This is a genomic window from Pedobacter sp. BAL39 (assembly GCF_000170795.1).
GTDB lineage: Bacteria > Bacteroidota > Bacteroidia > Sphingobacteriales > Sphingobacteriaceae > Pedobacter.
Genome location: NZ_ABCM01000027.1, coordinates 1 through 48,384 on the forward strand (window position 1 = coordinate 1; position 48,384 = coordinate 48,384).

At 45.6% G+C, this 48,384-nt stretch carries 37 protein-coding genes and 1 riboswitch; of the genes, 25 read left to right on the plus strand and 12 right to left on the minus strand.

From position 1 onward, the window contains the following. From PBAL39_RS22780 to PBAL39_RS24905, 6 genes are all read right to left on the minus strand, one after another. A partial coding sequence (locus tag PBAL39_RS22780) for a hypothetical protein (protein WP_008246116.1) occupies positions 1 to 565 on the minus strand: 565 nt, incomplete at its 3' end. A 94-nt stretch (positions 566 to 659) separates the two neighbouring features. Further along, positions 660 to 1,076: a DUF1801 domain-containing protein gene (locus PBAL39_RS22785; RefSeq protein ID WP_008246117.1), complete on the minus strand. Its 417-nt coding sequence runs from the start codon at positions 1,074 to 1,076 to the stop codon at positions 660 to 662. 116 nt (positions 1,077 to 1,192) lie between these two features. Further along, a complete protein-coding gene (locus tag PBAL39_RS22790) occupies positions 1,193 to 2,266 on the minus strand; it encodes an acyltransferase (protein WP_008246118.1) in 1,074 nt (357 codons plus the stop codon). A gap of 145 nt (positions 2,267 to 2,411) precedes the next feature. Continuing rightward, the gene (locus PBAL39_RS22795; protein ID WP_008246119.1) at positions 2,412 to 3,503 is read right to left on the minus strand and encodes a PepSY domain-containing protein; all 1,092 of its coding nucleotides are present in this window, start codon (positions 3,501 to 3,503) and stop codon (positions 2,412 to 2,414) included. Further along, positions 3,500 to 5,869 (minus strand): TonB-dependent receptor, encoded by a 2,370-nt coding sequence (locus tag PBAL39_RS22800; protein WP_039867524.1) that lies wholly within the window; start codon positions 5,867 to 5,869, stop codon positions 3,500 to 3,502. The genes PBAL39_RS22795 and PBAL39_RS22800 overlap by 4 nt, the downstream gene beginning before the upstream one ends. Before the next feature lie 176 nt (positions 5,870 to 6,045). Continuing rightward, on the minus strand, positions 6,046 to 6,429 hold the full coding sequence (locus PBAL39_RS24905; RefSeq protein ID WP_157274179.1) for a hypothetical protein: 384 nt from the start codon (positions 6,427 to 6,429) through the stop codon (positions 6,046 to 6,048). A 181-nt stretch (positions 6,430 to 6,610) separates the two neighbouring features. Here PBAL39_RS24905 and PBAL39_RS24910 point away from each other — a divergent pair, with 181 nt between their 5' ends. Both PBAL39_RS24910 and glgP read left to right on the plus strand, forming a co-directional pair. Beyond that, positions 6,611 to 8,908: a PAS domain-containing protein gene (locus PBAL39_RS24910; protein ID WP_198139869.1), complete on the plus strand. Its 2,298-nt coding sequence runs from the start codon at positions 6,611 to 6,613 to the stop codon at positions 8,906 to 8,908. A gap of 206 nt (positions 8,909 to 9,114) precedes the next feature. Further along, entirely contained in the window at positions 9,115 to 10,758 is a 1,644-nt protein-coding gene (glgP, locus tag PBAL39_RS22815) for an alpha-glucan family phosphorylase (RefSeq protein ID WP_008246123.1), read from the plus strand. Between the two features lie 39 nt (positions 10,759 to 10,797). Here glgP and PBAL39_RS22820 read toward each other — a convergent pair whose 3' ends face one another. Next, positions 10,798 to 11,247 carry a hypothetical protein gene (locus PBAL39_RS22820; protein ID WP_008246126.1) on the minus strand — a complete coding sequence of 150 codons (450 nt, stop codon included), beginning with the start codon at positions 11,245 to 11,247 and terminating at the stop codon, positions 10,798 to 10,800. A 267-nt stretch (positions 11,248 to 11,514) separates the two neighbouring features. Here PBAL39_RS22820 and PBAL39_RS25485 point away from each other — a divergent pair, with 267 nt between their 5' ends. The 20 genes from PBAL39_RS25485 (at position 11,515) to PBAL39_RS22910 (ending at position 37,141) form a co-directional block, all read left to right on the plus strand. Beyond that, complete coding sequence (locus PBAL39_RS25485) at positions 11,515 to 11,673, plus strand: hypothetical protein (RefSeq protein ID WP_008246128.1); 159 nt, start codon at positions 11,515 to 11,517, stop codon at positions 11,671 to 11,673. A 130-nt stretch (positions 11,674 to 11,803) separates the two neighbouring features. Beyond that, a complete protein-coding gene (locus PBAL39_RS22825) occupies positions 11,804 to 12,394 on the plus strand; it encodes an RNA polymerase sigma factor (protein ID WP_008246130.1) in 591 nt (196 codons plus the stop codon). A 206-nt stretch (positions 12,395 to 12,600) separates the two neighbouring features. Then, positions 12,601 to 13,650, plus strand: coding sequence for a FecR family protein (locus PBAL39_RS22830; protein WP_008246132.1), 1,050 nt, complete (start codon positions 12,601 to 12,603; stop codon positions 13,648 to 13,650). A 59-nt stretch (positions 13,651 to 13,709) separates the two neighbouring features. Next, positions 13,710 to 17,264 (plus strand): SusC/RagA family TonB-linked outer membrane protein, encoded by a 3,555-nt coding sequence (locus PBAL39_RS22835; protein WP_083801809.1) that lies wholly within the window; start codon positions 13,710 to 13,712, stop codon positions 17,262 to 17,264. A gap of 23 nt (positions 17,265 to 17,287) precedes the next feature. Further along, positions 17,288 to 18,640 carry a RagB/SusD family nutrient uptake outer membrane protein gene (locus PBAL39_RS22840; RefSeq protein ID WP_008246137.1) on the plus strand — a complete coding sequence of 451 codons (1,353 nt, stop codon included), beginning with the start codon at positions 17,288 to 17,290 and terminating at the stop codon, positions 18,638 to 18,640. Beyond that, positions 18,641 to 20,518 carry a TlpA disulfide reductase family protein gene (locus tag PBAL39_RS22845; RefSeq protein ID WP_008246139.1) on the plus strand — a complete coding sequence of 626 codons (1,878 nt, stop codon included), beginning with the start codon at positions 18,641 to 18,643 and terminating at the stop codon, positions 20,516 to 20,518. It abuts the gene before it with no gap. Positions 20,519 to 20,522: 4 nt separating this feature from the next. Continuing rightward, positions 20,523 to 22,148: a S41 family peptidase gene (locus tag PBAL39_RS22850; RefSeq protein ID WP_083801810.1), complete on the plus strand. Its 1,626-nt coding sequence runs from the start codon at positions 20,523 to 20,525 to the stop codon at positions 22,146 to 22,148. Positions 22,149 to 22,172: 24 nt separating this feature from the next. After that, the gene (locus tag PBAL39_RS22855; protein ID WP_083801811.1) at positions 22,173 to 23,027 is read left to right on the plus strand and encodes a DUF4369 domain-containing protein; all 855 of its coding nucleotides are present in this window, start codon (positions 22,173 to 22,175) and stop codon (positions 23,025 to 23,027) included. Then, positions 22,999 to 23,304: a peroxiredoxin gene (locus tag PBAL39_RS22860; RefSeq protein WP_008246145.1), complete on the plus strand. Its 306-nt coding sequence runs from the start codon at positions 22,999 to 23,001 to the stop codon at positions 23,302 to 23,304. Before PBAL39_RS22855 ends, PBAL39_RS22860 begins: the two co-directional genes overlap by 29 nt. A gap of 239 nt (positions 23,305 to 23,543) precedes the next feature. After that, complete coding sequence (locus PBAL39_RS22865; RefSeq protein ID WP_008246147.1) at positions 23,544 to 24,131, plus strand: PAS domain-containing protein; 588 nt, start codon at positions 23,544 to 23,546, stop codon at positions 24,129 to 24,131. 79 nt (positions 24,132 to 24,210) lie between these two features. Further along, a riboswitch (cobalamin riboswitch) is annotated at positions 24,211 to 24,420 on the plus strand. 53 nt (positions 24,421 to 24,473) lie between these two features. Then, positions 24,474 to 26,486 (plus strand): TonB-dependent receptor, encoded by a 2,013-nt coding sequence (locus PBAL39_RS22870; RefSeq protein ID WP_008246150.1) that lies wholly within the window; start codon positions 24,474 to 24,476, stop codon positions 26,484 to 26,486. A gap of 51 nt (positions 26,487 to 26,537) precedes the next feature. Continuing rightward, the gene (locus PBAL39_RS22875) at positions 26,538 to 27,674 is read left to right on the plus strand and encodes a YncE family protein (protein ID WP_008246152.1); all 1,137 of its coding nucleotides are present in this window, start codon (positions 26,538 to 26,540) and stop codon (positions 27,672 to 27,674) included. Positions 27,675 to 27,772: 98 nt separating this feature from the next. Continuing rightward, complete coding sequence (locus PBAL39_RS22880) at positions 27,773 to 28,162, plus strand: hypothetical protein (RefSeq protein ID WP_008246153.1); 390 nt, start codon at positions 27,773 to 27,775, stop codon at positions 28,160 to 28,162. Between the two features lie 272 nt (positions 28,163 to 28,434). Then, positions 28,435 to 28,512 carry a K(+)-transporting ATPase subunit F gene (kdpF, locus tag PBAL39_RS25955; protein ID WP_083801812.1) on the plus strand — a complete coding sequence of 26 codons (78 nt, stop codon included), beginning with the start codon at positions 28,435 to 28,437 and terminating at the stop codon, positions 28,510 to 28,512. Between the two features lie 9 nt (positions 28,513 to 28,521). Continuing rightward, complete coding sequence (gene kdpA, locus PBAL39_RS22885) at positions 28,522 to 30,240, plus strand: potassium-transporting ATPase subunit KdpA (RefSeq protein WP_008246155.1); 1,719 nt, start codon at positions 28,522 to 28,524, stop codon at positions 30,238 to 30,240. 7 nt (positions 30,241 to 30,247) lie between these two features. Further along, positions 30,248 to 32,278: a potassium-transporting ATPase subunit KdpB gene (gene kdpB / locus PBAL39_RS22890; RefSeq protein WP_008246157.1), complete on the plus strand. Its 2,031-nt coding sequence runs from the start codon at positions 30,248 to 30,250 to the stop codon at positions 32,276 to 32,278. A 19-nt stretch (positions 32,279 to 32,297) separates the two neighbouring features. Further along, on the plus strand, positions 32,298 to 32,870 hold the full coding sequence (locus PBAL39_RS22895) for a K(+)-transporting ATPase subunit C (protein WP_008246159.1): 573 nt from the start codon (positions 32,298 to 32,300) through the stop codon (positions 32,868 to 32,870). Positions 32,871 to 33,027: 157 nt separating this feature from the next. Further along, positions 33,028 to 34,098 carry a porin gene (locus PBAL39_RS22900; RefSeq protein ID WP_008246167.1) on the plus strand — a complete coding sequence of 357 codons (1,071 nt, stop codon included), beginning with the start codon at positions 33,028 to 33,030 and terminating at the stop codon, positions 34,096 to 34,098. Positions 34,099 to 34,237: 139 nt separating this feature from the next. Further along, positions 34,238 to 35,368 carry a sensor protein KdpD gene (locus PBAL39_RS22905; RefSeq protein WP_008246169.1) on the plus strand — a complete coding sequence of 377 codons (1,131 nt, stop codon included), beginning with the start codon at positions 34,238 to 34,240 and terminating at the stop codon, positions 35,366 to 35,368. Between the two features lie 18 nt (positions 35,369 to 35,386). Continuing rightward, positions 35,387 to 37,141 (plus strand): ATP-binding protein, encoded by a 1,755-nt coding sequence (locus PBAL39_RS22910; protein ID WP_008246172.1) that lies wholly within the window; start codon positions 35,387 to 35,389, stop codon positions 37,139 to 37,141. Between the two features lie 338 nt (positions 37,142 to 37,479). On the opposite strand, the gene PBAL39_RS22915 is transcribed toward PBAL39_RS22910, so the two are convergent. The 5 genes from PBAL39_RS22915 to PBAL39_RS22935 form a co-directional block, all read right to left on the minus strand. After that, positions 37,480 to 38,187: a hypothetical protein gene (locus PBAL39_RS22915; protein ID WP_008246174.1), complete on the minus strand. Its 708-nt coding sequence runs from the start codon at positions 38,185 to 38,187 to the stop codon at positions 37,480 to 37,482. A 9-nt stretch (positions 38,188 to 38,196) separates the two neighbouring features. Further along, a complete protein-coding gene (locus tag PBAL39_RS22920) occupies positions 38,197 to 39,630 on the minus strand; it encodes a hypothetical protein (protein ID WP_008246175.1) in 1,434 nt (477 codons plus the stop codon). Positions 39,631 to 39,647: 17 nt separating this feature from the next. Beyond that, the gene (locus PBAL39_RS22925) at positions 39,648 to 42,818 is read right to left on the minus strand and encodes a TonB-dependent receptor domain-containing protein (RefSeq protein ID WP_008246176.1); all 3,171 of its coding nucleotides are present in this window, start codon (positions 42,816 to 42,818) and stop codon (positions 39,648 to 39,650) included. Between the two features lie 169 nt (positions 42,819 to 42,987). After that, entirely contained in the window at positions 42,988 to 43,971 is a 984-nt protein-coding gene (locus tag PBAL39_RS24915) for a FecR family protein (protein ID WP_008246177.1), read from the minus strand. A 306-nt stretch (positions 43,972 to 44,277) separates the two neighbouring features. Continuing rightward, positions 44,278 to 44,880 (minus strand): RNA polymerase sigma factor, encoded by a 603-nt coding sequence (locus tag PBAL39_RS22935; protein ID WP_008246178.1) that lies wholly within the window; start codon positions 44,878 to 44,880, stop codon positions 44,278 to 44,280. A 176-nt stretch (positions 44,881 to 45,056) separates the two neighbouring features. Here PBAL39_RS22935 and PBAL39_RS22940 point away from each other — a divergent pair, with 176 nt between their 5' ends. The 3 genes from PBAL39_RS22940 to PBAL39_RS22950 form a co-directional block, all read left to right on the plus strand. Next, positions 45,057 to 45,644: an RNA polymerase sigma-70 factor gene (locus PBAL39_RS22940; RefSeq protein ID WP_008246179.1), complete on the plus strand. Its 588-nt coding sequence runs from the start codon at positions 45,057 to 45,059 to the stop codon at positions 45,642 to 45,644. A gap of 94 nt (positions 45,645 to 45,738) precedes the next feature. Next, on the plus strand, positions 45,739 to 46,749 hold the full coding sequence (locus PBAL39_RS22945) for a FecR family protein (protein WP_008246180.1): 1,011 nt from the start codon (positions 45,739 to 45,741) through the stop codon (positions 46,747 to 46,749). A 135-nt stretch (positions 46,750 to 46,884) separates the two neighbouring features. Next, the coding region (locus PBAL39_RS22950; RefSeq protein WP_157274181.1) for a carboxypeptidase-like regulatory domain-containing protein at positions 46,885 to 48,384 on the plus strand (1,500 nt) is incomplete at its 3' end.

Sequence of the window (48,384 nt, forward strand, 5' to 3'; positions counted from 1 at the left end):
GAATGTTGCGTACCAGTCCTGTTTCTACCGACCAGAACCCGGTTTGGAGAAAAGTACGGTCGCAGGTGCGCGACATAATTTTGCTGATAAATGGCCAGGTATCATCTTCAAATTTCGTGTGGCCTCTTTTAAGCGCCAGTTTTGCCCATGCCCATACAACATGGGCCTGTCCGTCGATCTGGTGTTCATCACTAATGATGGTATAGGTTCCATTTTTCTTTCCGATTACGTGAGGGATGCGTTCCATGTCATATTGCTGAGTGGCATTGATGGCACATTGTATCACAAGTTCTGCTTCTTTAAGTCTCCCTGTTTCAATCAGCATGGCTACCATAGGGCCTACAGACCGGCAGAACATTCCCTCATACGCTCCGGTCAGGGACTCCTGAAGGTAGCCGTCATTCTCCATTCTGTTGACAAGGCTATAATAGGTGTTTGCATATAGCTTTTCAAAAAATGGAGACTGAAGTATGGATTTAATTTGCCGGGCCGTAGTAGTCTGTGCATCGGCGGTGCCGAATAGCAGACAAATCATCAACAGCTGGGGTAGAAATTTCCTGGTCATGTATAAAGGCTTTCCAACGAAGATAAAAAACAAAGCTGAGTTAGTTTACAGGTTGTGAAATTTCCTGACATTAGCTGAGACCGAAGCCTTATCTTTAAGTGTTTTGTGCTGAAACAGAAACCCAGGTTTTGATGACTGTATGAAGTTTTGACTCTTTGTTTTGAAAATCCTTAAGATCCTTGATGGGTACCATTCTTCGGCCATCTTCGTATCTTCCTTCCATGATACCTGTTGTGTCAATGACCTTTGATCCCGTAGGGAAAATGAGTAGTATATTTTCATGTCGGAGATGGAGCACCAATAAATCCCGCGGATAGGTTTTTGGATCAGAAGACGCCATCTTACCCGTGTAGTAGAAAGCCGGGGATTTCCATTTAATGTGCTCTGCAATATCGGAATCCAGACCTAATATGCTTTTTCTTATGGTGTTAATCAGAGATTGAAATTCCTCTGAGTATTGTTCAATATGCTGATCAACCTTGACAGGATCATGTATTTCTTTAGGCTTCATACTGGGAAATGAGCTAATGGACTAAATAATATCTTAAGTCATGCAATCTGCTGAAAATATTCCTTAGGACAACGTGGTCAATGCGACTAACATACGGTGGATATGCGACAGCATTGTTATCCGAGCAGCCATTTACTTTTAGGTAAAAACGACACTAGTTTAACCACAATGTAAGTCAGAATGAAAGTCGTTACTGCAATTAACGGGAGTTTTACCGCGGCTGTGTCCCATTGTTTGTCAAAGTATCCATATACAGCGTTCAGCACCATGATGTGTGCCAGATAAATTCCATAGCTTTTTGCCGAAATGTCAAGTAACAAACGAACTGCCGGCGACGAAGGATTCGGAATGGTAATGTTTTTTAACATTAAAAACAGGCCTGCTGTCATCATGGCCACATTAATGGTTTCAAATCCCCAGGTCAATTCAAGTGTGCTGTTGAATTGCTCAAATGACAGGCGTGTCAGAAAGCCATAGGTAGTCACGATATAACCCACTATGATGAGCAGGATGCCCACGATATAATTCCAGGGTTTTGGCTCCAGGTGAAACCGCCTGATGTAATTGGCGAGTATGATATATCCTAGAAATCCGGAGAAATAGTATAACATGGGTGTCTGGTTCCAGAAGCATTCGCCCCAGATGCTCTCGAACAGCAGGTGCAGGTAGGGGATGCTGAGTGCCGCCGCCCACAATAGCAGGTAAAATTCCATGTTTCTGCGACTACAGGTTTGTACCCATCCGGATATGATCGGTGCAAATAGGTACAGCCCCAGCAGCATATACACAAACCAAAGGTGGCCAATTTCGACGCCAAAGTTGACCGGTATCTTGGTGATGTTCAGCAAAGCACTGCTGAATGTGGTTTGTCCCATAAAATATTGGTAGAAGGCATATAATGCGCACCAAATGATAAAAGGAACGGCAACCCTGCTCATTCTCTTTTTGAAAAATGTTTTAGTGTCTGTCACCGGAAAGAGGAAGTAGCCCGATAACATGACAAACAATGGCACACAAATTCTGAACAGGGAGTTATACCACCCCACAACATGAGCATCAGGTGTATTGAGTACTGCGCCTCCAGGTCCAATGTAGTAAAACTCGCCGGCATGGATCTGGATGACCATATAACAGGCAATGACGCGGAGGATGTCAAAGCCATAGTGACGTTTTAGAGAAAGCTGAGGCATAAATGAATATTTCGTGAAACATAATCATTTTTTGGTAATCCCGGAAAATCCAATAAAGGTAATCCGGGAGATTTGGAGATAATTGTGAGACTGAAGTCTGTTTTTATGCTCAATTGTTGTGTTAAAATGACGTTGATGATGAAGGTCATCTTCTTTTTCGCCACCAAAGTAATGCTCCGGTAATGGACAGCAAACCAGGCAATAAACCAATGATGACGTATAGTATCTTAACCGGGGTACCTCCGAAGTTTCCGACATGAAGCGGAAAAAATGTGGCCTCCACCTTTTCGCAAAAACCTTTGTCGGCAAATAGATCCACGGCGGCTATTTTTCCTGTGGATGGGTCTATGGAGACCGAATTCCCGTTATTAAAAAAAACAGACTGGTCTTTCAGCGTGCCGCTTACCTGGAAGTTTTTTCCGGGTTGCGTTGGTAAATAGACTCTTTTCAGGACCAGGTTCGGCAGTTCTTTTTTTGCTGCTCCCAGCATGTGATCTATATTTTGGGAGGATAAGGTGTTCGCTGGAGCTGTTGTCGTTTGTTTCTTCCAGTAGGCCGGGTCGAACGAAAATTTGTTCATCCAGAATCCTGTAAAGAAAATGACCACATTGAAAAGCAATGCCCATACACCCACCACTCTATGGAGCCCTGAGGAAATGGTGCGCCAGTTGTTCCATTTCAATCTGGCCCTGAAGGTGAGCACCTTCCATACCTGTTTGCGGTAAATGATCAGTCCGGTTATGGTAGACAGCAGCATGGTGATCCCAAAGACCGTTGCCATCAATAAACCAGGGATGCCTAACTGCAGGCTCCAGTGAAACTGCGTGATCCATGGCATGATCCCGGAATTCAGGTCTTTAAGGTTTCCTTGCCGCAGGACCTCACCAGAATATGGATTGATGCTGATCAACCCAAGGTCATAGGTGCTGATTTTTCCATCATTCTGATATAAACGGAATTCGTAGGCCTCAGTTTTGGCATCGTCCGGATTTAACCAGGCGATGCCGGCGAGGTGAGGATGTTCTTTGCCGATTTTCCGGTACAATGCATCTATTGAAAGTTTGTTGCCAGTAGGCTTGACCTGTAGCAATTCTGCGTTTATGGCGTGGTCAATCTCCTTTAAGAAGACCAGCGCTGAGCCACTCAGCCCGATCAGCAGCAGGAATATGCCGCTGATCAGGCCAAGCCAGCTGTGCACCGCAAATGCAAGCCTGCCCATGTATTTCTTTTTGTTCATCGGATCTGATAGCTTAACCCAACTCTAAAATTAAAAGGGTCACCCAGGCCGGCGGTGGTGGTGCTGGACCTGCTGCCGGTGAAATAGTGTTTGTCTGTCAGGTTGTAAGCATTAAGCTGCAGGTTGTAGCGTCCCTTCTGGTAGTTGACAGCCGCATCGAAGACCGTATATTCAGGGAATACAAAGTTCTGGTTGCTGATCAGTCCAACCTGATCGCCAACATACCGGAGCCCGGCGGCAAAGCCAAGTCCTTCGAGGGCAGTAGCATTCACATTATACTTTAACCAGAGGTTGGCCATATGTTTCGGTGCATTAGCAAAGCGGTCGCCTTTTTTGCCGTAGGCACTTGTGCTGAGGATGATGTGTTCATTGTATGCATATCCGGCGATGATGTTGAAGTTCTGAATTGTGCCCGTTGCCGAAAATTCAATCCCCCTGCTGCGGGTACCGTCAATGGCAGCCTGGCGGTGGGAATTTTCGTCAGTGGGTGCCGCAGTTAGAATGTTCGCATACCTGATCTCATACGCAGATACCGTTGTCGACAGCTGTCTGTTAAAGAATTCAGCCTTAGTGCCGAGTTCATATTGCGTGGCTTGTCGTGTTGGAAAAGGACCTCCGGAAAGCACATTGTTTGAGGTCTGAGGATTAAAGGATTTGAGGTAGGTACCGTATACGGAAACCTGTTCCATTGGCAGATAGACCAGGCCGACCCTGGGGATCCAGCCGGAGGCCTGCAGTGCGTCCCCTTGTTTATTGTCCCTTGCAGAAAGCGGTGTTTCCTTACCATCGTAGTCGTCATATCTCAGCGAAAGCAATGCCTTAAGCTGGCGGCCCAGGCTAATCTGGTCCTGCAGATACAGGCCAATCAGGTTAGTGATGCGTTTGTTGTCATCTGACTCTTCAGCAGCAACATCAGGTCCTGGTACATCATTGCTGTAGTCGGGGTTAAAAATCGAGATCCGTGTAGATGGTTTATACTGATAATCATTTTTTGTCCAGCCATACCTGTTGTAATCTGCACCAATAATGAGCTGATGTTTCAGCGGACCTGTTTTGGTATCATACGTTGCGAAAGCAGTGGTTTGCAGGCTGAACCGGTCCGTCTCCCAATCCTGAAGCGCACGGCTGATGGAATCGTTCCTGATCTTTCCTACAGGGATATGGTCATTGTAGTCCAGGGTATTACTTACTGCACGTTGCACGACGCTTAACTTCAGCTTTTCGTTGAAATTGTGGTTGAATGTCAGCGTTGCCGATGCATTGTTGGTTTTCCCGTAGTCCGTCGGACTTTGGATGGTCAGGTTATTCGGGTAGTAGTTGAAGTCGAAGCTGCCATCAGGATTGGTGTAGATGAAGCTACCATTGTCATATTGATGAACAGCCTTTTGATGGGCATAGTTTACCTCCAGGTTCATGTTGGTATTTGCGGAGAAGAGATAGCTCAGGGAAGGGGCAAAGAAGATATTTTCTTTATCCTGATCATTGCGGAAGCTTTCCGATCTGTCGTAACCCAGTATGGCGCGGTAAAGGAGTTTTTTGTTTTTCGTGAGGGGTCCGGTAAGATCTGCAGATGCCCTGCGGAAGTTCCAGCTTCCAAAGGAAAGGTCTACACTGTAGCTGGCGGCTGCAAGAGGTTTTTTGGTAACAAAGTTAACCACCCCACCTGGTGCACCTTCACTGAACAAAGCGCCCGAAGGGCCCCGAAGGAGCTCTACAGCTGCAACATTGTACAGTAATGGTTGCTGGCTCCATAAAAACAGGTTGCCCCTAACCCCATTGTAAAGCAGGAAGCTGGCATCATTTGGTGAATAGGCCGTGAACCCACGCATGGTGAAAGAGCCGTTCCCATTGTTGGCCTTCATACCTGTAAAGGTGCTCGCAAGCTCATTGAGGGTAAATGCCTGTCTGTCCTGCATGACTGCTGATGACACCACCTGCACCGATTGTGGTGTTTCCAATAGCGGGATGTCCATACGCGTGGAACTACTGGATTGTTTCATCTGGTACTGGTTCTTACCACCATTTATGGCAACCTCTTTTAATTCCGCCCGGTTTTCCGAGAGCTGAAGATTGAGAAAAGCATTTTTGCCGGCAGTGATGACCAGATTCTGTTTGTGTGCAGCATAACCGATGGTAGAAACGACAAGTACATATGTTCCTGCGGGAATGGCAGTGAAACTAAAATTGCCTCCCGCATCTGTCTGCGTGCTGATGCCCGTATGCTGGAGCTGAACCGTAGCATTGGATAAAGCTTCATTTTTGTCTGTTACAATGTGCCCTTTTAATGATCCGGAGCCGGATTGCGCAAAGGATTGGCTGCTGATGAGCAGCATAAATATTATAAATTGAAGAAGATTGACCTTCATTTTGAATGTTAAAATTTACAGATACAGAATACACCGGGCCTCATGCATGTCGCATGAATAGGTATCCGCATCAGTTATGAAATGATATTTTTTGATAAACACATCGACATCCTGCTACACCAGAGGGCAGCTCTGGTGTTTATGGTAACAGGAAATGCGATGAAAGAAGAAAATTGTCAGGCAATAAATTCCTGTGGTGGTTTGAAAATATCGTTAACAAAAATAGAAGGTTTGAACTTCAGATAGAAGGGGTTAAAACGAAGATGGCCCTTGTCGATGATGAGCCCTGTCAGTTCGAGTCTGTTCATTTTGCAGAAAAACAATACATGGGCTTTCTGTTGATTCTCAGCCCTTTGTTTTTCCTCATTCTGTTCTGCTTGTTTGAGTTTTTTTGCGAGTACACATCGCCCGTTACAGTGCATCTCGGGTTTGTCCCTATTTTCACATAGAGCCGAAGCGATGTAGTCCTGATTGATTCTAAAAGCCAGGATGATTCCCAACTTATTGAAGGACTGCATGATCATCATCAGAAGTAATAAAATGCAAACTGATCTTCTCAACTGTTATTCATTTAACGGGGCAAAGGTATTATTTTTTAGGTACTTGTACATGGTGTTTTGTTTATTGCTGCGTGTGGGGTAGAACCATAATTTCAGCACTTACGTTTATGTGCTAAAAAAAGTTATTTTTGATTAGCTAAATTCAACGGACTTGCACATCAACGAAAAAATGTTCAGGGATATGATCGAGGGGTCACCATATCCTGTATACCTGGTTTCCGGGGATGAACTGATCATTACGCTTGCCAACAGGGCAACACTGGAGGCATGGGGACGCGACATGTCGGTAATTGGCAAGCGGTTTAACGAAGCCTTGCCTGAACTTCATGACCAGCCTTTTGAAAGCCTGATCCGTCAGGTGATGCGTAGCGGAGAACCATATCATGCCTTAAATGACCGGGCAGATATCATGATTAATGAAGAGCTACAAACCTACTTCTACAATTTCAGTTATCAGCCTTTATTTGGTGAAGAAGGGGAAACGATCGGTGTAGTTTGTTATGCGACAAATGTAACAGAGCAGGAGAATGCGAGGCTCAGTGAAATCAAACTGAGGCACAGTACGGACCTGGCGCAAATGCAACGGAAACTGGCGATTGAAGGTGCGAGACTGGCCACTTGGTCTATCGATCCGGAAACCAAAATTGGCCATTATAGCCCGGTACTCAATGAGATGCTGGGGCATAGCGGTGCGGTACCGCTGACCTATCAGGAACAGCTTGCGCAGATCAGTCCTGAGTTCCGGCAGCAGGTGGTCGACGCTATCGCACATACCATCCGAACGGGAGAGGACTATGACGTGACCTATTCGCAACGCAGGCTTGATACTGGCGAACTTGTTTGGCTCCGGGCATTGGGGCGACCCGTAAAAAATGAGGAGATGTCCATCTCGCTGATTTCAGGGGTAATCATGGATGTCACGTTACAGGTTCGTGCTACCCAGGAGATTCAACAGCTGCATGAGGAAGCGCGGGAGTCAAATGAGGAACTCGCTGTAATTAATGAAGAGATGAGTGCTTCCAATGAAGAACTCACGGAATCGTATCACCTTCTTGAACTGAGCGAAGGACGATTCCGGAATATTATTGTGCAGGCTCCCTTTGCAATATGTGTCATCCGTGCTGAAGATCTGATCGTCAGCGAGGTGAATGACCGCTACCTGGAACTCGTAGGTAAAAAGCGCGTGGAGCTGGAGGGCAAAAATATATGGGATGGCGTGCCTGAGGCCGCGGAAGTCTATGAGCCTGTGATGCAACAGGTGATCCGCAGGGCTGTCGCTTTCCATGCGAAAGAAGCGGAGTTGTACCTCCTGCGTCAGGGCAAACCAACACAGGTTTTCGTGGACTTTGTATATGAGCCTGTGTGCGACACCAAGGGAGAAGTCTCGGCCATTATGGTCGTGGGTATTGATGTTTCTGAAAAAGTCCTTGCAAGGCAGGCCGTTGAAGAGATGGAAGAGCGGATCCGCCTGGCGGTAGAGGCCGCTGAAATGGGCACTTTTGATTACGATTATGGTACGCAGGAATTGTTGGGCTCCGAGCGCTTCTATGAAATTTTTGGTGTGCCGATTGGCAGCAGCAGGGAAGAGGTCATCAACACTTACCATCCAGAAGATCGCAGCCTGAGTGCTGAAGCCCACGAGCGCGCAAAAACAAGTGGTAAGATTCTTTATGAAGCCCGTCTGATGTCCGGGGCTGGCTCCATGAGATGGGTTCGGTTCCAGTCCAACGTATACTTTGATGGGGGTGGGAACCCTGTACGCACACTGGGGACAGTGCTTGATATTACAGAGTTTAAAGCCCTCCAGCAACAAAAAGATGACTTCATTTCCATCGCCAGTCACGAACTGAAAACACCGCTTACCAGCTTAAAAGCATCCCTGCAATTGCTTGAGCGGATGAAAGATCAGCCCAATCCCTTAAGCTTTCCAAGACTCATCACCCAGGCGGCGAAAAGTATGGACAAGATTTCCGAACTGGTTGACGACCTGCTGAACGTTTCCCGCATTAATGAAGGACAGATGCTCATCCGAAAAGATTGGTTCGACATTGATGATTTATTACACAGCTGCTGCGCAACCTTCAGGGAAAATAGCGGAAAACAGTTTCCTATTCAGACGACAGCAGGGTTAAAAGTTTTTGCAGATGAGCACAGAATAGAGCAGGTATTAGTAAACCTGATCAGTAATGCCATCAAATACGCGCCAGAATCAGCGGTCATTAACTTAATAGCGGTGCAGATTAGTTCCTCTGTCAAGGTTGAGGTGCGGGATAACGGTCCGGGTATATCACAGGAAAAGATCCCTCATCTATTTGACCGGTACTACCGTGGTGACTCTTCAGGTATACAGGTTTCGGGCCTTGGCCTCGGACTTTACATCAGTGCGGACATTGTGCGCCGACACGGTGGAGAGATCGGAGTGGAGAGCAGACTTAATGAAGGCAGTACTTTCTGGTTCACGCTGCCGAACCCTCAATAGGATGTTGGATTTTCTGATGTTGCTATGCTCCTGTGCGTTAGAGATCAATGATGAGGTGGGACATCAAACGAAAAAACTGATGTCTTATAATTTTGTTTAAAGAGGTAAATCATTCTAAGCACCAGTATCCACAGGATGTAACCTATGCCGGATAGCAATGGAATACCAATTAAATTATCTTATCTTCAGAAACTAAGACTCGTACGATGACAACAAAAGAAATTTTCGGCTACGAAGCTGATCCCCATTTTACAAAGAAAGTTGCATATTTTTCAATGGAGTTTGCCATTGATCAGGCTTTGAAAATTTACAGTGGAGGACTGGGATTTCTGGCAGGCTCCCACCTGAGAAGTGCTTATGATCTGAAACAACATCTGGTAGGGGTCGGCATGCTTTGGAAATATGGTTATTATGACCAGACAAGGGATAGCGAAGGTCTCATGAAGCCAGAATTTGTCGAAAAACAATACAGCTTTCTGGAAGATACAGGAATCGTATTTACGGTTCAGGTACATGACTCCCCTGTGCATGTCAAAGCGTGGCTACTGAGACCGGAAACATTTGGTGCTGCACCTCTGTTTTTGCTAAGTACAGATGTAGCCGAAAATGATCCGGTGTCCAGATCAATTACCAATAACTTATACGACGAGAACGAAGCTACGCGGATTGCCCAAAGCATCGTGCTGGGAATAGGTGGTGCGATGTTGCTGGACCTGCTAAATTATGAACCGGAAGTTTATCATATGAATGAAGGACATTCGGTCGCCCTCAACTTTTATCTGTATGCGAAGTTTAAGAGTTTGCCGGAGATTCAGAAACGCGTTGTCTTCACAACTCATACACCGGAGGCTGCGGGAAATGAATCCCATAGTTACGCGCTGTTAAAAGAGATGTCTTTCTTCTATCATTTACAGGACCATGAGGTGAAGTTCATTCTGGATATGGAGGGGGACTCCTTCAACTATACGCTTGCAGCATTAAAGTTCGCGAGAAAGGCCAATGGCGTTTCTAAGATTCATGGCAAAGTCGCTCAGGACATGTGGGCGGGAAATAGTGGGATCTGCGAAATTATAGCGATAACAAATGCACAACATAAAGGTCATTGGACAGATCCTTCATTAGCCGAAAGTTCGGCTGCAGGAGATGACGTAGCCTGGCTTCAAAGAAAAAAAGAGATGAAACAAGATCTTTTTAAAGTTGTGTCCGATCAGTGTGGTAAATTATTCGATCCCGAGGTTTTGACCATCGTTTGGGCCAGGCGTTTTGCCGGGTACAAGAGGGCGGACCTGATCATGAGGGACTGGCAGCGCTTTGTAGATTTGGTGAGTAAACTGGATCATCCCGTTCAGGTAATCTGGGCGGGAAAACCTTATCCGAAGGATGGGCAAAGTGTCGATCTGTTCAATAAGATCATTACGCGCACCATGGATTTAAAAAATTGTGCTGTCTTAACAGGATATGAACTTGGTCTGTCCGCTTTATTGAAAAAAGGAGCTGATGTCTGGCTGAACAATCCGACAATGTACCGCGAGGCTTCTGGCACAAGTGGCATGACTGCAGCAATGAATGGGGCGATAAACCTGACCATTCCTGACGGATGGGTGCCGGAATTTGCCAGAGACAATGAGAATTGTTTCCTGATTGGGACAGCCCCTGACAACGCTAATCAAGAGGAAAGGGACAGATTCGAAAACGTCAGTTTGCTGGATACACTCGAGACTAAAGTCCTCCCGACATATTACGAGCGTCCTGAACAATGGATAAAACTTGCTGAAACAGCCTCAGCGGATGTGGTCTTGTCCTTCGACTCGGCCCGTATGGCGACTGAGTACTATGAGTTGTTATATTGACAAATCAATATTTTTTTTGAATGCATTCAGTCTTGCTTGTTAATTCAGTTCCTGATTTGTTCCAGGAACCTTGGAAGGTCTGAGATTGACAAATGTCATTAGACCCGCAATCAGAAAACATGCGTTGATGAAGATGTGCGGGGTAATCCGGATCTTATCCGTAGAAGGGGCAAGTGACGCCACGATCAGGGCTGTTGAGCTGCTGAGCAAGACCGTATAGATAATCCCTGCAATGCGCGGATTCGGAGCATACGAAATTAGCCGGTACACGATGAATACACATACCAATAAGGCGCCTAGATATATTAAATACCAGAATACACTTGCGTTGCTGATGGTCAAAGCTGAACTCTGTAAGTCCCGGATCTCCCCTAATGCAAATTTCGCGAGGATAAAGTAGGCAATAAGCCAGAAAAGATACGTACCTAAAGTAGCCAATACCCATTTAGCTAATGCTTTAAATGTAAGCGTGTGTTTAGAAGACTGCATGTTGTTGTTTAACCCCTATAATAAAATCAAAAACTGTAATATGAAAGCCGGGCTATCCAGCACCGGCTTTCGAACAAAACTTAGACTAACCAAATCCAAATATTTTTGAGCGTTGCTGATTGCTATCATTCGTTTTTGAACCGGATCTCTGATCAGCGACACAAATATAATTAAATTCTACTAATTTGGTAGTCTTTTATTTTTATTCTATATTTGAGACAGTTAATCTGATTTGTTCATCGGCAGGATGCCAAAATACAATTTGATATGTCCATCTACTTAGAGTTTCCAGCTATAGCCGAGTACCCATTATATCCTAATCCATTCAGGAATGATCAGGAGGTTTTTTTTCCTGAGGATGAACTTCCGAAAGTGGCGGAAGAAAAAATAACACTACACGATTACCTCACCCTGAAGATGGTGTGAAACCTTCATTCATCATTGTGGTATTCAAAAGATAGGTTCTGCAGCCGCCCTCATCATGTATTTTGGTAACTTCCAAAAATTATCCATATTTGGATAATCTTCCTTAACTTATCTATATACAATCGACGACATGGCTAGTGAGCAAGAGGTATGGGATGAATTTCGGTCTGGGGATGAGGGGGCGTTCAAAGTGGTCTTTGATACCTACTATGATCCATTGTTCAATTATGGCCACAAGTTTTCCCCGGATGATCATATCATCGAAGATGTGATTCAGGATTTGTTTGTCAAGCTCTGGGTGGGAAGAGCAAGTATCAAACAGACAGGATCCGTAAAAAATTATCTTTATAAGGCTTTCCGTCGTCGGCTGTTCCGCAAACTCGACTATGCACCGAAGATCATGTCCGTCCCGGACACGGAGCAGGATTTCCCTTTTAACATAGAGCTTGGTCACGACCAACAGATCATCAGTACAGAGCGGATTGAAAATATCCGTCGAAACCTCACTGTAGCTCTTGATCACATGACGTCACGACAGCGGGAGATCATCCATTTGCGCTATTTCGAGGAGCTTGAATTCCCGGAGATTGCGGACGTCATGCAGTTGTCGCAAAAAGCGACCTATAAATTGCTCTACAGAGCCATAGATACCCTAAAGAAGAACCTTCCAAGATTTGACTACCTGCTGATCATTTACCTGCTCAATCTCCCCAGAAAATAAACGCTTTCTTTTATTGACGGGAACCCCTTGGTTTAATAGCCGGCCGGGACACTGTACTTGCACCCGGGAAGGCTCTTTTGAACCTATTCAACCCCTTTTTCTGCATGCCGGACGCACAGCCAGAGCATCCAACAATTTAAAAAATAAAAAAACAGAAACTACTGGGGTAAAATATAAAACGCATGTGTATATAACATTAACAAATCATGAACAACATCGAATCAGCCAACTACAGCAGCTTTGAAACGCTGGACTTTTTCACAGATGAGCATTTCATCCGCTACGTATTGCATTCCGAAGATGCAGACCGGGCCTATTGGCAGCAGGTCATGCTCAGCTATCCGGATAAGTTAAATGCAATGGAGGAGGCTGAAGCATGGGTGCTGATGCTCAATCGCCAGCCATTATATCAGGGAAATACTCCGAGAGAGGAAATCTGGGATAAGGTGAGTTCTAAAATCGGGAAACACAACCACGTTCAACGCACATATGTGGTTCCATTAAAAAGAGCAGCAAGGTGGCTGTCGGGAATCGCTGCGCTCATCCTGCTGTATTTTTCAATTACTGAGGTGATGCAATTTGGCCGGCAGACATTCCAGTCGCACTATGGTGAGCTTAGGAGCGTCATCTTCCCTGACGAGTCCGTTGCAATGTTAAATGCCAATAGTAAGATTTACTACCACCGGGACTGGCGCTCAGATAAACCTAGAGAGCTGTGGCTCGAGGGGGAAGCTTCCTTTAAGGTGAAGCATGTGGCTATTAAAAACAGGTTTCAGGAAGCCGATTCTTTTAAGGTCCATGTCAATGGATTGGAACTAACGGTGTTGGGTACACAGTTTAATGTGAAAGACAGGCGTGGAGAAACAGAGATTTCGCTGATTGAAGGTAGTCTTCGGATCGATAAAAAAGACGGTAAAGGCTTCTCGCGTATCATGAAGCCGGGTGATGTGTTCCGCTATGATGGACATCAGCTTTTAAAAACAGACCATCAGCGTGCAGCAAATGCAAGTATCTCATGGACGCGCAAGGAACTGGAACTGCAAGGCTATGCACTTCAGGATGTATTGAACGTGCTGGAGGATACCTATGGTTACAAGATTACTATGCACGCTCCAGAGCTGGCAGCCAAACGCCTTTCCGGGGTGATCCCTTTGACCAATGACCAGGATATCATTTTCGTCATGGAAAAGGTATTCAAGATCAGCGTGACACGGCGCAACAGAGAATTGATTATTGACAAAGCTAAACAAGAATGATACCGACATAAATAAATACCAGCAGAATCAACTAAACCACAAACCATAAAACAAACTAAATGAAAAGACAACTACTCATTGTTATGAGCATAATGCTCTGTGTAGGCTTTTTTAATACTGTTTCCGCACAGCAGAAGATGAGCCTCAAGCAGGCACTGCAGGAGATTCAAAAAGCCTATGGTACGAAATTTTCTTACCAGGCTGAATTGATAGACGGTTTACAGGCAACACTGACCTTGCCGCTGTCTAAATCTCAACCGGTAGAAAGGGCCTTAAAACAGGTGCTTTATCCGAATAAATTGCTTTTCCTGTATGTCCAGGACAATTATTATACCCTAATCACAGACAATAGGGAACAAGAAGTGAATACCGATGCCGCACGGTCAAACATTCCGGAGCCGAACTACCGCACCATTACAGGTAAGGTAACAGATGCAATCGGAATGCCGCTGGTGAGCGCTACAGTATTTCCGGAAGGAATGGGAAATCGTAATGGCAGCGTGACCAGCAGTGACGGGTCATTTACCCTTCGCCTGCAACAGGAGGCCACTGCACTGGTCGTTACCTATGTTGGAATGCAGCCTAAAAAAATTCCACTGGGGAAAACGAATGTGATTAATGTAACTATGGATGACAATCTCAACCTACTCAAGGAGGTATCGGTAGTTTCGATGGGTTACACCAAACTCCCTAAAGAACGCGCTACAGGTGCATTTGGAAGCATCACCAGTAAGGAAATCAGAGAGGTGCCTTCCATCAATATTCTGGAGAGAATTGAAAACCTGACGCCTGGTGTGCAGGTTGACCTGAAACAAAATACAATCCGGGTGCGGGGTGTAAACAGCTTTAGCACCGCCACTGCGTCGCCACTGATCGTCGTGGATGGATTTCCGGTGATGGAAACCACGGACCGGGCCGGCAACTTGTCGGATGTGGTTTCGAATGTGAGCGGTGGCGCCATATTGAACCGTTATAATCCGGAGGACATAGAAAGCATTACAATTTTAAAAGATGCGGCTGCAACCTCAATCTGGGGCGCCCGTGCAGGAAACGGCGTAATTGTCATTGAGACAAAACGCGGTAAAAATGGTCCCACAGCGGTGAATTTCAGTACCAATCTAAGCATTTCTTCACCTGCAGACCTGAATAAATTGAATACCATGACCTCAGCTCAGTATATTGACCTGGAGCGAGAGGTAAAAGAACTGGGTTTTCTTACCGACCCGGCCATTAAGCAAGACTGGCAGACATTCAACAGCAACGCGCCCCTGGGAGAAGCCCTGGAGTGGATGTTTAAAGTGGATAGAGGAACAGCTACTGTTGCAGAAGGTGACGAGGCACTGGCACGTCTTTCCCAGATTGACAACAAAAGTCAGATCCGTGATCTGATGATGCAAAAGGCGGTTACGCAGCAATATAATTTGTCATTGTCTGGCGGCGCCAATAAGAGCAGTTATTACATCTCGGGAAATTATACACGTGACTTGCCTGTTTTCAGAGAAAATCTGGGTCAGAGCTTTTTCCTGACCTCAAATCTAACCAATAAGCTATTTAATGACCGGTTAACGCTGAACATCGGGATCAATTATACGTATTCTAACAGTGTGAATAATCCCACGGCTGCAAACACAATCAGTACGGGTGTTCTTGGACTGAGACCTTACGAATTATTAAGAGATGAAAATGGCAATAACATTGAACGCTCTATTCGATTCAGGGATGAAGTGAGTCAGGACTTCCTCGATAAAGGATACCTGCCCTGGACCTATTCTGCATTGGACGATCTTTATGCGGTCGATAATCAAACCAGTGCCAACCGATTCCGTTTCAATATGGATGCGACTACTAAGCTCGGAGAAGGCCTTACCTTTTCCGTCCTGGGCTCTCTGCAACGCAATCTGGAGGTAACGGAAGACATCAGTTCTGTGGATAGCTACTATGTCCGCGATATGGTAAATTATGGAACTACCATAAATACTGCAGGCAAAAGAGTATATGGTGTGCCAATGGGTGGTACGCTGCGTCTGGCTAACTACGACGGATGGGAGTATAATCTACGTGGTCAGCTGAACGTCGATAAACAATTGGCCAGCTTTGTGAAACTGAACCTTATTGGTGGTGCGGAGATCCGTCAGACGCGCTACCAGTCTTCTAATCAGGTGCGCTATGGTTTCAATCCTGACACCTATTCTAACCTGATAGTGAATCCTACGGCCAACTATACAAACGTAGAAGGCTGGAGCTCTCAAATCGGATACAATGATAATCTTGCGAAAAACATCAACAGGGCACTTTCTTATTATTCGAACGCTGGTCTTTCTTTTTTGAATGACAAGTATGTGGTCTCAGGTAGCTTGCGTTTCGATGACTATACTTTAACCGGTGCTGCAAGGAATCAACGCGCTAAACCACTCTGGTCTGCAGGAGTAAAATGGAATGCCAAAATGGAAAATTTCATGCAGAATGTCAATTGGCTGGATGCATTGTCCTTCAGAATGACTTATGGGGTAGCAGGAACAATGCCGAAGTCGGCGGCTAATGTTGTGGTGATCAATACCAGTACAGATAACAATACCAATGAGCAGATTGCATCTATTGCTTCCCCTGCAAACAACCAGATTTCCTGGGAAAAGGTGAAGACCTTCAACCTGGGGACAGACTTTGCGGTATTACATGGACGTCTGTCTTTCAACGTGGATATTTATCAAAAAAGGATGAGTGATATTTTGTACAGGTTACCGTTCAATCCTACTTATGGGTGGACGAGCCTGGAATTCAATAGTGCTTCCATGAAAGGTAACGGCTTTGAACTGGGGATGAGAATGGATGTTATCAAAAATAAAGCATATGGCTGGTCCAGTTTGTTCAACTTCTCCTACAATACCAATGAGGTGACGGATAACCGTATCGTTAAGAATACAACTACAAACCTGGTGAATGGTAGTTTTGCCGTAGGCTTACCCCTGGATTATATGTATGCTTACCGTTGGGCCGGTCTGGACGACAAAGGCCAGTCGCAGGTTTACAATAAGAATGGTGAGATTATCAGTTCTGCAGTGGGTAACAACATGTTATCAGCAGATGATCTGGTGTATCAGGGTCGTACTACTGCACCTTACTTTGGTGCTTTTAACAACGACTTCAGGTACAAGCAATTTAACCTGGGGGTACGTATCTCTTATTCGATGGGTAATGTTCTGCGAAGATCTTCTGTACAGAATTATCCCGATTATGTGGGCTACAGGGGTGTCATCGGTTCCCAAAAAGACCTTGCTGAGCGTTGGAGGCAACCTGGTGATGAAGACTTTACCAATGTTCCGGGCCTGAAGAATGTTTCCTACAACAGCCTACAGCGGTATACCTACTCCGATCTGCTGACAATCAGCGGAAGTTACATCCGGTTACAGCAGATTTCATTGAGTTACAATGCACCTGCTGCGTTGCTCAAAGGTTCTCCTTTCAAATCGGCAAGCTTCAGTGCGAGCGCAAGAAACCTGGGACTGATCTGGACAAAAAACAAGGACGGGATAGATCCTGCTTACTTGTATACCAATAATTATAATAACCTGCCGCCAGCTAAGGCATTTTTCATCAGCATCAATACTTCTTTCTAATCATAGCATATAAAATATTAGTAATGAAAACATCAATCGTTAAATTCCTTGCAGGTATGCTGCTGGTTGTATTGGCACCATCCTGTCGTAAATATGTCGAAGTTCAGCAATATGGTAACAGAACATTGCTCAATACGACCGATTACCAGTTTGTGATGAACAATAGGGAAGACTTTAAATTAGGTTATATCCTGCCGACAGTAGTCAATGATGATATGGCAACCACTACGGCTTCACATCAGGCTACCTGGGGATCGGAAATTAAAAATGCCTACATATGGGCTGCTGAGTATTATGTCCAAGGCCAGTCTGATGTGGGTTGGAACAACCTTTACAAACAAATTTACACCTGTAATGAGGTATTGTACGGAGTAATGTCCAGTAAAAATGGTACTGATGCGCTGAAACGTGAAATTTATGCTGAAGCACTTGTTCAACGTGCTTTTGCCTTTCTGATGCTCGCTAACCAATATGCCGAAGTTTACAATCCGGCTACGGCGGCAGCACAGGTAGGGATACCAATGTTGACCACTCCGGATCTATATCAGCCGTTAAACCGTACCAGTTTGAAAAACGTATACGACCAGGTTGTTAAAGACTTGCAGGAAGCAATACCTTCATTACCTAATACGGGGACCAATAATGGGCATCCAGGCAAGGCTGCGGCTTATGCGTTGCTGTCAAGGTGTTATCTGTATATGCGTAATTTCGAGCTGGCTGGTGAAGCTGCTGACAATGCACTGGCCTTGAAAGCTAGTTTGCTCGACCTTTCCATCTACGCTGTCGGTAACACTGCTTCTTTCCCCCGTTCGCTGGCGGATCCTGAAATTTTGTTGTACAAAGTTACGGCAGGAACTTTCCGCTCGGAACTGAATCCGGAATTGCTTGCTTTGTTTGCTACCGGTGACCAACGCTATAACTTATACACTGGAACTCAGTCTGGTGTTCCAGGACGCTCATATGTTCGTGGTAACTTCACTTTCGAAGGAATTTATACCGGCCTGAGTGTGCCAGAGGTAATGCTAAACAGAGCTGAAGTCTATGCCCGTGCCGGAAACATCGGCAAAACGGTCGAATTGCTAAATACATTAAGAGCAAAACGTTTCACTTCTGCTGCCTATCAGGATCTGGTCATCACCAATGTTGCTGATTTACTTCCCGCTGTTATTGAAGAGCGTCGCCGTGAATTTATGGGGACAGGTCTACGGTGGTTCGATCAGCGCAGACTGAATCTGGATGCTACGCTATCTAAACCTGTATCGAGAACCTTTGAGGGGCAGACCTACACCTTGACCCCTGGCAGCAACCGCTTCATTTTCCCAATTGCGCAAGGCATCCTTGACCTTAACCCAGAAATACAACAAAGCCCAAGATAGATGAAAAAACAAATTTTTACACTTTGCTTATCCCTTCTGTCCATATTTGCCTATGGACAGGATGGTAGGCAGAGATTGAACCTTAGCCCCGCTTTACCAATTGCGGGCAAGCCGATGTCAATTACCTATGATGCTAAAGGAAGTGACCTTGAATTTAGTGATGAGGTATCAGCCGTGGCACTCCTTTACCGCAACCTGCAATGGGAAGTACAGCCGCTAAAGCTGAATAAAATAAAGGAAACCTGGAGCACAAAGCTGGTGCTGCCTGCTGATGTTGCTTTTATGACTATACGATTCTTTCAGGGAAGGGTGGATCAACCTGAAGCTGTTGATAATAATGATGGCAGAGGCTTTTACAGCAGGGTGCTGAGCCCTAAGGGGAAACCAAAGCCCGGCAGCTATTTCGGAGAAGTCTTGCTTTGCATTGCTGCGCAGGAATTGAGGCCATTCGCAACGCCGGAGAAAGATGGAGCAAGGGTAGAAGTATTGCTGAAAAAAGAATCGCAGATTACGGGAGGTTTGGTGCCTTCTGAAGATCAACTATCCGACATACAGCGGTATTATCAGTTTACTATAAAAGATGAGACCCGCGCAGCCCGGGTTAAGTCAGAAATTCAGGCCCTCTTTCCGAGAGGAAACACCGCAAGATTCTTAAGCTATCAACAAGCTTTGCAAGAGAAGGATCCTGCGAAATTCACACAGGCCCAAGAGCATTTTTTAAAGGAATTTCCGATTACGGAATGGCGTAAAAATAAAGGCAGCCAGTCTTACATCTATTACACGGTTTATCGCGGACTGGCCACAGCCTATTTTGAGAAGAAAAACTTTGATCAGTTTTTAGCTCTGTTCAACGACTTCGATTTTAAGACTGCCAATGAGGTGTACCGCTGGAACCTGACCAGAGGAGAGATGATGGGCAATGAAGGCGAGAAGAAAGAAATGCTGGTCCTTAGCAGAAAAATCATGCCGTACCTACTGAAGTTAAAAAATGACGGCTCCTACAACGAGGATTTTGGAGGCAATGATTCATTGGAAAACAACAATGTTGACCAGCAATTGAGCGATCGCATCTTTACGCATGTTTCTTTATGTAAGGCAGGTGGAGCATACCGGGAGGGGGCTGACTATTTCCAGTATCTATCTGATCAAAAAAGATATGCCAATGCGGACCTTAATGAAATCCATTTATACCTTCTTGATCAGCTAAACGAACAAAAAAATGTCAAACCATTGCTGGAAGCAAGCGTGAAAAACAATGCAGTGACTCCGCTGATGTTCGACCGCCTGAAAGCCATTTACCTGGCTGAGCATAATGGTGTTGCCAAAGATTACGATAGCTACCTGGCCTCGTTAAAATCTTCTGACGCCATTGGTGCCATGCGCCATCATGTGATGGAAAACATGGTCAGACATCCGCTGATTCCCTTTTCATTGGAAAATGGCGAGGGTAAGATGGTCAACTCTGCCGACTGGAAAGATAAGATTGTGGTGATCGATTTCTGGGCCACATGGTGCAGACCATGTATCATGGCCTTTCCTGGAATGCAATTGCTCATCGACAAGTATGCCAAAGACCCGTCTGTGGGTGTCTACATGATTGGCACCATGCAGTTTGGCGACTACAAGAAAAAATCTGTTGACTATGTGAAGAGCAAAGGTTTCCGATTTAATTTACTACATGATGCCATCGGTGAAAAAGGCGAGCAGGATAAAGTATTTAAAAGCCTGATCCCATTGTTCCAGTCGTCGGGAATCCCACGTAAGATTATTGTGAAAAATGGTGAAGTGAGGTATAGTTCAGAAGGATATTCCGGTAGTCCGAGTCAGCTCATGGATGAGTTGTCAATGGCCATAGAGATCCTAAGGGCAGAAAAATAAAAACATGAAAAAAAGTTATAAGTTGTTATTGGCAGCGTTGTCGCCAATATGGATGTTTCCAGCGCAGGCGCAGATGAACCCAAAGGTGAAGTTGCAGGAGGCGCTAAAGTTAATCCAGGATAATTATGTAGATCCTGTGCAGGATGAAAAATTGGTAGATGTTGCCATCAAGGCGATGGTGAGTGATCTCGATCCACACTCCAGCTACATCAGTCGGGAAGATGCAGAGGCTATGAACCAGTCTATGAGTGGCAGTTTTGCAGGCATCGGGATCACCTTTGCGATGATCAGCGACAGCACCTTCGTGACCGCTGTGAATCCTGATGGACCAGCCCTCAAGGCGGGACTTAGACAAGGAGACCGCATTGTTGGCATAGATAGTCAATCGATCGTAGGCAAAGGATTGAAAAATCAACAGGTCATGATGATGCTTCGTGGCGAGAAGGGAAAGGAAGTGAGTCTTCAGATCATGCGTGAGGGGAGTGCAGATCCCTTACTGGTCAAAGTGATGCGCGAACAAATTGCTGATTTATCGATACGATCGAGCTATATGGTCAACAAAGAAATCGGGTACATTTCACTGGGGATCTTCAGCGGATCTACGCGCAGGGAAATTGATACGGCCTTAAAAACTTTGAAAGCTCAGGGCATGAAGAAGCTGATCCTCGACCTGCAGGGTAATGGCGGGGGTTATGTGCAGTCGGCAATTGGTGTGGCCGACGAATTCTTGCCAAAGGAAAGCCTGGTGTTTTATTCCGTCGGACATGATGGCGGAAAGGATCATTATGCAACAGGTGGTTTTGGTCAGTTCATGACTGGCGACCTCGTGGTACTTATCGATGAATCTACTGCTTCTTCAAGTGAGATCGTTACAGGATCCCTGCAGGACTGGGACCGTGCAGTAATTATTGGTCGCAGGAGTTTTGGTAAAGGTCTGATGCAGAAACCTGTTGTTATGACAGATGGATCGGTATTGCAGTTGACGGGTGCCCGTTATTACACGCCATCCGGCCGTTCGATCCAGAAGCCTTATGTAAAGGGTAAAGCAGATTATTTTGATGATTTTAACCGCAGACTGGCATCAGGTGAGCTGAAGGAACCCGGCCATTTTAACTTCCCGGATTCCTTAAAATTCAGTACGCTGACCAATAAGAAAACCGTTTATGGTGGTGGAGGGATCATGCCGGACCGCTTTGTGCCGATTGATACGAATGTTTACAGTGCCTGGATGAACACGTTGATGAATAGTGGTATTGCGACGAAGGCAGGATTTAACTATGTGCAGCATCACCGGGACGCTTTGTTGAAAAAGTATCCGGAGTTCGCAGCATTCAACTCTGGATATCAGGTGGAAGATGCGCTGCTGGATCAGATCCTGGAACAGGCATCTGGACACTTTAAGGGCATGCCTGGAAAATCTGACCTCGCGGCGCGCAGGAGCCTGAAGGTGGAGATCAAGGCTGATATGGCCAGTTTACTCTATACTGGCAGAGATTACATGTTGCAGGTACGTAATGGAGCCAATGAAGCTTTCTTAACTGCGGTTGAGGTATTGCAGGACTCATCGCAGTACAATCGTTTGCTGAAAGGCAATGGTGGTAAAGGACCCCAAAAGAAAAAGAGCAAATAATCAAACATCAAAAGAAATTAAAATATGAATAAAATAGTTTTAGGAATGCTGGCATTTATGGCACCTTATGCAGCGCTCGCACAGGATAGTTATGGCATTAAAGGGCAGGTTGGAAAATTGAACAAACCTGCGAAGGCTTACCTGTTGATCAAAACAGGAAACACTTCTCAGGTGGACTCAGTAGCAATCGTAAACGGGAAGTTTGAATTCAAAGGAACTGTTGCCTCCATCACTGAAGCAAATATCAGGGTAAAACATGACGATAAGCCTATCGACCCACTAAAGCAGCCCAAAATGGATGTTAAAGCTTTTCTGATTGGTAATAATGAACAGATCACGATGATGGCTAAGGATTCTTTACAAAACGCAGTGATTACCGGATCTCCACTCAACGAGGAGAGTGCACGCGTTGATGCGTTTCTAAAGCCTATTTATGATCAGTTTGGTGAGCTGAATAAGGAGTTTAATGAGCAGACGGAAGCAAAAAAGCAGGATCAGGTTTACTTAAAAACGCTTGACGATCGTGCTGTTGCCATCCAAAAAGAAATTTTCGATACCAAGCTGAGCTATGTGCAGAAAAACCCAGATCAGTACATGGCAGTGATGGCCTTTAATTCAGCTGTGGGTAAGGAATTTGATGCGGTAGCGATGGAGAAGATTTTTCTTGGAATAAATGAGAAGCTTAGAAATACTTATCTTGGTAAAGAGGTGCCGAACGAATTGCGAAGTGAAGAAACGCAGGATGGGGTAGAAGCTCCTGAATTCACGCAGCCAGATGTGACGGGAAATGGTGAACTTTCCGATTACGTGGGAAATATGTGCTGGTTGATTCTGGGCTCCTGGTGCGCGCTTGCAGACGCGAAAACCCAAACTTGGTAAAGGCTATGCCCAATACAAGGATAAAGGCTTCGAAATCCTTGGCGTGTCTATGGACAAAGCTGTGGATAAAGCAAAATGGCTGAAAGCAATCCAGGATGATCGATTGACCTGGAAACAGGTAGGTGATCTTAAAGGTTGGGAAAATGAGGCTGGTGTTTTATATGAAGTAACGGCAATCCCAATGAATTTCCTGATCGATCCTAATGGGAAGATTATTGGTAAATACCTGCGGGGAGCAGAGCTGGATAAAAAATTGGAGGAGATCTTTGCGAAATAAGGTCGTAGCCATTCATTTGATTAAACCGCAATCAGAGCAATCTGATTGCGGTTTTTTATATTGTGGCGGTAAATGTATAGAATTGAGCAATACCAAAGAAATGGAAGCGCGGGTTTAAGCTGAAATTAGAAATTCAGAATTTAAAAACACTGCCTCCCTTAGAATGTTCGTATATTGAATGTTGTTATCCTATTAATCAGTGCAATCATAGTAACTAATGCTGGCCGAAACCGCAATTCATGAAGATCGTTGAAGGAACCATTGCCTTACTTAGAGAATCGAAATTTTTCTACACCATCACAGTAGATATGGAAGGGAGATACAGTTATGTCAGTCCCAGTTATGATGCACATTTCGGTTTCCTCGGAAAGTCACTTGTTGGGGAGCCTTTCCTGGTGACACTTCATCCCGATGATGGTCTCATTTGTGCAGAAGTCGGCGCACAGAGCTTTGTCGAACCTGACGAACTCCACCAGGCAGTATTGCGTAAACATGACGGCAATGGTGGTTATATTCATACCCATTGGGAATTCCGTGCATTATTTGATGAGAAAGGGGATCCTGAAGGCATCTTCTGCATTGGCTATAACATCACAGAACACATTCAGATGCAAAGCTTGGCGGTGAGAAGAGATGAACAATTGAGTGAAATTGGACTGATGCAGGCACATCAGGTGCGTAAACCTTTAGCCAATATTCTTGGCTTGCTGAATATGCTGGACGAATCAAGTACCATTGAGGAGATCCTTCATCTGAAAAATTTACTGCTGAATAGTGCCACAGACCTGGATAATGTGGTCAGAAAGATCATTCAAAAAAGCAGCTAAGGTAAATTGTTTTTCCTCTAATCAAATGTCTAGTTTCATCCTTCGATGGATGTTCAAAGACTTTTCCCCGGGATTGTGTATATTTGCCGCAGCTAATGGTTTCTTTAATACTTCGTTGTTAGAGAATTAAAAGGGAATGCGGTGAGACTCCGTTACTGTCCCGCAGCTGTATGCTCCGGAAACGGCATTTAAATCATAGTCACTGTTCTATCCTGCCAAAGGAACCTGAATGGGAAGACTGAATGTCCGGGAGTGAGTCAGAAGACCTGCCTTTAGTATTCATTTTTTTGCCCTCGTGGATTGGGGTATCTGAATGGTGCACAAGCTTAGCTGATGAATAGAATGAAAACGAGTTGTTTGGCCATTGCCGGATTTGTCCTGCTTTTGATGTGCTTTTCCGTACATGGCCAGGAGCAAAATCCTGCGGATACCCTAAAGCGGGCAAATGAGCTCAAGGAAGTGCAGATCAGAAGAATAAAGATCAGCAGGCGCCAGACATCCTCTACCCCCCTCCAAATACTATCTGGCGAAGAACTGCAGCGAATGAACAGCCTTTCCGTTGCCGATGCAGTGCGTTTCTTTTCCGGGGTACAGCTGAAAGACTACGGAGGCATTGGCGGACTAAAAACGATCAACGTGCGCAGCATGGGGACGAACCATACCGCTGTTTTTTATGATGGTGTTCAGCTAGGAAATGCCCAGAACGGGCAGGTCGACCTGGGTAAGTTTTCGTTGGATAACATCGGCGAGATTGAGCTCTACAATGGACAGAAATCTACCATCTTTCAATCCGCCAAAGGATTCTCCGCAGGAAGTTCCCTATACCTCAATACCAAAACCCCGGAGTTCAAAGATGGGCAGACTGACCACCTGCGTGCGGCCGTGAGAGGAGGTTCTTTCGGGCTCTTCAATCCATCGCTGACCTGGCAGAAGAAGCTCAGCGACCAGATCTACGGTTCCATCAGCACCGAGTATAAACATGCGCATGGCAGATACAAATTTAGGCTGACGAATGGCGTCTATGACTCTACTCTTGTCCGAAAAAATGCAGATATCGAGACGATGAGGGTTGAAGGCGGCATATATGGTAGGTTGCCCGACAGCAGTTCCTGGAACGCTAAATTCTATTTTTACAATGACGAGCAGGGCTTGCCCGGGGCCATTGTCAATAATGTCTACGATTTCCCCCAGCGCTTATGGAGCCGTAATTTTTTCTTCCAGTCCCACTATAAAAAAGAAACCGGCAGGTATCAATTGATGGCCTCATTTAAATATGCACACGACTATTCCAGGTTTCTGGATCCCAACATCGTGAAAGACGACGGACTGACCAATAACATTTATAAACAGGATGAGTTGTACTTCTCTGTTGCCAACCGCTATCAGCTCAGCCCCATCTGGGATGTCGCCTTGTCGGCAGACTACCAACGAAGTACCATGGATGCCAATCTGTACCGCTTTCCTTATCCAACGCGGCATACCGGTTTGGTCGCACTGGCTACCGAGCTGCATATGGAGCGCCTAAACATTCAGGCCAACCTGCTAGGAACATTGGTCAACGACCAGGTGGAACAGTACTATTCTGCAGGTAAGAAACAGGAGCTGACCCCTACCATCATGGCCTCATGGCAGCCTTTTAGTGCTAAAGAATTCAGGCTGCGTGCATTTTACAAGAATATTTTCCGGATGCCTACCTTCAATGACCTTTACTACACACTCATAGGAAGCACCTTTCTCAGACCGGAATACACACAACAGTATGATGTTGGTTTTACTTACCTGCGGATGTTTGAAGGGCAGCTGCTCAGCCAGGTCAGCCTGCAGTCCGATGTGTATTTCAATAAGGTAAAGGATAAGATTGTGGCCGTTCCCGGAGCCAGTCTTTTCCGATGGAGCATGCAGAACCTGGGCAGGGTAGAGATCAAAGGGATGGACCTGAATGTTCAGACTGCCTGGACGCTGGGGCCACAACTCCATGCTGCTGCCGGACTGACTTATACTTATCAGCAGGCCATCAATGTCACCAGCAGGGATTTAAACTACCGCAATCAGATTCCCTACATCCCCCTTCATAGTGGTTCCGTGATTGCCAGCGTCGACTGGAAAAATATGGGCTTTAATTACAGTTATATCTATACCGCGGAGCGTTATGATCAAAGTGCCAATATTCCTGAAAACTATGTGCAGCCATTTTATACACATGACCTTGCCCTTCATTACAACCAGCAATTGAGCAATAAAAACATCCGTTTGTCTGCGGAAGTCAACAATGTGTTCAATCAATATTATGACGTCGTCACCAACTTCCCCATGCCGGGAAGGTCGTATCGTTTCACCATCGCTTATGCGTACTAATACCAAACCATCATGATCGCTTCATCAACTTTAAATACCAATTGTCTACAGATGAGAAATATACATGTTATTGCCGGTTTTTATATCCTGCTGACTTCATTAGCCCTGAGTGCTTGCAGAAAAGACCCCAAGCCTGTAGAAGAGGTAGTTACTCAGCTCGTTGCAGATCCCAATAGTGTAGCCAAAGGTTTTTATCTGGTGAATGAGGGCAATATGAACATGAACAAGGCCTCCCTGGATTACCTGGATTTCCGTAAAGGGATCTATAGAAAGAACATCTTCAATGAGGCCAATCCGGAAGTGGTAAAGGGGCTGGGAGATGTTGGGAGTGATATCGCTGTATATGGCTCAAAGCTCTATGTGGTAGTTAACGTTTCCAATAAGGTGGAAGTGCTCGACGTAAATACGGGGAAGCGCATTACCCAGATCAACATTACCAACTGCCGTTATGTAACTTTCCACAAGGGTAAGGTTTATGTAAGTGCATACCTCGGGGAAGTGGGAGACCCTACTGCCCCCAATGGGATTGTTGCTCAGATTGATACCGCAACATTGAGAGAAGAAAAACGCATAGAGGTTGGTCGCCAGCCAGAGGAAATGGCGGTCGTGGGAGATAAGATCTATGTCGCCAACTCCGGAGGATACAGTCCGCCGAACTACGAGAGAACAGTGTCCGTAATCGACGTTGCCAGTTTTAAAGTCGTTAAAAATATCGATGTGGCCATCAACCTGCACCGGTTAAAAGCCGATAAATACGGAGATCTTTATGTGACGTCCAGGGGTGATTATTATGATATCCCTTCCAGGCTTTTTGTCATCGATACCAAAACTGAAACCATCAAGAAAACTTTCGATATCGGCGTTAGTAATCTGGCCATTGCCGATGATATCGCTTACTACTATAGCACGGAGTTCAGTTACCAAACCGGGCAGAATACCATCACCTATGGGATGCTCAACGTCAAAGACGAACAGCTCCTCGACAGGCGTTTCATCACTGATGGCACCGACAAAAAGATCATGATCCCCTATGGCATCGCGGTCAATCCCTTCAGTAAGGAGGTGTTTGTGACCGATGCTAAAGACTATGTATCACCAGGAACGCTGTACTGTTTTGATTCCACTGGAAAGCAAAAGTACTCCGTAACCACGGGAGATATTCCCGCACACTTTGCTTTTATTTACTAACCATCTGCTACATCAGTAGCTATTTATTTTAACCATTACATAATGAAACAACACATCCAGTCGGTTGCCTTATTTTTAGTGCCGCTTTTGGCACCTTGATGTTCGGTTCCTGTCAGAAAGATCAACAGGAAAACATCGGTGGTTACGTACCCCGGTTAGCGACAGCAACCAGCAGTGCCTATATTAGTAAGATCCTTGAATACCTGCCCGCCCCCGGACAGTTCATCAATGAGACTATAGGAAGCCCTGCAAACGTAGAAAAGCTGGTTGGATCCGCAAGTGTCGCGCTGTTGTCGCTGGGAGCTTATGGGGGGAGCCTTACCTTTGCTTTTGACCATTCCGTTGAAAATGCCGATGGGGCCGACCTGGCCATTTATGGTAATCCTTACGAGCCAATTATCACCAACCCACGTTCTCGCTTTCTGGGAGAAGTCTCTACAGAAATAGGAGGTGCCGCAGATCTTAAAGTTTTACTGAAATCCAAGTAAACCTGGATTTTGTCATTCCCTTTCATTTTGATAAAGACCCTTCCATTATGGAAGGGTTTTTCTTTTTTATGACTTCCGGTAATTTTCCATTTATCAATTAAATGGTTGTTGTTTAGCGTTTTGCGTTTGAGAGGGTTTTTGTGGCATGTCCATTGGCTTAGGGCTCTCAAAACAAATACATCATGTTAACAATCATCTTATTTTTCACCCTGCTGATGCTGTGCCGGGTAGTTTACAAATCCATCGACTGGTTCGAAAAAATCTAAAATCTTATGGTCGCATTATTTCTTATCGCCGTCGCCGTCTTCATCTATATGATCTACGTGCTGATTAAACCCGAAAAATTTTAACTAAACATCATGAACACAGAATTACTTGGAATTGTAGCCACCTATTTGCTTACGCTGGTGATCGCCATTCCGCTGGGTAAATACCTGGCAAAGGTATTTGCCGGAGAAAAAGTCTGGACAGACTTTCTAAAACCTCTTGAATCCGGAATTTTCAAACTTTCCGGCATCAATCCTAAGGAGGAAATGAACTGGAAACAACATATGAAAGCGCTGCTTACCATCAACCTGGTATGGTTGGTTTACGGCTTTTTTGTACTGATCTACCAGGATAAATTGCCACTCAATCCGGATGGTAACCCGGGCATGACGCCAGATCTTTCCTTTAATACCATCATCAGCTTCGTAGTCAACTGCGACCTGCAACACTATTCTGGCGAAAGCGGGGTAACTTATCTTACGCAACATGTTGTCATGATGTTCCTGATGTTCGTCAGTTGTGCAACAGGTATTGCTGCTGCGGTAGTATTCTTTAAGGCCTTCAGGGATAAAACCAGTGTCAGATTGGGTAACTTCTGGGATTTCTTTGTGAAATCCATCACCAGGTTATTATTGCCTCTGTCCTTAATCATTGCCTTGATCCTTGCATTTAGTGGTACACCAACAAGTTACGAGGGTAAAGATCAGTTTATCTCAGTGCAGGGAGATACGGTAAATGTGTCCAGAGGTCCTGCTGCGGGAATGATCGCCATTAAACACCTGGGCACCAATGGAGGTGGCTGGTTCGGTGCCAACTCCACACATCCCTTCGAAAACCCCAATTACCTGACTACCGTAGTAGAGCTGATCGCACAGGTGATCATTCCCATTGCAATGGTCATCGCTTTCGGGTTTTTCGTAAGACGCAGGAAACTCGCATGGATCATTTTTGGTGTGATGACCATCGGACTGTTCCTTCTCCTGATCCCGACAGTCAGCTCAGAACTAGGCGGCAACCCGGCCCTTGCTAAAATGGGGATCTCACAAACTACCGGTGCCATGGAAGGAAAAGAGGTGCGCTTCGGTCCCGCCATTTCGGCGTACTGGAGTACGGTCACTACCATCGTTTCCACCGGATCCGTAAACAGTATGCACGACAGTACCATGCCGCTGACAGGCGCATGGCAATTACTTGGAATGATGATCAACGCCTTTTACGGCGGTTGCGGTGTTGGCATATTAAACTATTTCATCTACCTGATCATTGCCGTATTTATATCCGGACTTATGGTTGGACGGACACCTGAATTCCTGGGGCACAAAGTGGAGGCAAGAGAAGTAAAGATCGCGGCGTTGATTACACTGCTCAGCCCTTTTCTGATCCTGGCAGGTACTGCAATTGCGAGTTATGTGTTCACAAACCACGGTAATGCTGCCTGGGCCGTGCAGCCCCAGAACTGGCTCAATAATCCTGGCTTCCATGGCTTCTCAGAGATGCTTTATGAAATTACTTCATCCAACGCCAACAATGGGTCTGGTTTTGAAGGATTGGGCGATAATAATGTCATGTGGAACACACTGACCGGATTGGTGCTGCTCTTGGGACGCTTCCTGCCTATTATCGGGCCGGTGGCCATTGCTGGTCTGCTGGGTGCTAAGAAATATATTCCCGAATCTGCGGGTACGCTGAAAACGGATACCCTGACCTTCGGACTGATGACCTTTGCGGTGATCCTTGTTCTGAATGCCCTTTCTTACTTCCCTGCGCTGGCCCTTGGCCCTCTGGCAGAATATTTTACCATGCTTAAATAGATTATCAATGAAATCTTCATCAAATAAATTATTTGAACCTGCCTTGGTGCAGACCGCACTGAAACAGTCATTCATCAAACTGGATCCCAGGGTAATGATCAAAAACCCGGTAATGTTTACCGTAGAGGTCGGCACGCTCATCATGGCTTATGTAACGGTGTATTCCATGAGCAACTCCGGACAGGGATCACCGGCGTATAACTTTCTGATCTTTCTGATCCTGCTGCTGACCGTTCTTTTTGCCAATTTTGCTGAAGCTATCGCCGAAGCAAGGGGTAAAGCGCAGGCCGATTCATTGAGGAAAACAAGAGAGGAAACTCCTGCCAAGGTGGTGCTTGCCAACGGAAAAATAGAAATCCGCTCATCCAGTCTCCTCAAAAAGGGAGAGGTCTTCATTTGTGAGGCCGGAGATACCATACCAACAGATGGTGAGATCATTGAAGGGATTGCGACGATTGATGAGTCTGCGATTACCGGAGAATCTGCGCCCGTTATCCGCGAATCGGGAGGTGATAAATCCTCAGTTACAGGAGGTACGAAAGTGCTTTCAGACCAAATCAAGGTACAGGTAAATACGCAGCCCGGAGAGAGTTTTCTTGATAAAATGATCGCACTTGTAGAAGGTGCCTCGCGTCAGAAAACACCAAACGAGATTGCGTTGACTATCCTTCTGGCTAGCTTCACGCTCGTATTTGTGATTGTCTGCGTGACCTTAAAACCGTTTGCGGATTATGCCAATACACCCATTACTATCGCGGCATTGATTTCTTTATTCGTGTGCCTGATCCCCACAACAATTGGTGGCTTGTTATCCGCCATAGGTATTGCCGGGATGGACAGGGCGCTACGGGCTAATGTCATCACAAAATCTGGTAAAGCTGTAGAAACTGCAGGAGACATCGACGTGCTCCTGCTGGACAAAACCGGAACAATCACCATCGGTAACCGTAAGGCCACCAGTTTTTACCCCGCCCCAGGGGTAAAGATGAACGACTTCATCGAAGCCTGTGTCATGAGTTCCCTTGCCGATGAAACCCCGGAGGGTAAATCTATCCTCGAACTGGCTGCGGCAAGTGAATACCGGATCATGCCCGCCCCGGCAGGTGCAACCTTCATTAAGTTCACTGCCGAAACCAGGTCCAGCGGACTGGATACCCCGGATGGCAAAAGAACCCGTAAAGGGGCATTTGATTCCATCCGCAACATGGTGCTTAACGCCGGCAATCCATTCCCCCTGGAAACTGAAGAGCGGGTGAAAGCCATCTCTAATAATGGAGGAACACCATTAGTGGTCGCTGTAAACGAAAAAAACATGGGTGTGATTGAGCTGCAGGACATCATCAAACCTGGTATCAGTGAACGTTTCGAGCGATTGAGAAAGATGGGGGTAAAGACGGTCATGGTGACTGGTGATAATCCGCTTACAGCAAAGTTCATTGCGGAGAAAGCTGGTGTGGACGACTTTATCGCTGAAGCGAAGCCGGAAGATAAAATGAACTACATTAAAGACGAGCAGGCATTGGGTAAACTGGTTGCCATGATGGGTGATGGCACCAATGACGCACCGGCACTTGCACAGGCCGACGTGGGTGTGGCCATGAACAGCGGTACACAGGCGGCCAAGGAAGCCGGTAACATGGTGGATCTGGACAATGACCCGACCAAGCTCATTGAGATCGTTGAGATTGGAAAGCAATTGCTGATCACGCGTGGTACACTGACGACCTTCTCCATCGCTAATGATGTAGCCAAATATTTTGCCATTGTGCCCGCCTTATTTATTGCTTCAATTCCGGCTTTGCAGCGCCTCAACATCATGGGGCTGCATAGTCCTGAAAGCGCAATCCTGTCGGCAGTAATTTTCAATGCGATCATCATTCCTATTCTGATTCCCCTGGCACTGAAAGGGGTGGCATATAAACCAATCGGTGCGAGTGCGCTGTTGCGTAGAAACCTGTTAATCTATGGCTTAGGTGGAGTGATCGCCCCATTTATTGGGATTAAAGTGATCGATCTGCTGGTAGGCTTATTTATTTAATCAATAAAATATTAAAATCATGAAAAAATACATCTTACAATCGATCCGCTTAACCGTAGTATTAATGGTATTGCTTTGTGGCATCTATCCACTGATTGTAGCTTATGCCGGCGGCTTCTCTGAAGGCCGGGGAGGGGGTGAGAAAATGACGAGGAATGGTAAAGTAGTAGGGTATGCATTGCTGGGCCAGTCCTTTACAAAACAAGAATACTTCTGGGGAAGGCCATCAGCCGTCGGCTACAATGCTGCCGGATCTGCCGGTTCAAATAAAGGCCCCTCAAATCCGGACTACTTGCAGCAGGTCTCTGACCGGATTGATACCCTCCTGAAGTACAATCCAACGATCAGGAGAGCAGACATCCCTGCAGATATGGTTACAGCATCTGGCAGTGGCCTCGACCCGGACATCTCTGAGCAGGGAGCCATCATCCAGATTAAAAGGGTCGCTGAACAACGCCAGCTGAATGAGAAAGTCGTGGCTGAACTTGTGGTTAAAAATACAAAGAAACCGCTGTTTGGCCTGTTCGGTCCAACCTCAGTCAACGTCCTGAAACTCAACCTGGCTTTAGATGCCTTAAAGAAGTCATCTTAATTAACACCTCTAATGGTACCGTTCTGCTGCCTGATCCACATGCGTTTGCCGACCTCAGGAACAGGCAGCTCAGCGGAACCGCAATGACATGACAAACAGAAAAACAGATGAGCCCTCAGCAAATAGCTTCATCAGTATTAACAAGTAAACCAACAACATGAAAAAACTAATCGTATTAGCCGCAGCATTAACAACAGGATCTATCGCCTACGGACAAGAAGCGCCAAAGCTAAAAGTCAGCGGTTACCTGGAAACTTACTTTGGCTATGATTTTAACAAACCTACAGACAACAACAGACCTGGATTTATTTATTCACATAACCGCCATAATGAGATGAACCTGAACCTTGGATTCATCAAAGGAAATTATGATGATGGTAGCATCCGTGCCAACCTGGCGGTGATGGCCGGCACTTACACTAATGCCAACCTCGCTGCGGAACCTGGCGTGCTGAAAAACATCTTCGAAGCAAATGCCGGTGTCAAGCTTTCTAAGTCGGCGAATTTATGGCTGGATGCAGGAGTCTTCTCCTCCCATATTGGTTTTGAGAGTGCGATCTCAAAAGACTGCTGGGTGCTCACAAGGAACATTTCTTCTGAGAATACCCCATATTACGAATCCGGTGCAAAGCTTACTTATGGTACCGATAACGGCAAGTTTACTGCTGCTGTTTTCTATTTGAACGGATGGCAGCGCATCAGGCGGCAGAATGGAAACAGCCAGCCTGCGGGAGGCCTGCAACTGACATGGAAACCAACCCCGAAGATTACAGTGAACTACAGCAACTACCTGGGAACGGAGGGACTGGATTCCGTTCGTGTGAAACGTTTTTATCACAATGTTTACGGAATATTCCAGCTGACGGATCAGTTTGGGCTGACGCTGGGATTTGATTATGGCACTCAACAGCAACAGAAGAGTGAAAGTGCTAAAAATGAGGTGCTTTCACCAGTTGCCATTGTGCAGTATAAATTTGCGGAAAAATGGGCTATGGCAGGAAGAGTAGAATATTATGAAGATAGAAATGGAGTGTTCATTGCTACGGGAACCCAGAATGGGTTTAAAACAACGGGTTACTCGTTGAACCTTGATTACTCACCAGTCAGCAATGCAGTTTTGCGGCTTGAAGGTAAACTATACAGCAGTAAAGACGATATCTTTGTGAGGAATGAAAATCCGGTCGACAAAAATGCAGCGCTTGCTGCCAGCATTGCGGTTTCATTTTAATCATCAGGCAATGGTACCCGAGTATCTAAAAACCCCTCGTGTAAAATTAATCCTGTGCATATGCATGGGATTAATTATCATTATGATCGGTTATTTGGTTAAAGAAGGATATGTGATTTTAAAGTGGTAGGATCTAACAATGGAAGCAGACGAAAAAGCAGGATCTGTAAAGAAATTCCTGGACCTGGTTAAAAAATCAAGACGCGGGAAATTTAAGGTGTATATAGGCATGAGTGCTGGCGTTGGGAAGACTTACCGCATGCTTCAGGAGGCTCATGCGCTGTTAAAGATTGGTATAGACCTGAAGATCGGCTACATTGAAACCCATAACCGGGCAGAAACCCACGCCTTACTTGCGGGTATACCCCAGGTTCCAAGGCGGAAAATCTTCTATAAAGGCAAGGAACTGGAGGAAATGGACGTCCAGGCCATTATCAACCTGCATCCGGAAGTGGTCATTGTAGATGAGCTGGCGCACACCAATGTGGAGGGAAGTAAAAACGGAAAGCGCTGGCAGGATGTCGCAGACATTCTGGACGCTGGGGTAAGCGTGATCTCGGCGGTGAACATCCAGCACCTGGAAAGCATGAACGAGGAGATCGAAACCATCACCGGCATTCCGATTACCGAAAGAATCCCGGATAAGATCCTGGAGTCAGCCGATGAGATCGTCAATATAGACCTCACTGCTGATGAGCTGATTGACAGGCTGCGCGAAGGAAAGATCTATGACCAAAGTAAAATTAAACCTGCACTGGATAATTTTTTTCAGCCGGAGCGGATCCTGCAGTTGCGTGAACTGGCCCTTAAGGAGGTAGCTCATCACCTGGAAAGAAAAATCAATGTGGAGGTTCCCAAACAGATCAAACTTCGTCCTGAAAAGTTCATGGCCTGTATCTCCACAAACAATGATACCGCAAAAATCATCATCAGGAAAACTGCCCGTCTGGCATCTTATTACCGTTCACCCTGGATCGTCCTGTACGTACAGCGAAGTCAGGAAGGGGGAGACAGGATCCGCCTTGACCTGCAGCGGCACCTGATCAATAACCTCAAACTGGCGACAGAACTGGGGGCGGAGGTGCTTAAAGTGAAAAATGAAGATGTAACAGAAACCATCAGCCGTATTGCAGCAGAAAAGGAAGTCACCACCATCTGTATTGGCAAACCACATCTGAAGCTTTGGCAAGTCATCATGCGCACCGCCATCTTCAATAAACTACTTAAAAGCATAGCCAAAACTGAAACTGACCTGGTGATCCTTTCTTAAAAATATAATCGTCACATTATGAAGATAAAAACTAAACTACGCCTCGGATTCGGATTCTTATTCGTGGTGGTATTGTTCTTCGGAGCGATCTCCCTGCACTATATGAACAAAATTGCAGTAAGCTCTAAAGTCATCCTAAAGGATAACTATGAAAGCCTTAGGTTTGCCCGTTCCATGAGGGCCATCCTTGATGATCATGAACTGCCCTTGCCGGCAAGAGCCATAGCAGCATTAGAGGTACAGCTCCGGCTTGAAGAAAAAAATGTGACCGAAAAAGGAGAAGCGCAGGCGGTCGCGGCGCTTGCTGTCGCATTCCGTCAACTGTCTGCCGCGGGGGTGGACGAACAGTTGCAGAGACAGGCTTTAAAGAACGCTCGTCTGCAATTGAGAACCATTGATGAACTGAATATGAAGGCCATTGTGAGGAAGAATGATGCCGCGCAGGCGAGTGGCGAAAAGGCGGCGACCTATTTAATTTTTGCGGCTTCTATGTGTTTTCTGATTCTTTTTTCTTTCGTGATCAACTTCCCTGGTTTTGTCGCAAACCCGCTACGGGAATTTTCGGAGGCAATCAAGGAAATTAGCCGCAAGAACTACAAGCAGCGATTGGAGTTCAATGGCCGTGATGAGTTTTCCGAACTGGCCAGAGAGTTTAATGCCATGGCCGCCCAGCTGAATAAATGGGAGGACAGCAATCTGGCTAAATTACAATCGGAAAAACTGCGTATTGAAACGATTATTGGGCAAATGGATGACGCCATCGTTGGGCTGAACGAAAGGAAGGAGGTGTTGTTCTTGAATAAGGTAGCCGCACAACTCCTGAACATGACTGAGCGGGATACGATTGGTTCCAATGTGCAGGAACTGGTGAAGAAAAATGACCTGTTGAAGCGGATTTTGCTGGTCAACGGAGATGACAAGCCTATGAAGATATATGCCGATGGGAAGGAATCTTATTTCCAGCTGGAAAAAAGAGAAATCATGATTTCCGTCTATGAAGACGGGAAGGGTCAGGTTCTCAAAGAGAGCCGTAAAAATGTGGGAGAAGTTTATATCCTGAAAAACATTACGCAATACAAGGAATTAGATGAGGCGAAGACCAACTTTATTGCCACGGTATCCCATGAATTGAAAACACCGATCTCCTCCATTAAAATGAGCCTGAAGCTGCTGGATGATGAGCGCGTTGGTAGTATGAATACCGAGCAGAAAGAGTTGGTACAACACATCAAGGAGGATTGTGGCCGACTGCTGAAGATCACCAGCGAGCTATTGGACCTCTCACAGGTGGAAACGGGTAACCTGCAGCTGAACTTCGTAAAGTCAGATCCCAGGAAGATTGCTATTTATGCGATGGATGCCGTCCGGTTTCAGGCGGAGCAGAAATCCATAGAACTGGAGCTGATCAGCAGGAATGACCTGCCGAAGGTCAATGTCGATACCGAGAAAACAGCATGGGTACTTGTCAACTTCTTATCAAATGCGCTACGGTATAGCTCTGCAAAATCAAAAGTTGTCATTCAGATTGTTGAATCAGGTGATCATATAGAATTTTCCGTTCGCGATTTTGGTAAGGGTATTGATATGCAATACCAGAAGCGCTTGTTCGACCGGTATTTCCAGGTACCTACGGATGGCAATAACAAATCGGGCTCGGGGCTGGGTCTCGCGATCTCCAAGGATTTTATTGAGGCTGAAGGTGGTAAAATATGGGTAGAAAGCGCCATTGGTGAAGGAAGCAGGTTTTGTTTCCTGCTTCCTGTGGTTGAGTAGCATTAATTTTTATTTCATTGCGCTGTTCAACGCAATGATGGCGTCTTTAAAATGCTCGCGTTCAACGAGGAATTGAATATTTACCGGCAATTCTGGCTTTTAAGGGGCGGTCAGACGATGTTTTTTTGTTTCCTCATTTGGCCATACTAAAGTATCCGGCTGAAGCACCATACCAAAATGAAAAGTGTTTTTTCATTTTGGGCTATTGCCGCATGATACGCTGGTCTTCCCCGGAAACCTGCGTTGCAGGATAATTCCATTCTGATGGCGGAACGAGCTGGAAAGAAAAAAAAGAAGGTCCCGACTGACTTAATCGGGACCTTCTTTCGGTTGCTGAATTATGGCAGCGTAGTAATTTCTGCGGCGATGTTGGCCCTCGCCGGTTTTTCGTAAACCTTATAAAAGAAATCCGTTTTATAGATGCGGTCCATTCCTAGGAAGTACTGCAACACACGCTTTCTTCCTGTATCAAACTGTGGCGTGTTGCCATATTCCAGTCTGACATTTTTAACATAAGTTTTGTAGGTAGCCTCGTCCAGTCCAAGAATGGTCATGTCTGCATCGTTAAAGTAGTTCGTATCGGCATCCGTACTCAAGGCGTGGGTTTTTGTGGCCAGGATCAGTGCTTTGCAGCTGGCGATCTTTTCTTCAGGATAACCAATGCCTTTCAATCTTTCCACAGCGAAGTCGGCACTCCGCTCCTCGTCTTTGTGATCCGGAGAATTGTAAACAACATCATGATAGACCATGGCAATGATCAGCAGGTCATGATCTGTCGTGAGCTGTTTGCATTTTTTCAGCTGGTTGTAGAAGTTCTGCAGGTGTTCCATATTATGGTAGTGCCTGCTTTCGCCACTGTAACTGCTGACCACCTCATCCCAGAGTTTCTGAGCAACGGTTGGAGTCTTGTTATATTTACTGATAATTCCTTTAAATTCTTTTTCCAGGTCATGATTGGCAGATGTCATATACTTAAATGCAAGGTTTGGAATTGCAAGTAAGCAAATAAACAGGAAACCGATCGCCTTTGCTTGAAGTCTTTTCATGTCTTTTTGTTATTTAAGTAAAGGAAATATGCCCGCTTCGGATTTATGCTGCACCAGGATTTTGTTCATGTCAAACTTGATCGTGACGATACCAGCAGTTTTGTCGTAAGTAAAATCATCCATTCCCCTGTTCAACGGGATGAAAGAGGGGATAGTGGCCTGTGTATCTGAATTGCTGACATTGGAGTTGTTTTGCTGTTCAATGATCGACACTGGAAAGCGGATACCCAGATCGGTCATTCTTCTGCCTTCAGAAATAAAGATCTCCTGTCTCATTTGCGCCAGAAGATATAACAAGGCATCGGCAGATGCCGCAGCATCGATGTCGGTGGTGGTCACCGATGTTCCTGATACTGTGTAAACAGAAATGTTACCTGCTTTTCTGTCTAATACCAGCCCGCTTTTTTCTGTAGATACAGCATCGGCCTTAACCTTTACTGTTGCCAGTAGCGGATAATCGCTTCTTGTTCCTGCCCTCAGGGCAAGCTTCCCATCTACAGAAGCCCGTGGCCTGTTGTTGATCACGTTGGTAATTAACGTTTTCAACATGGTCCTGGCGGTGTTCAGGTCACCATTTCCCAGGGCTGCTTCAGCGGCGATCAGAAAAGCTTCTTCACCTTTCAGAATTGCAATCGGCTTTTGATCCGTAGCTGAATTGCTGGCGGTATGGAAAAACTTAGGATCAAGGAAATCCAGTCTTGGCAATGGTGCAAAAACATTTGTGGAGTTGGTAAAGGTATAAGTCTGCATCGTGTTGGACACCCCGTTGAGGCCATCATAAACTACTGAGTTTAACAATGTCGGTGCAGTGCTGACAATCACATTTGCATTTAGCAGCGCATTAGCCCTGTCGCCAAGATCATAGTAGGCGCGGGCGAGTGCCAGCGTATATACGTTCTTTTTTGCAGCATCTGTTTCCAGTGACAAGGCGTTGTTAAAATATTGGATGGCTTTAATAAAACGGTCTGAAGGAGCGCTAACCAGTCCCCCTGGGCTAATGGGCAATCCTTTGCAAAGCTCGCCACCAATGAGATAGCCGTAGCCACCCAGAAAATACATGGTAGCTTTCATGCTGTTGGTGGTTTGCGCATCTGCCGGCGCAACCTCGCTGATGCCATATTCTGCCATTTGGGTTAGCCTGGCGATGGAACGCTCCATATTGTCGATGTCCAGGTCTGAGGCAAGCAGTGAGGGAAGGTCAAAGACCTGGTTGGACAGGGAGCTGTTGTTGTAATAATTATCAGATACAATCTCTGCATAGACGACCGTCATGTTCATCATCAGCGCAAGCTGCCTGTTCATTCCGGCAATCCATGCCTGTGATGATTGTGGCGATCCGATAAAGGATTCATTGCCGAGATTTGGGTTTTCAACGTCTACCAGAGAACAGGAAGAAAGGAAAGTACCCAGAAGTATAGTGATGGTAAAAAATTTAAAGTTCATGATCGTTCTTTTTCTGATTAAAAGTTTATTTTGATGGAAGCCAGAAATTGTCTTGCTGCGGAGTGTGCGGCATAATTCAGTCCACCCGTCGTTGCAGAGCCTTGTCCCTGAGCTCCTCCGGGCATGACAGCTTCAGGATCTGAAGAAGAAGCTACAAAGTTGAGCGGATTAATTGCAGTGACACCAATGGTGAGGTTTTGCAGGCGTCCCAGGCGTGTTTTATCGAAGGCATACAGCAATCCGATGGTTCTGATTTTGATGAAATCGCTTTTCTCTACAAACAGCTGCGAATAATTCAGCCAGTTACCGGTTTTGTTCTTTGCAATTTCCTCTGCAGGCACGCCATCAGTTGAAGCACCGTAATTGATCCTGAACTGCTTATCCCAGTTGTGGATGTAGCCACCTTGCTGGTAATCGGCATTGGCAAACAGGGAAAGGTTTTTATACCTTAGGTTTAAGCCCATGCTGCCGTTCAGTGTTGGAATGGTCGAACCCAGGAACGATAGTGGAATGCTGCTTTGAAGCGTGTTGTCCGGCCCGAAGACACCATACTTCCCGCTGATGTAACCAATCGGATAGCCTTCTTTCACCATAATCTGAACCGTAGGCGCTGTCAGACCATTGAGGTTAAAGGCCGGGGCGCCACCTGTGCTTACCACCATATTGTCTATGGTATTTGCTGAAGCGCGTAACCTCAATCCCCATACCTTGTTCTCGATAACAGAAACGGAAGTTGAGAATTCAAAACCTTTGTTCCTGATCAGGCCGATGTTCTGCAATGAACTGCCCAGACCCGTGGAGGAAGCCGGGGGAACGATAAACAGCGCTCCTTTCGTGGTATTATTAAAATAACCGGCAGTAAAGGAAACTTTGTCTTTAAACAAACTCAGGTCTATCCCAACCTCTTTGGAGTAGGTTTTCTCAGGACGTAAGTTATCATTACCGTTGTTTCCAAAGGAAGCAGACTGGGTTCCGTTAAATCCGGTTACGTCTATCGTACGCTCGTTGGCAAAAGGAGTAGGGAAGTTTCCGGAAACCCCGTAATTAGCCCTGACCTTGATGGCACTGAACACCTGCTGATCCAGATTCATGAAAAAGGGCTCAGCGCTCAGGATGTAAGAGAAGCCTATTTTAGGATAATATTGCGCACCGACGGATTTTCCAAAGGCGGAGTTTCCATCGCCACGTAAACCCAGATCAATGAAGTAACGATCTTTGAAACCGATGTTCTCCTGTACAAACAGACCGTAATTGGCAACTTCTATGTAATACTCAGAACTGGTTTTAGTTGCTGCCTGTCCAATGGACAAAGCGCCGTCCCTGATGTCGGAGCCCACATAAGAAATCTGTCTGTCCTCCGTACGGAACAACTGTCCTCCAAAAGTGCTCAGAAATGAGAAGTCTTTCACTTTGTACTCATATTGCGCAGTCAGGTCGAAGGTCAAACCCAGGTAATTGCGCTCAAAGTTTGATAGCGATCCCGCTGCTGTAGACCGGATCAGGTTGTTGAATAATTTTGTTACCACTGACTGCTCACGCTGCATCCGGTAGTCTATACCTGCCGTACCTTTGATCAACAGGTTTTTTATCGGTTGGTATTTGAAAGCCTGGGCAGTCTGAAAGCGGTTCACCTTCGAACTGTTGTTTTGCAGCATCTCTGCAGAATCCACGAAAGACTTCATTTTCGCAAACTCTTCATCGGTCAGGTCGTCCAGTATTGGGTTAAAGCGAGGTCCGGTAATTTTTGAAGCCCCATCCTCCGCAAACCACAAGCCGGAATAACCGCCTGAATTGCCGTTTCTTGTTCTTTTCAGTTGCTGGTTATTGTAAGAAAATGAACTTTCATAAGTCAGGTCTTTAGCAATTTTCGCATTCAGCCCGATTCTGAAATCCAGTTTTTCCTGCTGGTTCTGATCATGGATCAGGACGCCAGCAGATTTGTTGTAAGCTCCTGCAGCACTATAGCCCATATCTGCGTCTCCGCCGTTCACACCAAGGCTATATTTTGAATATAAGCCATTTTGATAGAGGAGCTCTTTTGTTCTTTTAAAATAGTGATAATCGGTAGTCGGAGTTTCTGCACCAACGTCTACACCGGCGCTAAAGGCCGCTTCACCAGAGCCTTTTTTCTTGGTGAAAATCTGCAGTACGCCATTTGCGGCATCAGAGCCATATAGGGTTGTTGCTGCCCCACCACTGATGAACTCTATCTTTTCAATATTTTCAACGGGGATGTCGGCCAGGGAGCTGGTGGAGGCACCCTGGGAAATTCCTCCCGATAAGTTCATGCCGATAGAGGGGGCGGTATTCAGGTTATCCACCCTCACACCATCGATGTAAACAATCGGTGTAGAATTGGCAAATGCGGAATTAAAACCCCTGGTCTGGATGATCGATGTTGCGCCGGCCTGTCCGCCTGACAGTTTGATTTGTGCATTGGGAATCTGCGACTGAATCAGCTGGTCAATCCGGTTCACCGGGAGGTCCCTGATCTGTTTTTCAGAAATGGTGGTGACATTGGTCGACAAACGCCTTTTGCTCACACTCAGACCTTGCCCGGTCACTACGACTTCATTTAGTCCTAGTAGATCTTCTTCCAGATCAATGGTCAACAGGTTTTCCGGGCTGACCCCTTTTAATGTTATTTCCTGAGTTTTATAGCCTACATAACTGACCAGGACTACGGTTGCATCATTAACTTCCGGAATGGAAATGACAAACCTTCCTTTAGCATCTGTTTGTGCCGTAAGTGTGCTGCCTTTTAATTTGATGCTTGCACCAGGGATGGTTTCTTTGTTGTCTTTATCTCTGACGATGCCGGAAAGAGTAACCGCCGGCAGCGTCTTTTTCAGGACGGCTGCAGTCGCTTGTTTTTTATGGGCTTCAATGAGGATGTACTTGTCATTTAGCTGTCTGAAATCTGCATGGTCATTTTTCAAAAGGTCTTTTAACACGTCGTACACAGATTTGTTGCTCGCGGAGACAGATATGTTACGTTCCGCATTGATGTCCATGTTCTTATAGCCTATTGAAAAAGCAGATTGTTTTTCAATCAATTTAAAGACCTGTTTTAAGCTCATGTTCTTTACACTGAACGATACCTTTGTTTCTTTCATGGACTGTCCTGACGAACCGGCAGCATGCAGCAGCAGGTTTGAAAATAAAAGAAGGACTATTGTTAGTTTCATTTTTAAAAGAATAAGCGACGATATGGGACGTTTGCAGCCCCAATTAAAAAAATGCATATTTGAGTAGTTTTTAATGTTTGTGAAGATTCGTTAGAAATGTTGGCGCCCTGCTTCAGGTCGCCTTGTAAACCGGTTATGTTAGCGCATATCCGGTTTTTTTTAGCTCAGGTTATCTTTTCTTCATAATGAACAGTTTGTTTTGTTGGATGTAAAAAGTGTGGTGTGTCAGTTCGGAGAGGATCTCCGCCGTAGTTTGAATGCGCTCATTCCCCAGCATGATGGTATATTTTGCAGGATCATCCATCTTCGGGTCAAGAACGACTTCTATGTTGTAATGCCTGCTTAGCTGCTTCGCAATATCGCCGATTGCATAATTGTCGATGTAAAGTTTCTGGTCTGCCCATAATCGCAGTAATTCCGTGTCTCCTTTTTTGATTTCTGCACGCTGCGTTTTGTGGTTAAAGACCAGGACCTGGTTTTTGACCATTGCTTCGGCAAGCATCACCTCCTGTTTGCCATTCCTGCTTTGGACTACTTTCACTTTTCCGGTAGCGACGGCAATTTTTGTTTCAGACAAATCGGGATAAGCATTGATGTTAAATGATGTACCCAGGACCGTTGTTTTTAATTTTCCGGATTGGATGATAAAGGGACGGGACTTATCCTTGGCAATGGTAAAAAATGCTTCACCAGTCAATTTGACTTTTCGGTCTTTATCATTGAAATCGGAAGCAATGGTTAAGCTGCCCCCTGCATTCAAAAGGATAACAGATCCATCTGGTAAGGTCAGCGTTTTCTTGGATACAGCGCCTGTCGTGATCACCTGATCTGCGGTCCGCTTATCCGATGATGGATACCGGCTGTAGAAAAATGCAAGTAAACCCAGTAGCAAAACTGCTGCGGTGTATTTCATCACCGGAGTTTTAATCCAATGCTGCCGGCGTGGCCCTGCTTCTTTGTGCAGGTTTTGAAGAATGGCTTTCCTGATCTCTGTTCTGGACTGAAGCCCGGGGAATTCATCCTGCTGCGGGCTGTGCTGATCAAGTGCTTTATACCAGGCTTCAATGGCATTCCGTTCCTGATCGGTAACCTCATCGCGCAGGTATTTGCTCAATAGGTGCTTAAGGTTCTTTGTGTTTTTATGTTCTGACATCTGGTATTACCATCTGCCAAAACCGCTCATGGTACTTTAAGAAATCGTTATCAAAACAACAAAAATATATTAATGCCAAGGGGTTCTTCACCTAAAGAGTAAGCAGGTTCGGGTATACTGTTAGCACCGTTCGGGAACGGACCGTAAAGCAGTATAACAAATAAGAAACTAAAGAGGAACCAAACAGAGAGAAAAGAGAGAGCCACTGTGTCTTTTGTCTCTCTTTAGTCTCTCTTTTCTCTCTCTTTAGTGTTTGTCTTTCCCGGACCCTGACCGGACAGTGGCCAGACATGATGCTATTTAACGTTAATGGGCCAGGGCAGCAAGCACCAGGATCAGGCAGATGGTCGTGTCCGAATGGTATTGCCTGATTTTTAATCTTAGTTTATTTAAGACCATTGTGATGTTGTTTTTTACGGTCTGTTCGGATATGGATAGATGAAAAGCGATTTCCTTGATGCTCAGATGTTCCTCCCGGCTCATTTTATAGGGTTGCTGTAACTGATCCGGGAGACTGGAGATTTCTCTGCTGATGATGTTTTCCAGCTCATTTAACAGGACGTTGGCATCTGCCGGCTGACCTGCGGGGATTTCCAGGGCGAGGTCCAGGACCTGTTCATAGGGAATTGTTGTCTCAGGCTTGCTGAAGTAGTCGATGGCACAATACCTTGCAGATTTGAAAAGGTAGGAGGAAAGTGACCCAGCGGCATCACAACTTAATTTATACCTATTGTTCCATAAACTGATGAAAATTTCCTGCACGCTGTCTTTGGATTCCTCCTCTTTCTTAATCCGGTAAAACAGGTGTTTATATAATTTCTCCCAATACCTGTCCACCAGTACTGTAAATGCAAGATGATTGTCAGCTTTTATTAACTCGAGAATCCTCTCATCAGACAGTTCCTTCATGATGCAAAATTACAACTGCACTATAAACACAATATTAACTTTAGGGTGTAGTTGTGGCAAAGGAACTTGAGCATTATAATTTAGGCGTAACGTAACAATGATCCGGGTCTACGTAGGCGAAAGGACAAAATATTAACATTAGCATAACATTGGGCCGTTTACTTTTGCATCAACAGATGGACAAAATTAGGGCTGATATCAAAACAGATGCTGAGTTGTTAGGCAACATGGCGATGGGAGCAGCCTCTGCCCTGGAGGAGCTGATGCGCAGACATGAGCCCCGAATTTTTCAGTTCGCTTTAAAGATTGTCAAATCTCCCGAACTTGCCCAGGAAATTTCCCAGGACGTCTTTCTTAAAATATGGGAAAAAAGAACCTCATTGCAGTCCATAGAGTCACTTCCGGCCTGGCTGTTTTCCCTCGCTAAAAACCAGTCGCTAAATAGCCTTAAAGAAATTGCACGCCGGTATGCAAATGAGGAAAAATATGCGGCAGCACAGGTCGAGAGTCTGGACGGGGAAGCGGAAATACAATACAACGACCTTAAAAAAATTGCAGCAGGTTTTGTTGATCAGCTTTCTCCGCAGCGCAAGGCCATTTATCGCATGAAAGTGGAGCAGGGAATGACCACTACAGAAATTGCTGCGCAATTGAACCTCTCTCCAAGTACAGTACGTACACAGCTGGTAAAATCATATCAGTTGCTCAGGGCCAGTGTGTCCGACCAGTTGTGTCTGGTGATGCTGTTTACACTCTTTCGCTAGGCATATCAATATGTTAAATTACTGTGAATAAAGTTTAACCTAAGTTTAATATGGGCGGGTAGACAAAACCTATACAGGATTTGTCATACGGGTAATGGAACAACAAAGGTTAAGCAGGCTTTTCTCAGCATATTTAGAAGATCAGCTGGATGTGGAAGAAGAAAGGGAGCTCATGGAGTTCATCAGTCGACATTCTGCCACAGATGCCCTGGAAGGGCAACTGGGAAAAATATGGGATGATTTTGACAGGTCAGCCTTACCGGATGCCGGCACTGAGCTGCGTATCAAAAATGTCATGATGCAAATCAGGCCCCGAAGGAGCCGCATATTGCAATTTCTTCCTTATGCCGCTGCTGCCTGCCTGGCCATCGCCATTGGCTTTATTTATTTTTTCAGCAATTTCAACCCCGGGCATAACCCGCAGAATCCTGTTGGATCGCATACGCTGACTACCCAATACGGACAAAGAAAAAGCATTTTTCTTACAGACGGTACTGTGGTTACCCTAAGTCCGGGAAGTAGCATCACCTATCACGACGACTATAACTTACGTAACAGAACGGTGTCCTTCCGGGGAGAAGCTTTTTTTGAAGTGGCAAAGAACCCTGAAAAACCATTTATCGTTCAGCATGAAGGTTTATATACCAGGGTATTGGGCACATCATTTAACATCAGGGCCTTTGACCAGGAGGAAAAAATCGACGTTACCGTGGCCACAGGTAGGGTAGAGGTCGGGGCGCTCAGCAATGCTACCGGAGGTAACAAAGCTCTTGCAGTTTTAAAACCCGGACAACAGCTGGTATACACGAAAAGCGCAGGTCTTGTGAAAGTGAATACCCTTGGCACGTATGAGCAGGTCGCTGCCTGGAAGAATGATGTGCTTGTCTTAAAAGGGGAACGGTTTGAGGAGGTAGCCTTAAAGCTGGAGAGATGGTATAATGTGCGGATCAGCTTTGAACACGAAAGCTTAAAAAACTGCAGGTTTAAAGGATCTTTTAAAAGCTTATCGGTGACGGCTTTACTTGACCTGCTTAAAAAGACGGCGGGTTTTACTTATAGTATTCAAGACAATCATATCACCATTAAAGGGAGGGGCTGCCTATAGATTAATCATCAACATAAAAAAGGTCTGCAGCATTAAACCGCAGACCATCAGTATTATTCCCCTTTTCGCGTCTGGACAACTAAAGAAGGGGATACATTTTAAAAAGAATAAACTCCTTAAAATCAAACAAAACTAATGAAAAAATTACGAACGAAGTTATTCGTTGTTATGAAGTACAGCACCTTAATTCTCATTTTACTGGCCATGAGCTCTACGCTACTGATGGCTAATGTTGCCGAAGCGCAGAAAATGAGTGAAGTAAATATCCATATAAACGCCAGACAGCAGACCATTGGCGCCATACTGGATGAGATAGAGACCAAAACACCTTTTAGTTTTGTCTACATGCTTGGCGAAATTAAAGAACACCGCAAGGTAGACCTGCAGTTTGACGGTTCGCTGCTGGATGCACTGCAAATGCTTTCCAGGCACACTGCAACCCGTTATCAGCAGACAGGGAACAATATTGTAGTCACCTATGTGCCCGTACAACAGCCGGGTCGTCTTTCTGGAAAGATTCTGGACAGCAAAGGCGAGCCACTTCCGGGGGCTTCGTTAAAAGTATTGGAGCTGAAAGAGTCTGTCAGTAATGCTGTTGATGGAAGTTACCAGATCTCCCTCCCGGCCGGTACTTACACCGTTGAAGTAAACTACATCGGCTTCCAGACGGTGCGTATTACAGATGTAAAGATCTTGTCAGACAAGAATACACCTCTTAATATTGCACTAAAAGAAAATGCCCAGAGTCTCAATACCGTGACGATTACCAGTAGCTATCGGAAGGCTTCTGTAGAAGGTTTATATGCCAGGCAGAAGAATGCCGCTACGGTAACCGATGGGATCTCCGCCGAACAGATCAGCGCCACACCTGATAAACACATCGGTGAAACACTCAAACGCATTGCAGGGCTGAGTACTACGGAAAACAGAAATGTTGTGGTGCGCGGTGCTGCAGAAAGATACAATGTGGCTCAACTCGATGGGATCATGCTACCCAGCACCGATGTCCAAAGCCGGAATTTTGACTTTACCCTGATTCCAAGCAATCTTGTGGAAAGTATTATCGTGAACAAATCGGCGACACCAGATATGACTGCAGGTTTCGGTGGAGGGTTGATCCAGGTGAATACCATCTCAATACCGACGGAGGACTTTCTTTCCTTCAGTGCCGGAAGCTCCTTCAACTCCAGGACAGTGGGAGAGGATTTTTATGCTTATAAACGCGGAAAGTACGACTACCTGGGTTTTGACGATGGCAGCAGGAACCATTTTCCTGCCGGACTGAAAGATGTGTCTTCCTTCAATCCCATATATCCTAACCCCGCAAATACTACTGCTGAAGAAGTCGCTGATCAGAATCGTAGAATAGGTGGAACGGAACGTTTAGGCAGCAGGATTTTCCGGGGAATGCCCTCCCAGAATTACCAGCTGAGCATTGGACAGAGTTATGAACTGTCGACAAAAAAAGCGCAGAAAATAGGCTTTGTAGGATCAATGAGTTATCGCAATACACAAAATATCGATGAGATTGCTACAATCAGACGTGGAACCTGGCAAATCAATGCTACCCCTGATGACCCCGATAACGTTAACAAAGGTAACTTGTATAACTTCAATACCACATTGGGCGCTTTG

Excerpts from the sequence above, each read along its gene's own strand:
- PBAL39_RS22855 (WP_083801811.1), top strand. The coding sequence starts at position 22,173 with ATGAATAAAATAGTTTTAGGAATGCTGGCATTTATGGCACCTTATGCA.
- PBAL39_RS22840 (WP_008246137.1), top strand. The coding sequence starts at position 17,288 with ATGAAAACATCAATCGTTAAATTCCTTGCAGGTATGCTGCTGGTTGTA.
- PBAL39_RS25485 (WP_008246128.1), top strand. The coding sequence starts at position 11,515 with ATGTCCATCTACTTAGAGTTTCCAGCTATAGCCGAGTACCCATTATAT.
- PBAL39_RS22900 (WP_008246167.1), top strand. The coding sequence starts at position 33,028 with ATGAAAAAACTAATCGTATTAGCCGCAGCATTAACAACAGGATCTATC.
- PBAL39_RS22895 (WP_008246159.1), top strand. The coding sequence starts at position 32,298 with ATGAAAAAATACATCTTACAATCGATCCGCTTAACCGTAGTATTAATG.
- PBAL39_RS22865 (WP_008246147.1), top strand. The coding sequence starts at position 23,544 with ATGAAGATCGTTGAAGGAACCATTGCCTTACTTAGAGAATCGAAATTT.
- PBAL39_RS22940 (WP_008246179.1), top strand. The coding sequence starts at position 45,057 with ATGGACAAAATTAGGGCTGATATCAAAACAGATGCTGAGTTGTTAGGC.
- PBAL39_RS22910 (WP_008246172.1), top strand. The coding sequence starts at position 35,387 with ATGAAGATAAAAACTAAACTACGCCTCGGATTCGGATTCTTATTCGTG.
- PBAL39_RS22915 (WP_008246174.1), bottom strand. The coding sequence starts at position 38,187 with ATGAAAAGACTTCAAGCAAAGGCGATCGGTTTCCTGTTTATTTGCTTA.
- PBAL39_RS22925 (WP_008246176.1), bottom strand. The coding sequence starts at position 42,818 with ATGAAACTAACAATAGTCCTTCTTTTATTTTCAAACCTGCTGCTGCAT.
- kdpB (WP_008246157.1), top strand. The coding sequence starts at position 30,248 with ATGAAATCTTCATCAAATAAATTATTTGAACCTGCCTTGGTGCAGACC.
- PBAL39_RS22825 (WP_008246130.1), top strand. The coding sequence starts at position 11,804 with ATGGCTAGTGAGCAAGAGGTATGGGATGAATTTCGGTCTGGGGATGAG.
- glgP (WP_008246123.1), top strand. The coding sequence starts at position 9,115 with ATGACAACAAAAGAAATTTTCGGCTACGAAGCTGATCCCCATTTTACA.
- PBAL39_RS22785 (WP_008246117.1), bottom strand. The coding sequence starts at position 1,076 with ATGAAGCCTAAAGAAATACATGATCCTGTCAAGGTTGATCAGCATATT.
- PBAL39_RS22830 (WP_008246132.1), top strand. The coding sequence starts at position 12,601 with ATGAACAACATCGAATCAGCCAACTACAGCAGCTTTGAAACGCTGGAC.
- PBAL39_RS22935 (WP_008246178.1), bottom strand. The coding sequence starts at position 44,880 with ATGAAGGAACTGTCTGATGAGAGGATTCTCGAGTTAATAAAAGCTGAC.
- PBAL39_RS22905 (WP_008246169.1), top strand. The coding sequence starts at position 34,238 with ATGGAAGCAGACGAAAAAGCAGGATCTGTAAAGAAATTCCTGGACCTG.
- PBAL39_RS22790 (WP_008246118.1), bottom strand. The coding sequence starts at position 2,266 with ATGCCTCAGCTTTCTCTAAAACGTCACTATGGCTTTGACATCCTCCGC.
- PBAL39_RS22800 (WP_039867524.1), bottom strand. The coding sequence starts at position 5,869 with ATGAAGGTCAATCTTCTTCAATTTATAATATTTATGCTGCTCATCAGC.
- PBAL39_RS22850 (WP_083801810.1), top strand. The coding sequence starts at position 20,523 with ATGAAAAAAAGTTATAAGTTGTTATTGGCAGCGTTGTCGCCAATATGG.
- PBAL39_RS22870 (WP_008246150.1), top strand. The coding sequence starts at position 24,474 with ATGAAAACGAGTTGTTTGGCCATTGCCGGATTTGTCCTGCTTTTGATG.
- PBAL39_RS22945 (WP_008246180.1), top strand. The coding sequence starts at position 45,739 with ATGGAACAACAAAGGTTAAGCAGGCTTTTCTCAGCATATTTAGAAGAT.
- PBAL39_RS24910 (WP_198139869.1), top strand. The coding sequence starts at position 6,611 with ATGATCGAGGGGTCACCATATCCTGTATACCTGGTTTCCGGGGATGAA.
- PBAL39_RS22795 (WP_008246119.1), bottom strand. The coding sequence starts at position 3,503 with ATGAACAAAAAGAAATACATGGGCAGGCTTGCATTTGCGGTGCACAGC.
- PBAL39_RS22875 (WP_008246152.1), top strand. The coding sequence starts at position 26,538 with ATGAGAAATATACATGTTATTGCCGGTTTTTATATCCTGCTGACTTCA.
- PBAL39_RS22920 (WP_008246175.1), bottom strand. The coding sequence starts at position 39,630 with ATGAACTTTAAATTTTTTACCATCACTATACTTCTGGGTACTTTCCTT.
- PBAL39_RS22845 (WP_008246139.1), top strand. The coding sequence starts at position 18,641 with ATGAAAAAACAAATTTTTACACTTTGCTTATCCCTTCTGTCCATATTT.
- PBAL39_RS22820 (WP_008246126.1), bottom strand. The coding sequence starts at position 11,247 with ATGCAGTCTTCTAAACACACGCTTACATTTAAAGCATTAGCTAAATGG.
- PBAL39_RS22835 (WP_083801809.1), top strand. The coding sequence starts at position 13,710 with ATGAAAAGACAACTACTCATTGTTATGAGCATAATGCTCTGTGTAGGC.
- PBAL39_RS24915 (WP_008246177.1), bottom strand. The coding sequence starts at position 43,971 with ATGTCAGAACATAAAAACACAAAGAACCTTAAGCACCTATTGAGCAAA.
- kdpA (WP_008246155.1), top strand. The coding sequence starts at position 28,522 with ATGAACACAGAATTACTTGGAATTGTAGCCACCTATTTGCTTACGCTG.
- PBAL39_RS22880 (WP_008246153.1), top strand. The coding sequence starts at position 27,773 with ATGTTCGGTTCCTGTCAGAAAGATCAACAGGAAAACATCGGTGGTTAC.
- kdpF (WP_083801812.1), top strand. The coding sequence starts at position 28,435 with ATGGTCGCATTATTTCTTATCGCCGTCGCCGTCTTCATCTATATGATC.